Genomic DNA, 57671 nt, shown 5'->3' with positions numbered 1-57671 from the left:
GCTGTCGGCGCTGTGGTTGTTTAAGCAGGCTAAGCTTGATGTGGTGATTCTGGAAGTCGGCCTGGGCGGGCGTCTTGATGCTACCAATATCGTTGATGCTGATGTCGCCGTGGTCACCAGTATTGCACTTGACCATACTGACTGGCTGGGGCCGGATCGCGAAAGTATTGGTCGTGAGAAGGCCGGGATCTTCCGCGCTGAAAAACCGGCCATTGTCGGTGAACCGGAAATGCCTTACACCATTGCCGATGTGGCACAAGAGACCGGGGCTATTTTGCAACGCTGTGGCGTTGACTGGCGCTATGTGGTGGCGGAAAGCGACTGGTCCTTTACGGACAGTCACGGTACGTTGACGCATCTGCCGTTACCCCAGGTGCCGCAACCTAACGCCGCCACTGCGTTGGCTGCGCTACGGGCAAGCGGGCTTGATATTAGTGAACAGGCAATTCGCGAAGGGATTGAGCAGGCCATTTTACCAGGACGTTTCCAGATTGTGAGCGAATCGCCGCGCGTTATTTTTGATGTCGCGCATAACCCTCATGCAGCAGAATATCTGACCGGGCGTCTGAAAAAGTTAGTGAAAAACGGGCACGTGCTTGCGGTTATCGGTATGCTACATGATAAAGACATTGCCGGTACGCTGGCCTGGCTGAAAAGCGTGGTAAACGCGTGGTATTGTGCACCCCTGGAAGGGCCGCGAGGCGCGACGGCAGAACAACTGCTGGAACATCTGGGAACAGGTGAAGCCTATGATAGCGTGGCGCAGGCATGGCGTGCGGCCTTGGCAGATGCAAAACCAGAAGATACCGTGTTGGTGTGTGGATCGTTTCACACTGTCGCACATGTCATGGAAGTGATAGACGTGGGGAGAAGCGGTGGCGAGTAAGTTTCAGAATCGATTAGTCGGCACAATTGTGCTGGTTGCGCTCGGGGTGATTGTGCTTCCTGGGCTGCTTGACGGGCAGAAAAAACATTATCAGGATGAGTTCGCGGCGATTCCGTTGGTGCCAAAACCTGGTGACCGCGATGAACCGGATATGATGCCTGCTGCCACGCAGGCGCTGCCGACGCAGCCGCCGGAAGGTGCAGCAGAAGAGGTGCGTGCGGGCGATGCTGCCGCGCCGTCGTTGGATCCGTCGCGCCTGCCGGTGGCTAACGGCGCGGAGTTTGATCCTATTCCTGCGCCGGTCGAGCAACCTAAACCTAAACCGAAGCCACAACCTGTTGTTGCGACGCCAGTGCCAACACCGGCTCCTGCGCCTGCACCGAAACCGGTTGTCGCAGAAACGCCGGCACCGACCGGCAAAGCATATGTTGTGCAACTGGGTGCGCTGAAAAATGCGGACAAGGTCAATGAGATCGTGGGTAAACTTCGCGGTGCGGGTTTCCGGGTATTTACTTCCCCGTCCACGCCGGTACAGGGTAAAATAACCCGTATTCTCGTTGGGCCTGATGCCTCCAGAGATAAGCTGAAAAATTCGCTTGGCGAACTGCAGAAGATCTCCGGTTTGAGTGGGGTCGTTATGGGATATACCCCTAATTAAGGGGGACGTTGCCTGATGGCGCTGCGCTCTACGGCGCTACGCTTAGGTAGGCCGGATAAGGTGTTTACACCGCTATCCGGCAGTGCCCAAAGAGGCAAAAAGTTAGATGGCGTTGAAGATTTTTTCAGCGCCATTTTTATTTACGCGTGGAAAGGAAATCCCTACGCAAACGTTTTCTTTTTCTGTTAGAATGCGCCCCGAACAGGACGACAGGGCGTAAAATCGTGGGACATATATGGTCTGGATTGATTACGCCATTATCGCGGTGATTGGTTTTTCCTGTCTGGTTAGCCTGATCCGTGGCTTTGTTCGTGAAGCATTATCGTTGGTGACTTGGGGGTGTGCTTTCTTTGTCGCCAGCCATTACTACACTTACCTGTCTGTCTGGTTTACGGGCTTTGAAGATGAACTGGTTCGAAATGGGATTGCTATCGCGATACTGTTTATCGCGACACTTATCGTCGGCGCTATCGTTAACTTTGTGATAGGCCAACTGGTGGAGAAAACAGGTCTGTCGGGTACCGACAGGGTGTTGGGGATCTGCTTCGGTGCTTTGCGCGGAGCGTTGATCGTCGCCGCCATACTGTTCTTTCTCGATACGTTTACCGGTGTGTCGAAAAGTGAAGACTGGAGTAAGTCTCAGCTGATCCCGCAGTTCAGTTTCATCATCAGATGGTTCTTTGACTATCTGCAAAGCTCGTCAAGTTTCTTGCCCAAAGTATAAATTTTGGGTCGTTGCTGAACGAGGAAAAGACGTATGTGCGGTATTGTCGGTATCGCCGGTGTTATGCCGGTAAACCAGTCGATTTATGACGCGTTAACGGTGCTCCAGCATCGTGGCCAGGATGCCGCTGGCATCATCACCATTGATGCCAACAACTGCTTCCGCTTGCGAAAAGCGAACGGCATGGTGAGCGACATTTTTGAAGCTCGCCATATGCAGCGTTTGCAGGGCAATATGGGCATCGGTCATGTGCGTTATCCAACAGCTGGCAGCTCCAGCGCCTCCGAAGCTCAACCTTTTTATGTCAACTCACCATACGGTATCACGCTTGCCCACAACGGCAACCTGACCAACGCCCATGAGCTGCGTAAAAAGCTGTTTGAAGAAAAGCGCCGCCACATCAACACCACTTCCGATTCAGAAATCCTGCTGAATATTTTCGCCAGTGAGCTGGATAACTTCCGCCACTACCCGCTGGAAGCGGACAATATTTTTGCCGCGATCGCCGCGACGAACCGCCAGATCCGTGGTGCCTATGCCTGTGTAGCGATGATTATCGGCCACGGTATGGTTGCCTTCCGCGACCCTAACGGTATCCGTCCGTTGGTGCTGGGTAAACGCGATATTGGTGATGGCCGCACCGAGTATATGGTGGCTTCTGAAAGCGTGGCGCTGGATACCCTTGGCTTTGAATTTCTGCGCGACGTTGCGCCGGGTGAAGCGGTCTATATCACTGAAAAAGGCAACTTGTTTACCCGTCAGTGTGCGGATAATCCGGTCAGCAACCCGTGCCTGTTTGAGTACGTTTACTTTGCGCGTCCTGATTCGTTCATCGACAAGATTTCCGTCTACAGCGCCCGCGTGAATATGGGCACCAAGCTTGGCGAAAAAATTGCTCGTGAGTGGGAAGATCTGGACATCGATGTGGTGATCCCTATTCCGGAAACCTCGTGCGATATCGCGCTGGAAATTGCCCGGATTCTCGGTAAACCGTACCGTCAGGGCTTTGTGAAAAACCGTTACGTCGGCCGTACCTTTATCATGCCGGGTCAGCAACTACGTCGTAAATCCGTGCGTCGTAAGCTGAATGCCAACCGTGCTGAATTCCGCGATAAGAACGTGCTGTTGGTAGACGATTCCATCGTGCGCGGGACCACCTCTGAACAAATTATTGAGATGGCGCGTGAAGCCGGGGCGAAGAAAGTGTACCTGGCCTCTGCGGCACCGGAAATACGCTTCCCGAACGTCTATGGTATTGATATGCCCACGGCGACGGAGCTGATCGCTCATGGCCGCGAAGTTGACGAGATCCGCCAAATCATCGGCGCTGACGGTCTTATCTTCCAGGATCTGAACGATCTGATCGAAGCCGTCCGCGCAGAGAATCCGGATATTCAGCAGTTTGAATGTTCCGTGTTCAACGGCGTGTACGTCACCAAAGACGTTGACCAACAGTACCTCGATTTCCTCGATTCCCTGCGCAATGATGACGCTAAAGCGGTATTGCGTCAGAATGAAGCGGAAAACCTCGAGATGCACAACGAAGGGTAAGTCAGGGCATGCCGGATGGCGACGCTTTGCGTCTTATCCGGCCTATAGTCCACCATCGTTGTAGGCCGGATAAGGCGTAGCCGCCATCCGGCATTTTTATGTTACGCCTCGTCGACCCAAATCCGCATTTCACCTTCGCCACGATTGGCCCAGCTAAACCACGGAATAAACGTTAAGGTCTGCTTTTCGACCGTTGTCTGACGGTTATCAAAGCTGTACAGCGGCTTGTCACTCTCAGCGGTCAACACGCGCAGCCCTTCAGCTTGCAGCAACACTTTGCCCTTCAGCACTCCGACGCCCTGAATTTCACGCAGCTCGCTTGCTTTTGGCAGCGACAGGTTATGCAACTCAGCGCCGTTATCCGCCTGTTCCAGACAGTACACCAGCGGCCCGCGCTGAATAGCGACCTTGCCCGCAGCGTGGCGCACCAGTGGGTTGGCGTAAACGCGACGGACCGTCATCGGCAGGTTCAGGGTAATGATGTCACCTTGCTGCCACTGACGGCGCAGATGCAGATAGCCCTTAATCACTCTGCCTTGTGCCGTTTCTCCGTTGACCTGCACGTGCGGTGTTTCGCACCACGCCGGTAGACGTAGCGCGACGGTATGTTCAACGGTCTTTGGCTGGCTAAAGTGAATAGTGACCCGCTCATCCCATGGATAGTTACCGCTAATGTTCAGCGCCAGGGTCTGGTTTTTTACGCTGAACTGCGCTTCGCTCCCGGCGTAGAAGTTGATAAACAGCGCGTCTGGTCGAGGGGTGAAAATATAGTGACCAATGGCGACCAGCGTGCGGGCGATATTCGGTGGGCAGCAGGCGCAGCCGAACCAGCGCTGACGCACCGGCTTAATGTGATCGTAAATATGGTTATGTGGAATACTTTTCGGGTACGTCTCCAGCGGATTGACGTAGAAGAAGTGCTTCCCGTCCAGCGCCATTCCACCCAACACCGTATTGTAAAACGCACGCTCCATGACGTCGGCGTAGTGCGCATCACCTTCCATTTCCAGCATGCGGCGTGCGAACATCATCAGGCCGATGGAGGCGCAGCTTTCGCCGTAAGCGGTGTCGTTCGGTAAATCGTAGTCGCTGGTAAAGGCCTCGCCGATGCCCTGCGAGCCGATACCGCCGGTGATGTACATCCGCCGCTGCACCATATTGTTCCAGATGCGCAGGCAGGTTTGGCGCTTCTCTTCATCCTGGGTGATACGGGCAATGTGCGCCAGTCCGGTCATCAGATACACCGACCGCACTGCATGACCGACCGCTTCATGCTGTTCAGCGAGCGGTTTGTGCGCATGGGTGTATGTTTTGTCTTTGATCATTCCCGGCCAGGCGTCGCCCCAACCAACCCAGTGTCGGGTACCGCCGCGTTTTTCGAACTCAATATCGTAATAGTAGGGTTGTTTGCCACGTTCCTCGACGAAATAGCAGGCCAGCGCCTGGTAGCGCGGTTCCTGAGTGACTTCATACAGACGCATCAACGCCAGCTCGATTTCCGGGTGCCCAGGATAGCCGCGCAGTTGGCCTTCTTTGGGACCAAACACCGTGTCGATGTGATCGGCAAAGCGACAAGCGATGTTCAGCAGTCGACGTTTTCCGGTGGCGTTGAAGAAGGCGACTGCCGCTTCAAACAGGTGTCCGGCGCAGTAGAGCTCGTGGCATTCGGCGACGTTGGTCCAGCGCAACCCTGGTTCCTTTACGGTATACCAGGTGTTGAGATAGCCGTCGTCACACTGCGCCTGAGCCAGCAGCTCAATCACCTCGTCGGCAGTTTTTTCAAGCACTGCATCTGGCTTCTGGCACAGCGACCAGGCTACGGCTTCCAGCCATTTGGTGACATCGCTGTCCTGGAAGACCATGCCGTAAAACTCGCCGTGTTCCAGACCGGCGGCGATGCGGTAGTTAGCCAGCGCGTGGCTGGGTTCTGTCTCGGGAATCGTGTCGTTCAGTGCTTCCCATTGGTACGGGATCACCACGTCGCGAATCAAGCGTTGGTATTCACCCAGAAATGGATCGGTGATGGTGATTCGGTTGAGATCGGCTTCAATCACAGCAGACTGCATCATGTATACCTCAGGAAATGTGTGAATGTCGTTGGTGAAGATCGGTTGAAATACGCTGCATCATCGGGCCATTGAGGCGGCATTTGAGCAGGCACAGCGCCAGTGCGAGGTGGAAAATGGCCGGCACAATGCTTTGCAATAGGGTGATGCCCTGAAGAGACGCTGCGGTCTGATTTTCAAGACCTGGCTGGTAGGCCACCATGATCAGCAGAATACTGATAATGCCGCCGGAAGATGCCCACGAGAGCTTGATGAAAAACAGATTAAAAGCGAAGTTCATCCCGGATGAGCGCACGCCGTTTTTCCATTCGCCGTAGTCGTCGGCGAAGGCCATGATTGAGAAGTGCAGGGGGAGGGTGAAGCCGAGGATCACGCCGTTTAGCGCAATGCAGCCCAGCCACAGCATGCGGTAATCAGCTCCGGTTGGCAGGAACCACATCGCAATGCCAAATACCACCAGAATCAGGTTGGTGCAGATATACAAGCGCACCATATCGAAACGCCGCGAGAGGGGATTAACGATGATCGCGCCTAAAATGCCCGCCACTGTCAGTACACCGAAAAACAGCGACATAAACCTGGCGCTGCCCTGCAGAACATACGAAATAAAGTACATGTAGCCGCCGCCGCGAATACACAGGATATTCACCAGCAGGAAGGACATCACCAGCATCATCAGTAACTGATCGTTTTTACGCAGCCCGGCCAGATGCTCACGCAGGGTAAATTTGCCGACCAGCGACAGCGGTACGCGTTCTTTCACCCACAAGAAGCACAGTAAAAACATCACCATGCCCACGCAGCACAGTACGGTGACGCCATATTGATAACCTTTGGCCAGATTGCCCTGACCAAAGAATTCCACCATCCACGGCAGACCGACCGCAACCAGAAAGCCGGCAATACCGCTTAATACAAAACGCCAGGACTGACACGACATCACCTGATCGTGGCGGTTCGTGACGGCGTTTATCAGCGCACAGTAGGGCACATTGTTGGCGGTATAGCCCAGGGAAAGCAGGAAGTAGGTACCGAATGCCCAGGCGATTTTCATGTTGGGGCTGATATCCGGGACGGTAAAGGTCAGGATACCGATAATGCCCAAGGGAACGGCTGTCCATAATTGCCACGGACGAAAGCGCCCCCAGCGACTGCGGGTTCGGTCGGCAACCACGCCCATCACAGGGTCAGAGACGGCGTCGAATATGCGTAGAACAAAAAACATTGCCCCGACGATGGCGGGGCTAAGCCCGAACACGTCGGTGTAGAAAAAAAGTAAAAAGCCGCTTATTAAATCTGAGATGCAGTGTCCACCAGCATCGCCTAATCCATAGCCTATCTTTTCGCGGGTTGAGAGCGTTTCTCCCGCATCAACGGTTTGTGCATCAGAATCCAGGTTATCAGCAATGGTCATAACCAATCCTCGAACAAGGGGGATGATTTAAAAAGTCATTACGGCTTATCTCTGACAGTTTTTACTAAAGATGTAACGGTTCTGAGCATAGGACTGTACGGGTGTTTCGGTATATGACGGTTTTCTTTCTCTGTGAAAATGATCCTGGTTTTTACTAGAAATAATTATTTTATAGTGATCGGTGTCACGATAGTGGCGTTGGGAGGCGCCATTAGTGGTTCTGTTAGTTATTCTGTAGGGAAATGAGGGAGAGTTAATCATTGGCGCGTTAGTGGTATTCTTAGCGCTTAAGGAACCCGACATCGGCTTAACCACGCGTGACAGGTAAAAACGAACGGAATGGCAAACAAGACCCGAATCAAAGATATTGCAATGGCGTGCGGTGTGTCGATTGCCGCCGTGTCCCGGGCCCTGAAAGGGCAGCCAGGACTGAGCGAAGAGACCCGACAGCGGATACTGGCGATTGCCGAGTCTGAAGGTTACGATTTCGGTCGTTTGCGCAGTGGCCGCATTAAGCGGCTGCTGTTTCTGCTGCACCGCGAGCACAATATAGCCAGTGCATTGCCGTTCTATTCCAGCGTGATGCTTGGGGTGGCTGACGCCTGCCGGGAAAACGATATTGCGATGAGTTTCTTGCCGATTGGCCCGGAAGATTCGCTGGCTGAACTCATTAATTTGCATCAGCCTGACGCGCTGATTGCCGCAGGGTATCTGGAAACGGAAACTCTGGTCGAGCTGCGTAAACTGGCACTGCCGGTCACGCTGGTGGATCTGTGGGCAGCGGATTTTCCCTGCGTCAATCCGGATAACTTTCATGGGGGCTTCATTGCGACACGGCATCTGCTTGAACAAGGGCGCAAACGCATTGCGTTTCTCGGCCATTCGCAACGCCATTACAGTATCCGCCAGCGCGTAGAAGGATATCAGCAGGCGTTATTTGACGCCGGGCTGTCTTTACCCGCGGAATATCGTGTTGAAGCACCGCCGGTCAAAGATATTGAACAGGCGCTGGTCGAGGGCATGGACAAACTGTTAGCTCTGCCGCAGCCGCCGGATGCTATCTTTGCCTATAACGATATTGCCGCGCTGGTGGCGATGCGCGTCTGCGCGCGTAAGGGGATCAACGTGCCGCAAGATATCGCGATTGTTGGCTTTGATGACATCGATGCCGCTGCCTGGGCGCATCCGGCGTTAACCACCGTGGCGGTAGATAAGCGCGAGCTTGGGCGAGATGCGTTTCGTTTACTGCTCAGCGAGCAACATGAGCGAAATTTGCTGCTGCCGGTGCGGCTTGTGATCCGCGAAAGCTCGCTGAGTGCGACCGCACATTCACAGTTGCACCCTACGCGGTAATCCGGCACAGTCACGCCATGAAGAACAAAGGGCTCTCACAGTGAAACGACTCATCATTGGTATTTCTGGCGCCAGCGGTGCAATTTATGGCGTGCGGCTGTTACAGGTTTTGCGTGACGTTGCTGATGTGGAAACCCATCTGGTGATGAGTGCGGCGGCGCGTCAGACCCTGGCGCTGGAAACAGACCTGTCCGTACGTGAGGTGCAGGCATTAGCCAATGTGAATCACGACGCGCGTGATATCGCCGCCAGTATTTCATCTGGCTCATTCCAGACGGCGGGGATGGTCATTCTGCCTTGTTCCATTAAAACGCTCTCTGGTATCGTCCACAGTTATACCGATGGGCTGCTGACCCGCGCCGCTGACGTGGTGCTGAAAGAGCGTCGTCCGCTGGTGCTGTGCGTACGTGAGACACCGCTACATCTGGGGCATCTGCGATTGATGACCCAGGCGGCGGAAATAGGCGCGGTAATTATGCCGCCGGTTCCGGCGTTTTATCATCGTCCCCAGACGCTTGATGATGTGATTAATCAAACGGTTAACCGTGTACTTGACCAGTTCAATATTGCTCTCCCGCACGATCTGTTTACCCGCTGGCAGGGGGCATAAGCCGCTCAGCCAGCGTGCATATCTGCATTCCTTGCCCTGTTTCAGGGCAATTTTGTAACCGCGATCATATCCTCAACATTTAATTCGTTAAAACGTAACGAAACGCTGCGGTTCAACCGTCATACCTGCTATCTTCAAAATCAGGACAATATTGCAACGTTTTATTAACATATTTAACGTCGAATATCCTCATCGACGCGAAAATGGCATAAGACCTGCATGAAAAAGTCTGCAAACACACAACACAACGTAAAACATAATAAAATTTCGCCACTTGAGGGTTATGTATGAAGAAGACGGTACTTGCTTTGTCATTGCTGGTAGGACTTTCCGCCACCGCGGCCAGCTACGCAGCGCTTCCGCAGACAGTTCGTATTGGTACAGATACCACCTACGCCCCTTTTTCCTCTAAAGATGCCAAAGGGGATTTTGTCGGGTTTGATATCGATCTCGGCAATGAGATGTGTAAGCGTATGCAGATCAAATGTACCTGGGTTGCCAGTGACTTTGATGCGCTGATCCCCTCTCTGAAAGCGAAGAAAATCGATGCCATTATCTCCTCGCTGTCTATTACCGAAAAGCGCCAGCAAGAAATCGCATTCTCAGACAAACTTTACGCCGCAGACTCACGTCTGATTGCTGCGAAGGGTTCCCCGATCCAACCGACCCTTGATTCGCTGAAGGGAAAACATGTTGGCGTACTGCAAGGCTCAACCCAGGAAGCCTATGCTAACGATACCTGGCGCAGCAAAGGCGTGGATGTGGTGGCCTATGCGAACCAGGATCTTATCTATTCTGACCTGACGGCAGGACGTCTGGATGCCGCGTTGCAGGATGAAGTTGCGGCTAGCGAAGGATTCCTGAAACAGCCTGCGGGCAAGGACTACGATTTTGCGGGTCCTTCGGTAAAAGACAAAAAGTACTTTGGTGACGGAACCGGGATTGGCTTACGCAAAGATGACGCAGAGCTGAAAGCGGCCTTTAATAAAGCGCTCGGCGAACTGCGTCAGGATGGGACTTACGACAAAATGGCGAAAAAGTACTTTGCCTTTAATGTCTACGGCGACTAATACGCCAATACGGGAAGCGATTGCACCGTAACGGGGAACGATTACGGTGCATGATAGTTACAGTGCACTATTTTGGTGCTTTTATCGCTGACATAATGAGCATGAATGCATACTTAAGCGCTTTTCATGCAAAAAAATACCGCCAACAGGGCAGAATGCTTTGCCATGTTGGCCTGATTAATGGCACGATAACTGCACCTGGTCCTGTAAAGATCCCCTATAAAAGACAGTCTGTTGAGGATAGTTATGAAAAAACTGGTGTTGTCTCTTTCTCTGGTTCTGGCGTTCTCCAGTGCTACCGCAGCATTTGCCGCTATTCCGCAAAAAGTGCGGATCGGTACCGACCCCACTTATGCCCCGTTTGAATCGAAAAATTCGCAGGGTGAATTAGTCGGTTTTGACATCGATCTGGCAAAAGAACTGTGCAAGCGTATTAATACACAATGTACCTTCGTTGAAAACCCGCTGGATGCGCTGATCCCTTCGTTAAAAGCGAAGAAAATTGATGCCATCATGTCGTCACTTTCGATCACTGAAAAACGTCAGCAGGAAATCGCCTTTACCGACAAGCTTTATGCAGCAGACTCTCGTCTGGTGGTTGCGAAAGATTCGGCTATCCAGCCGACCATTGAGTCGCTGAAAGGCAAACGTGTCGGTGTACTGCAGGGCACGACTCAGGAAACGTTTGGCAATGAACACTGGGCGCCGAAAGGTATTGAAATTGTCTCCTATCAGGGGCAGGACAATATCTACTCTGACCTGACGGCCGGGCGTATTGACGCCGCGTTCCAGGATGAAGTTGCGGCCAGCGAAGGTTTCCTGAAGCAGCCGGTAGGCAAAGATTACAAATTCGGCGGCCCGTCTGTGAAAGACGAGAAATTGTTCGGAGTGGGTACCGGTATGGGGCTGCGCAAAGAGGATAACGAACTGCGCGAAGCACTGAATAAAGCGTTTGCAGAAATGCGCGCTGACGGAACTTACGAGAAGCTGGCGAAAAAGTACTTTGATTTTGATGTTTATGGCGGTTAATCACCGCTGGTGCTGATAAAGCCCGTAGATTTTTGACGTGTTGAATTTATGCCTGATGGCGCTGCGCTTATCAGGCCTACAGCGATTTTGTAGGCCGGATAAGGCAATGCCGCCATCCGGCATTTAACAGTTTGTCTGAAATCAAAAGAGGCTTCTTACTTCACCACACACGACAGGACAGGCAGCATGTTGTATGGCTTTTCAGGTGTTATTTTACAGGGCGCAATCGTGACGCTTGAGCTTGCTCTTAGCTCGGTGGTACTGGCGGTTCTGATAGGCCTTGTCGGCGCGGGGGCAAAGCTGTCGCAAAGCCGGGCAATGGCGCTGATTTTCGAAGGGTACACGACGTTGATCCGTGGGGTACCCGATCTCGTCTTGATGTTGCTCATTTTCTACGGATTACAAATCGCACTGAACACGGTCACTGACGCGGTTGGTATCAGCCAGATTGATATTGATCCGATGGTGGCGGGGATTATTACGCTCGGTTTTATCTACGGGGCCTATTTTACTGAAACGTTCCGTGGCGCGTTTATGGCGGTTCCAAGAGGCCATATTGAAGCGGCGACGGCGTTTGGGTTTACCCCTTCGCAGATTTTTCGCCGGATTATGTTCCCGGCGATGATGCGCTACGCGCTGCCGGGGATTGGCAATAACTGGCAGGTTATTCTCAAAGCCACGGCGCTGGTTTCGCTGCTCGGACTGGAAGACGTGGTGAAAGCGACGCAGCTTGCCGGGAAGAGCACCTGGGAGCCATTCTATTTTGCCGTCGTGTGCGGGCTTATCTATCTGGTGTTTACCACCGTGTCTAATGGTGTGCTGCTGTACCTTGAGCGCCGCTACTCTGTGGGTGTGAAGAGGGCTGACCTGTGATTGAGATTATTCAGGAGTACTGGAAATCCCTACTGTGGACCGACGGCTATCGCTTTACCGGCGTGGCGATCACCCTGTGGTTGCTGATCTCGTCCGTAGTGATGGGCGGCATTCTGGCGCTGTTTTTGGCGATTGGTCGCGTATCCAGCAATAAGTTTATCCAGTTCCCCATCTGGCTATTTACCTATATTTTCCGTGGCACGCCGCTTTACGTTCAGCTACTGGTGTTTTATTCCGGGATGTACACACTGGAGATTGTCAAAGGGACGGACCTTCTCAACGCGTTTTTCCGCAGCGGGCTGAATTGCACCGTGCTGGCATTAACGCTGAATACCTGCGCCTATACTACCGAGATCTTTGCCGGGGCGATTCGTTCGGTGCCTCATGGTGAGATTGAAGCTGCGCGCGCTTACGGTTTTTCTTCATTCAAGATGTATCGCTGCATTATTTTGCCCTCCGCATTGCGTATTGCGCTGCCTGCGTACAGCAATGAGGTTATTTTAATGCTGCACTCAACGGCGCTGGCCTTTACGGCCACAGTACCGGATTTGTTGAAAATTGCCCGCGATATCAACTCGGCGACCTACCAGCCGTTTACCGCCTTCGGTATTGCCGCCGTGCTGTATTTGATGATTTCGTATGTCCTGATCAGTCTGTTCCGTAAAGCGGAAAAACGCTGGTTGCAGCATGTAAAACCTTCGACGCACTGAGAATATGATGTCTGAGAATAAATTAAACGTTATCGATTTACACAAACACTACGGCGAACATGAAGTGCTGAAAGGGGTATCGCTGCAGGCCAATGCGGGTGATGTGATCAGTATTATCGGCTCGTCAGGCTCTGGCAAAAGTACGTTCCTGCGCTGTATTAACTTTCTTGAAAAACCGAGCGCCGGGTCGATTGTGGTCAGCGGTCAGAACATTGGCCTGGTCCGTGACAAAGACGGTCAGCTTAAGGTGGCGGACAAAAATCAGCTACGCCTGCTGCGTACGCGCCTGACCATGGTCTTTCAACACTTTAACCTGTGGAGCCACATGACGGTGCTGGAAAACGTCATGGAAGCGCCGATTCAGGTATTAGGGCTGAACAAGCAGGAAGCCCGCGAGCGTGCGGTGAAATATCTGGCTAAAGTGGGTATTGATGAACGCGCTCAGGGTAAGTATCCGGTGCATCTGTCCGGTGGTCAGCAGCAGCGTGTCTCCATTGCGCGCGCGCTGGCTATGGAGCCGGAGGTTCTGCTGTTTGATGAACCGACGTCAGCGCTTGACCCAGAGCTGGTGGGGGAAGTATTGCGTATCATGCAACAGCTGGCCGAAGAGGGGAAAACCATGGTAGTCGTCACCCACGAAATGGGGTTTGCCCGTCATGTCTCCACGCACGTGATTTTCCTGCATCAGGGGAAAATTGAAGAAGAAGGCGATCCGGAGCAGGTCTTCGGTAATCCACAAAGTCCACGTTTACAACAGTTCCTTAAAGGATCGCTGAAATAAGCGCTTGATTGCCCGGTGACGCGTCGCTTACCGGGCCTTCGGCTTCCCGCACTCCAGACGATAACCCCAGTCGTCATAACGCACACCATTCACTTCATAGGCTTGTTCGAGCACCTGTGTGCGCACAAAACCGGTCTTTTCCAGGATGCGTACCGAGCCTTTGTTATCCGCCAGCACCCAGGCGTTTATCGCCGTTATGCCAGTATGTTCAAAGGCATAGTCGCACACAGCGCGTACCGCTTCACTGGCAATCCCTTTTCCCTGAGCGCGTGAAATAATGCAATAGCCAATATCAGCTTCTTGCGGAAAGTGATGACTAATCTGCAAGCCAATATCACCGAGCGGAGTCGCGTCATGATGTTGGCGGATGACAAACATATACGGTGCATTGAGACGCCGGGCGAACAGCAGGCGTGTTTCTTTTACCGGGGAGATAGTGCCCATAAAGCGCATGATGTCCGGGTTTTCGCGTAGTCGCAGGAAAAACGGCCAGTCAGTCGGTTGAAACGGGGAGAGGATAAGTCGCGGGGTGGTAATTATCGCCATAAATTCGCCATTACAGAAGTCAGGCTTATAACCTTACCACCGTAATGGCGACGGTGAACAGTCTTCGCGCTCATCGAATGACGTCGGCCAGCGCTTCCTCTAAATCATACCAACGAAACGCAAAACCGGACGCTTCCAGCCGCTTGGGCAATGCGCGCTGGCCGCCGAGGACCAGCACCGAGGATTCACCCATCAGCAAGCGCATTGCAGTTGCAGGAACGCGTAAGACGGCAGGGCGATTCAGAGCATGGCCCAGCGCATGGGCAAATTGCTCATTACGCACCGGGTACGGCGAAACCATATTGAACGGACCACGTAAATCGTTATCCAGCAGCCAGATGATGGCGTTGACCATATCATCAATATGGATCCAGGCCAGATACTGACGTCCGTTACCGATGGGGCCGCCCAGACCAAGGCGAAACGGCGGAACCATTTTTCCGAGGATGCCGCCGGCAGGAGCCAGCACCACGCCGGTACGCAGCAGACATACGCGCGTGTTGTCGCTTTGCGCGCCGCAGGCAATTTGCTCCCAACGGGCGCAGAGCTTATGGGTAAATTCATTGTGCGGCGGTTCCTCTTCCGTGACGACGACTTCACCTAAGTCGCCGTAGTATCCGGCGGCAGAACCTGAGATCAACGCCGTTGGTGGCGTATCGCTGGCGTTGATTAAATCGACCAGTTTCTGGGTGATACCCCAGCGACTTTGGCACAAACGCTCCTTTTGCTCAGCCGTCCAGCGCTTATCGGCGATGGGCTCTCCGGCAAGGTTAACAATCGCGTCGATGCCATTGAGGTTGGGCCTGTCCTCCAGTCCTTTCCACAGCGTAACCCGGGAGTCCAGAATCTGACGGGCCTTATCAGGGGTACGTGTTACAACGCTTATCTGATGCCCCAATTCCAGCAAGCGGGGGATCAGATGGCGTCCAATCAGGCCAGTACCACCGGTAATCAGAATCTGCATATTGCCTCCCGGATAACGATTAGCGCTGCCAGCTCAGCGTCATGGACACGGAGTCGGCGTAACGCAATGCGTGAAGTTTATCGATCTCTACTTCAGCATAAGTGACCCAGTGATGTTCGCGTGCGATATCGAGCACATCCTGAGTTAATTTTTCTAACAATGAGAAGCGGTTACTCTCTACGTGCGAAATAATGCTCTTGGTAATGGTGCGATAATTCAATGCATCGTTGATATCTTCGCTGGCGCGGGCTTTGTCTGCCGGGTAGTGGATGGCGATGTTAATGACGATATCCTGACGGTTCAGGATCTCCTCTTCTTTGATGCCAATAAACGTGCGCAGACGAAGGTTTTTTATACGAATAATTGCGTCAGGTTGTGACATTGCAGGTTTCCTCCATGTATGAACCTCTTAATGATACACGAGAATCGAATCGCGTTACCGGTTCTCGCTCGGTGCGTGCTGCATCGCACGTTCCGTGGCGGGACGGGTGCGAATGCGTTCGTACCAGTTATTAACTGCCGGATAGGTATCGAGGTCGATACGCTGACGCTGATGAGCATGAATCCACGGCCAGCAAGCAATATCCGCAATGCTGTAGTGATCGCCACCTAACCAGGGGGACATTTCCAGACGTTTGTTCATCACGTTGTACAGACGCTGAGTTTCAACCTGATAGCGCTCAATGGCGTAAGGGATGGTTTTGGGTGCAAAATGATTAAAATGATGATTCTGGCCCAACATTGGACCCAGACCGCTCACCTGCCAGAACAGCCACTGCAACGTGGTGTGGCGTTCGCGTAATTCACCGCTGAGCAGCTTGCCGCTCTTCTCTGCCAGATAGAGCAAAATTTCACCCGATTCAAACAGGCTGAGCGGCTTACCGCCGTCCTGCGGGGCGTTATCGATAATGGCCGGGATTTTATTGTTCGGCGAGATCTGCAGAAAATCCGGATGAAATTGATTCCCTTTGCTGATATCGACAGGAATCAGACGGTATTTCACCTGCGCCTCTTCGAGAAACAGCGTGATTTTGTGACCGTTGGGCGTTGGTGTGTAGTAGAGGTCGATCATTTTCAGCGTCCGTTGAGTGATGAACCGGGTCATGACAAGTATAGAGCCTGTTGGCGTGCGTGAGTTTTCATCAAGTGACAGGGTGAGAAAGACTCTATATTTTGAAAGCTAGCCAATCCAATCCCGAGGTCATTATGAGCAAACCTGCAATTACGCTGTGGTCAGATGCCAACTTTTTCTCCCCCTATGTGTTGTCTGTTTACGTTGCGCTACAGGAGAAAGGGCTGCCTTTTACGCTGAAAACCGTTGATCTCAGTGCGGGCGAGCATTTACAACCCGCCTGGCAAGGATATGCGCTGACGCGTCGCGTCCCGGTTCTTGAGATTGACGGTTTTGAATTGAGCGAATCATCGGCGATTGCGGAGTTCCTGGAAGAGACCTTCTCGCCGCCGCAGTGGGAACGCATCTATCCGCATGATGTGCAAAAACGGGCGCGAGCCCGCCAGGTTCAGGCGTGGATCCGCAGCGATCTGATGCCTATTCGTGAAGAACGTTCCACGGACGTTGTGTTTGCCGGGGTGAAGAAAGCGCCGTTGAGTGAAGCGGGTAAAGACAGCGCAGAAAAATTGTTCGCCACGGCGGGAAGTTTGCTTGCTCATGGGAAACAAAATTTATTTGGCGAATGGTGTATCGCAGATTGTGATTTAGCGCTAATGCTTAATCGTCTGGTGCTAAACGGAGATGACGTTCCACAGGCGTTAGCCGACTACGCCACCTTCCAGTGGCAGCGGGCTTCGGTACAACGTTTTATCGCGCTTTCAGCGAAGCGATCCTGCTGATAATTGAGCCATAATCCAGTATCATTGAACGGTATTATACGACGAGGAGTGAGTGATGAAGCTGATGTTCGCATCGGACATTCATGGGTCGTTGCCAGCCACGGAGCGCGTGCTTGAATTGTTTGCCCAAAGCGGGGCGCGATGGTTGGTGATATTGGGTGATATTTTAAACCACGGACCGCGTAATGCGCTGCCGCAAGGTTATGCACCAGCGCAGGTTGCTGACCGCTTGAACGCGCTAGCGTCACGTATTATTGCGGTACGCGGCAATTGCGATAGCGAAGTGGACCAAATGCTTCTGCATTTTCCAATTACCGCGCCATGGCAGCAGGTTCTGATGGATAATCTGCGGCTCTTTTTGACGCACGGGCATCTTTATGGCCCGGAAAACCTCCCGGCGCTGAATGCGGGTGATGTGCTGGTTTATGGGCATACACATCTGCCGATTGCCGAGAGGCGTGGTGATATTTACCACTTTAACCCCGGCTCGGTCAGCATTCCGAAAGGGGGTTTTACGGCAAGCTACGGGATTCTGGATGATAATGTTCTCAGCGTAATGGCACTCAATGATCAAAGTATCATTGCGCAGGTAGAGATTAATCCGTAAGTTACCCCACAAACGTAAACGCGCCGTAAGAGCGCTAGAAAAAAGAAGGTTTCCTGATGGTGGAACAGCATCGTTTGGCAAGTACGGAATGGGTGGATATTGTGAATGAAGACAACGAAGTCATCGCACAGTCCAGCCGGGAACAAATGCGGGCGCAGCGCTTACGTCATCGCGCAACGTATATCGTTGTGCATGATGGTATGGGCAAAATTCTGGTTCAGCGTCGTACCGAGACAAAAGATTTTTTGCCCGGCATGCTGGATGCTACCGCGGGCGGTGTTGTTCAGGCGGATGAGCAAATGCTTGAATCTGCCCGCCGTGAAGCGGAAGAAGAGTTGGGCATTGCGGGCGTACCGTTTGCTGAACACGGTCAGTTTTATTTTGAAGACCAACACTGTCGCGTATGGGGAGGGCTGTTTAGCTGCGTATCCCATGGTCCGTTCGCGCTGCAGGAAGAAGAAATTAGCGAAGTCTGCTGGCTAACGCCGGAAGAAATTACCGCGCGCTGCGATGAGTTCACCCCGGACTCGCTGAAAGCGCTGGCGCTGTGGATGACCCGCAACGCCAAGAATGAAGGGGCGAAAGCCGAAAAACAGGAAGAGGCGGAGTAAATTCCGCTTATCCAGCCTACCCAGTAATACAATCGGGTAGGCCGGGTTACTCGCTTTGACATCGCCATCCGGCGTTGTTAATTAGTGATACCCCATTATCTGCGCACCAATCACCACCACGCTGGACATAATAAACAGCAGTCCCAATAGTGTGGCACCTACCTTCAACCAGTTACGAAAATCCACCCGACAAACACCGAGCGTTGCCATCAGTGATGCCGACGTTGGATAGATAATGTGGCTGAACCCGTCGCCAAACTGGAAGGCCAGCACGGTCACCTGACGGTTTACGCCGACCAGATCGCCCAGAGGCGCTAACAGCGGCATAGTTAGCGCTGCCTGACCCGAACCGGAAGTGACGAAGAAATTAAATACCGCCTGGAACAGCAGCATAAACCACGCAGCAATGGCGTTGTCCAGACCGCTAATGCCGTTGGCGATGCTGTGTAGCAGGGTATTCAGTACGCTGGCATCGCCTGCCTCACCATTACCGACCAGCAGTAATATCCCCTTGGCAAAACCGACTAGCAGGGCCGGGGCGATCATCATTCGTGCGCCTTCGGTAAATGACGAGGCCATAATGTTGACCGTCATGCCGTTGAGTCGGAAGACGACGCCGATAATGCCAATCACCAGACCCATCGTGAAGAACTGGCTGGCGATTTCAGGAATGAACCATGCGTTGACGATAACGCCCCAGACCACCCAGATCATTACCGCAGTGAGTACGAGCAGTACCAGCCAGTCGCCCAGCGTGAAGCGCCGTTCCACAACCTCATCCTGCTGTTCGCGGAAAAAACGGTCTGATTCATGAACGCGGGACAGCAGGGGATTTTTCTTGATGCGCGAAGCGTAGGCCAGCGTAAACGTCAGGCCAATCATCGTGGCAACGACCCACACTACGATACGCAAACCAGAGCCGGAGAGCACCGGGACGCCCGCAATACCCTGCGCGACAACCACACAGAACGGGTTCATCCATGAACTGGCAAAGCCGATTTGGGTGGCAATGTAGGTCACCAGCACGGTGGTAATACTGTCGTAACCTAAGCGCACCATCAGCGGGGCGATGATAATGGCAAAGGCGACCGCCTCTTCTCCCATACCAAAGACCGCGCCACCCAATGAGAAGAGGATAAACAGCACCGGGATGAACAAGACCTCGTTACCCCGGGTATGGCGGATGAGCGCCAGGATGCCGTTATCAATGGTTCCGGTACGCATAACAATGCCAAACGCGCCGCCGATCACCAGCATAAACATAATGATGCCAACGGCAGTACCGAATTTAGAGCCGGAGGTTAACCCTTCGAACGGAAAATTCATCAGTCCGGGACTTTCATCGCCGGTGGTGAAAAATTTCACCCGGTGATACTGCTCTTCGCCGGCATCGTTGGTCAGAATGCGAAAAGAGTGGGGATCGACCACTTTACGGGTTTTGGTTTGTCCATCAACCTGGTACTGCACTTCTTGACTGTCGAACATGCCGACGGGAACAACCCAGGTGGCCAGACTGGTTAAAATAGCGACGAAAAAAATAATCACCAGCGTATCGGGCATGGCCCATTTTTTCGCGGGTTGTGATTCTGTAACTGCAGACATGACAGACTATCCCTGTTGCAAAGCAAAGAGGCTAAGTATGCGAAGAGAAGAATAGTTATTCATTGATGCAGCGCAGCTAAGCAAAATTTTCAGAATTTGCGAGTGCGATCGCGGAGATAAAAAAACCGGAAATATCAGCTATTTCCGGCTTATATGAGCATGATGTGTAGACCGGATAAGGCGCTTAGCGCCACTATCCGGCACACGCAGCAAATTACTGCTGCTGCTGGGAAGACTGGATCGCGGTCAGTGCGATAGTGTAGACGATATCGTCTACCAGCGCGCCACGAGACAGGTCGTTCACCGGTTTGCGCATACCCTGCAGCATCGGCCCGATGGAGATCAGGTCGGCAGAACGCTGTACCGCTTTGTAGGTGGTGTTACCGGTGTTCAGATCCGGGAAGATGAACACGGTAGCGCGACCTGCAACCGGAGAGTTCGGCGCTTTAGATTTCGCAACGTCAGCCATAACAGCGGCGTCGTACTGCAGCGGACCGTCGATCATCAGGTCTGGACGTTTTTCCTGAGCCAGACGCGTTGCTTCGCGGACTTTCTCAACGTCGCTACCTGCACCAGAGGTACCGGTGGAGTAGGAGAGCATCGCTACGCGCGGTTCGATACCGAAGGCCGTTGCGGAGTCTGCGGACTGGATGGCGATTTCTGCCAGTTGTTCTGCAGTCGGATCCGGGTTGATCGCGCAGTCGCCGTAAACGTAAACCTGATCCGGCAGCAGCATGAAGAACACAGAAGACACCAGAGAGCTGCCCGGTGCAGTTTTGATCAGCTGCAGCGGTGGGCGAATGGTGTTTGCGGTGGTGTGAACAGCACCGGAAACCAGGCCGTCAACGTCGTCCTGCTCCAGCATCAGGGTACCGAGAACCACGTTGTCTTCCAGCTGTTCGCGGGCAACGGTTTCAGTCATACCTTTGTTTTTACGCAGTTCGACCAGGCGGGCCACGTAGCTTTCGCGAACCACATCCGGGTCAACGATTTCTACGCCTGCGCCCAGTTCAACGCCCTGAGACGCTGCAACACGGGTGATTTCATCCGGGTTACCCAGCAGTACGCAGGTTGCGATACCACGTTCAGCACAGATAGCTGCCGCTTTAACAGTGCGCGGTTCGTCGCCTTCTGGCAGAACTACGCGTTTGCCTGCTTTACGCGCCAGCTCGGTCAGCTGGTAGCGGAACGCTGGCGGAGACAGACGACGGCTGCGCTCAGAGGTCGCAGTCAGGGATTCAACCCAGTCAGCGTTGATGTAGTTAGCAACGTATTCCTGAACTTTCTCGATGCGCTCGTGATCGTCAACCGGGACTTCCAGGTTGAAGCTCTGCAGGCTCAGGGAGGTCTGCCAGGTGTTGGTGTTTACCATGAATACCGGCAGACCGGTTTCGAATGCACGTTCGCACAGTTTGGTAATGCGCGCGTCCATTTCGTAACCGCCAGTTAGCAGCAGAGCACCGATTTCTACGCCGTTCATTGCCGCCAGGCATGCTGCAACCAGCACGTCAGGACGATCGGCAGAGGTCACCAGCAGAGAACCGGCACGGAAATGCTCGAGCATGTGCGGAATGCTGCGTGCGCAGAAAGTCACAGACTTCACGCGACGGGTATTGATATCGCCTTCGTTAACGATGGTGGCGTTCAGGTGACGCGCCATATCGATTGCACGAGTGGCGATCAGATCAAAGCTCCACGGCACCGCGCCCAGAACCGGCAGCGGGCTGGATTCTTGCAGTTTAGCCGGGTCAACTTTAACCACTTTCGCTTTGGAGGAGTCGTCAAAAATTTCGGACAGATCCGGGCGAGTACGGCCCTGCTCATCAACCGGTGCGTTCAGTTTGTTAACGATAACGCCGGTGATGTTGGTATTTTTAGCGCCGCCGAAGCTGCTGCGAGTCAGTTCAATACGCTCGTTCAGCTGTTCCGGGGTGTCAGTACCCTGAGACATTACGAAGACGATTTCCGCATTCAGCGTTTTCGCAATTTCGTAGTTCAGAGATTGAGCGAACTGGTGCTTACGGGTTGGGACCAGGCCTTCAACCAGCACCACTTCAGCATCTTTGGTGTTCGCGTGATAGTTTGCGATGATCTCTTCCATCAGCACATCTTTCTGATTGCTGGAGAGCAGAGACTCAACGTGGCTCATCTTCAGCGGCTCAGCGGCTGGCAGAGACGAGTTCGCACGGACAATCGCAGTAGTCTGGTCTGGCGCATCGCCACCGGCACGCGGTTGAGCGATCGGCTTAAAGACGCTCAGACTTACGCCTTTACGTTCCATTGCACGGATCACGCCAAGGCTGACGCTGGTCAGACCGACGCTGGTTCCGGTAGGGATCAGCATAATAATACGGGACACGGTTTATCCTCTTTCGTTACCGTCGATTTCGACGGGTTACAAAACAGCACCGCCAGCTAGGCTGGCGGTGTGAAATCAGGCAGTCAGACGGCTCGCGTCTTGCGCGATAACCAGTTCTTCGTTGGTTGGGATAACCACCGCAGGACGGGTACCTTCTTTGTTGATGAAACCAGATTTGCCGAAACGGGCGGCCAGGTTACGTTCGTGGTCTACTTCGAAGCCCAGAACGCCCAGTTTGCCCAAGGACAGTTCACGAACCATCGCGGCGTTTTCACCGATACCACCGGTGAAGACGACGGCATCCAGACGACCGTCCATCAGTGCGGTGTAAGAACCGATGTACTTCGCCAGACGGTGGCAGTAAACGTCCATTGCACGTTTAGCGTCTTCTTTGGTGGTGTAGTTGTCTTCAACATAACGGCAGTCGCTGGTGACTTCAGTCAGACCCAGCAGGCCAGACTCTTTGGTCAGCATTTTGTTGATCTGGTCAACGCTCATGCCCAGGGTGTCGTGCAGGTGGAAGATAATCGCCGGGTCGATGTCACCGGAACGCGTACCCATCACCAGACCTTCCAGCGGGGTCAGACCCATGGAGGTATCAACACATTGACCGTTACGGATAGCAGAAACTGAACCACCGTTGCCCAGGTGGCAAGTGATGATGTTCAGTTCATCAACCGGTTTGTTCAGCATTTTTGCCGCTTCTTGAGTGACGAAGAAGTGGCTGGTGCCGTGTGCGCCATAGCGACGAACACCGTGCTCTTTGTACAGGCTGTACGGCAGAGCGTAGAGGTAAGATTCTTCCGGCATAGTCTGATGGAACGCGGTGTCAAACACGGCCACGTTTTTGTCTTTCAGATTAGGGAAAGATTTTAGCGCTTCTGCAATACCGATCAGGTGAGCCGGGTTGTGCAGCGGTGCGAAAGAGGCAGAATCTTTGATGCCCTGAATAACGGAATCATCGATAACCACGGAGCTGGTATACTTCTCGCCGCCGTGTACGATACGGTGACCAATCGCAGTCAATTGCGCGGACAATTCCGGTTTTTGTGCCAGAATAGTGTTAACGATGAAGTTCAGCGCTTCACTGTGAGCGGCGCCTGCACCTAAAGCCGCTTCTTGTTTACCGCCGTCCATTTTCCACTTGATACGTGCTTCTGGAAGATGGAAACATTCGGCTAAACCAGAAAGGTATTCTTCACCGTTTACTGCATCGATGATGGCAAATTTCAGTGAGGAGCTACCGCAGTTCAGAACCAGTACTAACTTACTCGACATGGAAGTACCTATTTATGGATACGTGGCTAAAAAAACGTCATGGAGTCAAAGAGCGTAGCGCATGATGACACCGACGTTTATGATTAACATCATGCGCCGTTGTCTTTTTGGGCATGACGGAATAAATACCTTTGAGTCTATGTCATTTTGCGTATTTTTCAGCCAATGGCATACTGTATGCCAATTTGACGACTCAATGATTTTGGACTAAAGGCCTTACAGGCCGACACAGGATACCTGATTGTGGGTATCGAAGACAAAATGTTTTGAACGATGTCCCTTGTAGTTGTTGTTTTGCACAAATTTTTTAAATTTTATATGTGAAGTTGAGGTAACCGCCATGTCGACACCGGATAATCGCTCCGTAAATTTTTTCAGTTTGTTTCGCCGGGGGCAGCACTACGCGAAGACGTGGCCGATGGAAAAGCGCCTGGCACCCGTATTTGTTGAGAATCGCGTGATCCGCATGACGCGTTACGCGACCCGTTTTATGCCGCCGATTGCTGTCTTTACCCTGTGCTGGCAAATCGCGCTGGGTGGACAACTGGGACCGGCCGTAGCAACCGCGCTGTTTGCGCTCAGCCTGCCGATGCAGGGCATGTGGTGGTTAGGTAAACGTTCCGTTACGCCGCTGCCGCCCACTATTCTCAACTGGTTCTATGAAGTCCGGGGTAAATTACAAGAGGCCGGCCAGGCACTAGCTCCGGTGGAAGGGAAGCCTGATTATCAAGCGCTGGCTGACACGCTTAAGCGCGCCTTCAAACAACTGGATAAAACTTTTCTCGATGATTTGTAATTGACCCCTGATTACGCATATAAAAGAAGGCATAAGATGCCTTCTTTTTTTTCATCGCAGCAGTAGTGATACAGGAGTCCCAAATGGAAATGACCAACGCTCAACGTCTCATTTTATCTAACCAGTACAAAATGATGACTATGCTCGATCCAACCAACGCCGAGCGTTATCGTCGTTTACAGACGATTATTGAACGCGGTTATGGCTTGCAGATGCGCGAGCTCGATCGTGAGTTTGGTGAGCTGACAGAAGAAACCTGCCGCACAATTATCGATATCATGGAGATGTATCACGCATTACACGTTTCATGGACTAACCTTAAAGACGCCCAGTCCATTGATGAGCGCCGCGTCACATTTTTGGGCTTTGATGCCGCAACGGAAGCGCGCTTCCTCGGATACGTGCGTTTTATGGTCAATGTGGAAGGGCGTTATACCCACTTTGATGCAGGTACGCATGGCTTTAACGCCCAGACGCCGATGTGGGAAAAATATCAGCGTATGTTGAGTGTCTGGCATTCTTGCCCGCGTCAGTACCACCTGAGCGCGAATGAAATTAACCAAATCATTAATGCCTGAGGGGGCGAGCGTGCAGTGCAAAGGCTTTCTGTTTGATCTGGATGGTACGCTGGTCGATTCCTTACCTGCAGTAGAACGTGCATGGTGCAACTGGGCCGATCGTTTTGGGCTTGATCACGATGAGGTGCTGGGTTTTATTCACGGTAAGCAGGCGATTACCTCCTTGCGACACTTTATGGTGGGTAAGTCAGAGGCTGAGATTGCCGCGGAATTTACGCGCCTGGAGCAAATAGAGGCCACGGAGACCGCAGGCATCACCGCGCTGCCAGGGGCGGTGGATTTGCTCAATCATCTCAATAAAGCCGGGATCCCCTGGGCTATCGTCACTTCAGGATCAATGCCGGTGGCGCGGGCGCGCCATCGTGTTGCGGGTCTGCCTGCGCCGGAAGTGTTTGTTACTGCCGAGCGGGTAAAAAGAGGTAAGCCAGAGCCTGACGCCTATCTGCTCGGCGCGCAGCTGCTGGGTCTTGCGCCGCGTGAATGTGCCGTTGTTGAGGATGCGCCAGCCGGGGTGCTCTCTGGCCTGGCAGCTGGGTGTCATGTCATCGCGGTAAACGCGCCGGCGGATACGCCGCGTCTGGATGAGGTCGATTTTGCGCTGACCAGTCTGGAGCAGATTTCCGTGACGAAACAACCCAACGGAAATGTGGTCGTTGTAAGAAATACCTGAACATGATTTAGCCCCAGATTGTTGGGGCTTTTTTATGGCAGAATCGGTCCATCCCTCTCATTTAACAAGGATATGTTGTGAACGGTGAATTGATCTGGGTTCTCTCATTGCTGGCAATTGCCGTGGTTTTGTTTGCGACGGGCAGAGTGCGTATGGATGCGGTCGCTTTGCTGGTCATTATTGCGTTTGTTTTGAGTGGAACGCTGAGCATTTCCGAGGCCTTCTCCGGTTTCAGCGATCCTAACGTTATTTTGATAGCCGCTCTGTTTATTATTGGCGACGGCCTGGTGCGCACCGGGGTGGCGACCGTGATGGGGGCCTGGCTGGTGAAGGTCGCTGGCAGCAGTGAGGTTAAAATGCTGGTGCTGCTGATGATAACCGTCGCCGGACTCGGCGCGTTCATGAGTTCTACCGGCGTTGTCGCTATCTTTATCCCGGTTGTCTTAAGCGTCTCCATGCGCATGCAAACCGCACCTTCACGCTTGATGATGCCGCTCAGCTTTGCCGGATTGATCAGCGGCATGATGACGCTGGTGGCAACGCCGCCTAACCTGGTCGTCAACAGTGAACTCCTGCGCGAAGGGCTTAACGGTTTCAGCTTCTTTAGCGTGACGCCGCTGGGTCTGGTGGTGCTGGTGCTCGGCATTATTTATATGCTGCTGATGCGCTTTATGCTGAAGGGCGATGATGCCGGTCAGCAGGGCGATGTCTGGAAACGCCGGACGTTTCGCGATCTGATCAAAGAATATCGCCTCACGGGACGCGCGCGCCGACTGGCTATCCGCCCCGGTTCACCGATGATTGGTCAACGCCTGGATGATTTAAAACTGCGTGAACGCTACGGGGCAAACGTCATTGGTGTGGAACGCTGGCGTCGTTTTCGCCGCGTCATTGTTGACGTCAACGGGGTTTCTGAGTTTCGTGCCCGTGATGTTTTGTTGATCGATATGTCTTCAGCCGATGTCGACCTGCGCGAATTTTGTAGCGAGCAGTTGTTGGAGCCGATGGTGCTGCGCGGCGAATATTTCTCCGAGCAGGCGTTGGATGTGGGTATGGCGGAAATTTCGCTGATCCCGGAATCGGAATTGATCGGTAAAACGGTGCGGGAGATTGGATTTCGTACCCGCTATGGACTTAACGTTGTCGGATTAAAGCGTGATGGCGCGGCGCTAGCCGGGGCGGTCGTCAATGAGCCGCTGCTGATGGGCGATATTATTCTGGTGGTGGGCAACTGGAAACTGATCACCGCGTTGGGGAAAAAGGGTCGTGATTTTGTGGTGTTGAATATGCCCGTTGAGGTCAGTGAAGCTTCTCCGGCGCACAGCCAGGCACCGCATGCGATTTTCTGTCTGGTCCTGATGGTTGCCCTGATGCTGACCGATGAAATCCCCAACACGGTAGCCGCGATTATTGCCTGTCTGCTGATGGGTAAATTCCGCTGTATTGACGCAGAAAGCGCGTATAAAGCTATCCATTGGCCGAGCATTATTTTAATTGTCGGAATGATGCCTTTCGCGCTGGCCCTGCAAAAAACCGGCGGCGTCGATCTGGTGGTGAAAGGCCTGATGGACGTGGGTGGGGGATATGGTCCGTACATGATGCTGGGCTGTCTGTTTGTACTGTGCGCCACCATCGGATTATTTATCTCGAATACTGCGACGGCGGTGTTGATGGCGCCGATTGCACTGGCGGCAGCGAAGTCGATGGGAGTTTCACCGTATCCTTTTGCGATGGTCATTGCGATGGCGGCATCTGCAGCCTTTATGACGCCGGTATCGTCACCGGTTAACACGCTGGTACTGGGACCGGGTAACTACAGCTTCAGCGACTTCGTGAAGATTGGCGTGCCGTTTACACTGATTGTCATGGTGGTCTGTATTGTGATGATCCCGATGCTGTTTCCGTTCTAATGCTTCCCTGGAGTCGTTTCGCGGGTCTTGTAGGCCTGATAAGCGTAGCGCCATCAGGCATGATGCCGGATGGCGACGTAAATGTCTTATCCGGCCTACAAAGGCAACGTCGCCGCAAATTTACAATGGCGAGTCCTGGCTAATTTCATCCAGCGAGAGATGGAAACTCGGTACAAATACGTCTAAAAAATAGCCCATCTCTTCACTGCGACGCGATTCCAGCGTTTTTTCCAGCCGCGTTTTCGCAAGCAGAAATTCATTATTTCCGGCTGAAAGTTCCTCAAGGCACTTCAGATAGGCGCAAAGCGCATCGGCCTGTTTAACAATCGCGCGTTCTTCTTCGCTGCTGGCGTGTTCATCAATTAACGGCGCAAAAATATCGCGCAGTTCATCAGGCACCATGTCGACCAGTTTTTGCTGGGCAATTTTCTCAATGGCTTTATATTCCTGGGCGATTTGCGAGTTAAAGTATTTCACCGGGGTCGGGAGGTCACCGGTCAGCACTTCGGAGGCATCGTGGTACATCGCCAGCAGGGCAATGCGTTCGGCGTTAACCTGACCGCCGAACTTGCGGTTCTTGATTGCCGCCAGCGCATGCGCAACCATCGCGACTTGCAGACTGTGTTCAGATACGTTTTCGGTGCGCACGTTGCGCATTAGCGGCCAGCGGTTAATGAGTTTCAGACGGGAGAGGTGGGCAAAAAAATGGCTCTGCTTCATAACGACCCTTATATGATGGCACCTAAGAGTCATTTTGCGCAGAGAAGGCTGTCAGATGCAAATACTCGTCATAATTCAAGTTGCATGCGCGTTGGCTTTCCTCATTCACCCCAGTCAATTACTTTTGTAAGCTCCTGGGGATTCATTGCGTCGCCGCCTTCCCGCAACTCGAATTATTTAGAGTGTTCTGGTTGCTGATTTTCGACTTACAGCTGGTGATAGCCAGACAGGAAGCGCTCAAATTTGCTTAGCGACATTTCGATATCGTCAATACGCGGCAGCGTCACGATACGGAAGTGATCCGGCCACGGCCAGTTGAAGGCTGTGCCCTGCACCAGCAGCACTTTTTCCTGTAACAGGAAATCGAGCACCATTTTCTGGTCGTCATGAATATTGAAGCGTTTGGCGTCAATTTTCGGGAACATGTACAGTGCGCCGCGCGGCTTCACGCAAGAAACGCCGGGAATGTCGTTGAGTAATTCCCAGGCACGGTTGCGCTGTTCATACAGACGTCCGCCGGGCATGATGAATTCGCTAATGCTTTGGTATCCGCCCAGTGCGGTTTGAATAGCATGCTGTGCTGGAACGTTGGCGCATAAACGCATAGACGCTAGCATTTCCAGACCTTCAATATACCCTTTCGCGTGTTTCTTCGGTCCGTTCAGTACCATCCAGCCCTGACGGAAACCCGCAACACGGTACGTTTTTGACAGGCCGTTGAAGGTGATGGTCAGCAGGTCTGGTGCCAGCGGGGCAATAGAATGGTGCTCTGCGTCATCATAAAGAATTTTGTCGTAAATCTCGTCAGCAAAGATAATGAGATTATGCTGACGTGCAATTTCAACAATCTCCAGCAGAAGCTCTTTAGAATAGACTGCGCCGGTAGGGTTGTTGGGGTTGATAATAACAATCCCACGCGTGCGAGGGGTAATTTTGGCGCGAATATCGTCGAGGTCCGGGAACCAGTCAGAGGATTCATCACACAGGTAGTGCACAGCCTTACCGCTGGAAAGCGATACCGCCGCCGTCCACAGCGGATAGTCAGGCGCAGGTACCAGCATTTCGTCCCCGCTGTTCAGCAATGCCTGCATCGCCTGCACGATCAATTCGGAAACACCGTTGCCGATATAAATGTCTTCCACGGTAACATCGCGCATCCCACGTGCCTGATAATGCTGCATGATGGCTTTGCGGGCGGAATAAAGGCCTTTTGAGTCACAATACCCTTGCGCGGTAGGCAAATTACGGATCACATCAACCAGAATTTCATCCGGTGCTTCAAACCCGAATGGCGCTGGGTTGCCGATGTTTAGTTTCAGAACCTTATTGCCTTCTTCTTCCAGACGCTTTGCTTCTTTCAGAACCGGGCCACGAATGTCATAACAGACATTTTCTAATTTGCTGGATTTTTCAATAGGGGACATGAATCTTGACCTTTTAGCTGTGAATGCCACTCCCTGCCGTGGAAGTCAGCACAGAACAATGTACTCTTCCAACGGTGCATTTTGAAGGGTCTTTAGCAGAAGATTTTGATGAACTATGCAGTTATAATCAACCGTTAATGGCTGTTAAATCATTATAATTTAGAGTTTTATTCTTATTAATATATATTTCGTAGTTATCTGTTTTGATGTGATGCCAATGTTGTGGTCGTTTATCTGGTAAGAAATAGTTATGTATCGGGCACGAAAGCAATCGTTCTCTGGGGTGAAAAGAAGAATTCGGAAATACGGAACACTTATCTCCACTGCCTGTTATCGGCATGATCGGTCAGCGCTACAGTGTGAATCTATTGTTAAGCATAATTAATGAATGGTGGAAATTTTAATTAATTATTATTTAATATTTAAACAGCGCTCATTGAATGCGTTAATAATACGAAAACGGCTAGCCTGACATAACACCTTTGCGCATCAGATTATTCACGATAACACTTATAAATATAGTGGTTTTGGGTTAAGATAAGTCCCATGAAATGGTGTGTTGCGTATGTTGTTTGATAATTCTAATGCTGACACGTTGACCATAACATACTGAAAAATTAGCTTTTAATGTGTAAATTGACGTCCATAAACTATTTTTTCATATTTACAAAATTTACATGTTTTCCATTAGTAAGAATCTGCCTGTAGCTAAAAAATGGCGCTTTCTCTTTGCTATATTCTGATGAGCCATGCGGCGCATTATATAGCGAAGTAAGAGGGTTGTTTCAGTTGTTACATCTAATACATCCTTATTTTCACTTAGTTACACTAAGTGAAACTACGAGGCAGGCACATTACAAATGGAATTTTTGTTTCTGAATGCACAGCATTAACCCGGAATGACCCGCGAGTAAGTGAAAATTTATGATAAATGCAAATCGTCCGATAATTAACCTCGATCTCGATCTGCTGAGAACGTTTGTTGCTGTTGCCGATCTGAATACTTTCGCGGCTGCGGCTGCTGCGGTATGTCGCACTCAGTCTGCGGTGAGCCAGCAAATGCAACGCCTCGAGCAACTTGTCGGGAAAGAGTTGTTCGCGCGCCATGGACGTAACAAACTGCTGACGGAACACGGTATCCAGCTGTTGGGTTACGCCAGAAAAATTCTGCGCTTCAATGATGAGGCTTGCTCATCATTAATGTTCAATAATCTTCAGGGCGTGTTAACTATTGGCGCCTCTGATGAATCCGCCGATACGATACTGCCGTTTTTGCTCAACCGCATCAGTTCGGTTTATCCGAAGCTTGCGCTGGATGTGAGGGTCAAGCGTAACGCCTTTATGGTGGATATGCTGAAGTCACAGGAAGTGGATTTGGTGGTGACCACCAACCGCCCTGGGGATTTCGAGTGCCTGAATCTGCGTACCTCTCCGACGCACTGGTATTGCGTGGCTGAATACATCCTGCAAAAAGGGGAACCGGTGCCGCTGGTCCTGCTGGACGATCCCAGCCCGTTTCGCGATATCGTGCTGTCTACGCTAAACGCTGCGCAGATCCCGTGGCGTTTGGCCTATGTGGCGTCAACATTGCCTGCGGTTCGCGCTGCAGTAAAAGCAGGATTGGGCGTCACGGCCCGTCCGGTAGAAATGATGAGTCCGGACTTGCGCGTGTTAGGTGCGGTGGATGGTTTGCCACCGTTGCCAGAAACTGAATACCTGCTGTGCTGCGATACCAGCACGCAAAACGAGTTAGCTCAGGTTATCTTTAAGTCGATGCAAACGTACCAAAACCCATGGCAATACAATCAGTTTACCCCTGAAGGGGGAGATGATTCGCTGATCGTTGAAGGTGACTTTGAGTAATGCGTCACAAATAATCGTTTTAAAATGTAAGTGCAAAAAAGAGCCACTAAAGATGAAATAACTTCCAGTGGCTCTTTTTTTATACAAAACAGGCAGTCTATGGTCTGTTTGTAAATGAAAAGTGAATAAAATCAGTAGGTAAAAGATTTTCGACTAAACTGGGCAAAAAACAAACAAAAGAAGGGCCTATTATTTTCATGTTAAAAAACTAGAGAAATTGTTGCTGTTTTTTATGGTGGATTAACAAAAGCGTGTCACAGATCAAGAAAATACTCACATTTAGGGGGAGGCATCTGCACGAATTCCTGTCAAAATAGAGGTGTATTATCTTTTTTACTTCACTACGGACACGATTCAACAACATTAAAATGAGCTCATGACAGGATTGGAAAAAGTCTAAATAGCACTTTATGTTAATGAAACTGAATTGGTGTAAAATAATGTGAGGAAACTTTTGTTAAAGTTGACAAAAGGTTATAGAAAGGAGTAAAAAACCCCATCAATTGGCTGTATAAATGGTTTTCTACAGTGATTGTAAGGTTTTTTTTATTCCTCCCCATGAATCGATGTGGCGTTCATCTGCCGTAAAGAGCAGAGAATTTGGCGCTACTTTTGATGAGTAAGCAATGAGTATGTCAACATCCACTGAAATCATCGCTCATCACTGGGCATTCGCTATCTTTCTTATTGTTGCCATTGGCCTGTGCTGCCTGATGCTCGTCGGCGGCTGGTTTTTAGGGGGTCGCGCGCGCGCGAGATCTAAAAACGTGCCGTTTGAATCAGGTATCGACTCGGTCGGCACCGCCCGCTTGCGCCTGTCTGCCAAGTTTTACCTGGTAGCCATGTTCTTCGTTATCTTCGACGTTGAAGCGCTGTATCTTTTTGCATGGTCAACATCTATCCGTGAAAGCGGCTGGATTGGCTTTGTGGAAGCTGCAATTTTTATTTTTGTGTTACTGGCAGGTCTGGTTTATCTGGTGCGTATTGGCGCGCTGGACTGGACGCCCGCGCGTTCACGCCGCGAGCGTATGAACCCGGAAACGAACAGTATCGCTAATCGTCAACGCTAACCGCGAGGCATTAAGATGGATTATACGCTCACCCGCATAGATCCTAACGGTGAGAACGACCGTTACCCCCTGCAAAAACAGGAGATCGTAACCGACCCCCTGGAACAAGAAGTTAACAAAAACGTGTTCATGGGCAAACTGCATGACATGGTTAACTGGGGCCGTAAAAACTCAATTTGGCCATACAACTTTGGCCTTTCCTGCTGCTACGTTGAGATGGTGACCTCGTTCACCGCCGTGCATGACGTGGCCCGTTTTGGCGCAGAAGTTCTGCGTGCCTCTCCGCGTCAGGCCGACCTGATGGTCGTGGCCGGCACCTGCTTTACCAAAATGGCCCCGGTTATTCAGCGCCTCTACGATCAGATGCTGGAACCAAAATGGGTTATTTCCATGGGCGCATGTGCCAACTCCGGCGGTATGTACGATATTTACTCCGTTGTACAGGGCGTTGATAAGTTTATTCCGGTTGATGTGTACATCCCGGGATGCCCGCCGCGTCCGGAAGCCTACATGCAGGCACTGATGCTGCTGCAAGACTCCATTGGCAAAGAACGTCGTCCGCTCTCATGGGTGGTTGGCGATCAGGGCGTTTATCGCGCAAATATGCAGTCAGAGCGTGAGCGTAAGCGCGGCGAACGTATTGCTGTAACGAATCTTCGCACACCGGACGAGATTTAATCTGCGCCTGTCGGCCTGGGGATTATCTTCGCATATCACTATTCAAATAGCGCGAAGCCAGGCTTAACAGTCACCACGAACCATTTGCAATGGTGAACAATATGACCGACTTAACCGCGCAAGACGCTGCCTGGCAAACACGGGATCATCTCGATGACCCGGTCATTGGCGAACTGCGCAACCGTTTTGGGCCGGATGCCTTTACCGTTCAGGCGACTCGCACCGGGGTACCCGTTGTTTGGGTCAAGCGTGAACAACTCCTGGAAGTGGGTGATTTCTTAAAGAGATTGCCGAAACCTTACGTCATGCTGTTTGACTTACACGGCATGGACGAACGTCTGCGTACGCACCGCGAAGGGTTACCTGCCGCGGATTTTTCCGTTTTCTATCACCTGATCTCCATTGAACGCAATCGCGATATCATGCTCAAGGTGGCGTTGTCTGAAAACGATCTGCGCGTGCCGACGTTCACCAAACTGTTCCCGAACGCCAACTGGTATGAGCGTGAAACTTGGGAAATGTTTGGTATTGATATCGAAGGCCACCCGCACCTGACGCGTCTTCTGATGCCGCATACCTGGGAAGGCCATCCGCTGCGTAAAGATTACCCGGCGCGTGCGACTGAATTCGATCCGTTTGAGCTGACCAAAGCCAAGCAGGATCTGGAAATGGAGTCACTGACCTTCAAACCTGAAGACTGGGGCATGCAGCGTGGTACCGAAAACGAGGACTTTATGTTCCTCAACCTCGGTCCGAACCACCCGTCTTCTCACGGTGCATTCCGTATTGTTCTTCAGCTTGACGGCGAAGAGATCGTCGACTGCGTGCCTGACATCGGCTACCACCATCGTGGCGCCGAAAAGATGGGTGAACGTCAGTCCTGGCACAGCTACATTCCGTATACCGACCGTATCGAGTATCTTGGCGGCTGCGTGAACGAAATGCCGTACGTGCTGGCGGTAGAAAAGCTGGCGGGCATTACCGTACCGGATCGCGTCAACGTGATCCGCGTTATGCTTTCTGAACTTTTCCGTATCAACAGCCACCTGCTGTATATCTCCACGTTCATTCAGGACGTCGGCGCGATGACCCCCGTGTTCTTCGCCTTTACCGACCGTCAGAAAATCTATGACGTGGTGGAAGCGATCACCGGTTTCCGTATGCACCCGGCCTGGTTCCGTATCGGTGGCGTTGCACACGACCTGCCGCGCGGTTGGGACAAGCTGCTGCGTGATTTCCTCGACTGGATGCCGAAGCGTCTGGATTCCTACGAGAAAGCTGCGCTGCGCAACACCATCCTGAAAGGCCGTTCGCAGGGTGTTGCCGCTTACGGTAAGAAAGAAGCGCTGGACTGGGGTTGTACCGGTGCTGCGCTGCGTGCAACCGGTATTGATTTCGACGTGCGTAAGTCACGTCCGTACTCTGGCTATGAAAACTTCGACTTCGAAATCCCGGTGGGTGGTGGTGTTTCTGACTGCTACACCCGCGTGATGCTGAAAGTTGAAGAGCTGCGCCAGAGCCTGCGCATCCTTGAGCAGTGCCTCAACAACATGCCGGAAGGCCCGTTCAAAGCGGATCACCCGCTGACCACGCCGCCGCCGAAAGAGCGCACGCTACAGCATATCGAAACCCTGATCACCCACTTCCTGCAAGTGTCGTGGGGCCCGGTTATGCCGGCGCAGGAATCCTTCCAGATGGTGGAAGCGACCAAGGGTATCAACAGTTACTACCTGACCAGCGATGGCAGCACCATGAGTTACCGTACTCGTATCCGTACACCGAGTTATGCGCATTTGCAGCAGATCCCGGTAGCGGTACGTGGCAGCCTGGTGTCCGACCTTATCGTCCATCTGGGTAGTATCGATTTTGTTATGTCAGATGTGGACCGCTAATTATGCACGAGAATCAACAACCACAAACCGAGGCTTTTGAGCTGAGTGCGGCTGAGCGTGAAGCGATTGAGCACGAGAAGCACCACTACGAAGACCCGCGTGCGGCGTCCATTGAAGCGCTGAAAATCGTTCAGAAACAGCGTGGCTGGGTGCCGGATGGGGCGATCTATGCGATCGCTGATGTGCTGGGTATCCCGGCAAGCGACGTTGAAGGTGTTGCCACGTTTTACAGCCAGATCTTCCGCCAGCCGGTCGGTCGCCACGTGATCCGCTACTGCGACAGCGTGGTGTGCCATATCAATGGCTATCAGGGGATCCAGGCGGCACTTGAGAAAAAACTCAACATCAAGCCGGGGCAGACGACCTTTGACGGTCGCTTTACGTTGCTGCCGACCTGTTGCCTGGGGAACTGCGACAAGGGGCCGAACATGATGATCGATGAAGATACGCATGCTCACCTGACCCCGGAAGGCATTCCCGAACTGCTGGAGCGGTATAAATGAAAGACATTATCCGTACTCCCGAAACGCATCCGCTGACCTGGCGTCTGCGCGATGACAACCAGCCAATATGGCTGGATGAATACCGTAGCAAAAACGGTTACGAAGGTGCGCGTAAGGCCCTGACCGGGCTGTCACCGGACGAAATCGTTAATCAGGTGAAAGACGCTGGCCTGAAAGGGCGCGGTGGCGCAGGCTTTTCCACGGGTCTGAAGTGGAGCCTGATGCCGAAAGACGAATCCATGAACATCCGTTACCTGCTGTGTAACGCCGATGAAATGGAGCCGGGCACCTATAAAGACCGTCTGTTGATGGAACAGCTGCCGCACCTGCTGGTGGAAGGCATGCTGATCTCCGCGTTTGCGCTGAAAGCGTACCGCGGTTACATCTTCCTGCGCGGTGAATACATTGAAGCGGCGGTGAATCTGCGTCGCGCCATTGCTGAAGCGACCGAAGCGGGTCTGCTTGGCAAAAATATCATGGGCACCGGTTTCGACTTCGAACTGTTTGTGCACACCGGGGCAGGGCGCTACATCTGCGGTGAAGAAACCGCACTGATCAACTCCCTCGAAGGCCGTCGTGCTAACCCGCGCTCCAAGCCGCCTTTCCCGGCAAGCTCTGGCGCATGGGGTAAGCCGACCTGCGTGAACAACGTCGAAACTCTGTGTAACGTACCGGCTATCCTCGCCAACGGCGTGGAGTGGTACCAGAATATTTCGAAGAGCAAAGACGCAGGCACCAAGCTGATGGGCTTCTCCGGTCGTGTGAAGAATCCGGGACTGTGGGAACTGCCGTTTGGGACCACCGCGCGTGAAATCCTCGAAGATTACGCGGGTGGCATGCGTGATGGCCTGAAGTTCAAAGCCTGGCAGCCGGGCGGTGCGGGGACAGACTTCCTGACCGAAGCGCACCTTGACCTGCCGATGGAGTTCGAAAGCATCGGTAAAGCGGGTAGCCGTCTGGGTACGGCGCTGGCGATGGCGGTCGATCACGAGATTGGCATGGTGCCGCTGGTGCGTAACCTCGAAGAGTTCTTTGCCCGCGAGTCCTGCGGCTGGTGTACGCCGTGCCGTGATGGTTTGCCGTGGAGCGTAAAAATTCTACGTGCGCTGGAGCGTGGCGAAGGCCAGCCTGGGGATATCGAGACACTTGAGCAACTGTGTCGTTTCCTCGGTCCGGGTAAAACCTTCTGTGCACACGCACCGGGTGCGGTCGAACCGCTGCAGAGCGCCATTAAATATTTCCGCGAAGAATTCGAAGCTGGCATCAAGCAGACCTTCAGCAATACCCATGCGATTGGTGGTATTCAGCCGAACCTGTTGAAAGAGCGCTGGTAAACGCAGGCCTGAGCCTGTATCGCGATATGAAATTCGATTAACGCTTGGTCACTGACTAAGCCAACTGGAAGCATGCTGACTATGGCTACGATTCATGTAGACGGCAAAGAATATGAGGTCAACGGCGCGGACAACCTGCTAGAAGCTTGTCTGTCCCTCGGCCTTGATATTCCGTACTTTTGCTGGCACCCGGCGCTGGGAAGCGTCGGTGCTTGCCGCCAGTGTGCGGTGAAGCAATATCAAAACGCGGAAGATACGCGTGGTCGCCTGGTGATGTCTTGTATGACACCGGCCACCGAAGGCACCTTTATTTCTATCGATGACGAAGAAGCGAAACAGTTCCGTGAAAGCGTGGTGGAATGGTTTATGACTAACCACCCACACGACTGTCCGGTCTGCGAAGAGGGCGGTAACTGCCACCTTCAGGATATGACCGTGATGACGGGTCATAGCTTCCGTCGCTACCGCTTTACCAAGCGCACCCACCGCAACCAGGATCTGGGGCCGTTCATCTCTCACGAAATGAACCGCTGCATCGCCTGCTATCGCTGCGTTCGCTACTACAAAGATTACGCTGATGGCGCAGATCTGGGCGTCTATGGCGCACATGACAACGTCTACTTTGGTCGCCCTGAAGATGGCGTGCTCGAAAGCGAATTCTCCGGTAACCTGGTAGAAATCTGCCCGACTGGCGTCTTCACCGACAAAACGCACTCCGAGCGTTATAACCGTAAATGGGACATGCAGTTTGCCCCGAGCATCTGCCAGCAGTGTTCCATTGGCTGTAACACCAGCCCGGGTGAGCGTTACGGTGAACTGCGTCGTATCGAAAACCGTTATAACGGTACCGTTAACCACTACTTCCTCTGCGACCGTGGTCGTTTTGGCTATGGTTACGTGAACCTGAAAGACCGTCCGCGTCAGCCGGTTCAGCGTCGTGGTGATGACCTCATCACCCTTAACGCCGAGCAGGCGATGCAGGGCGCGGCTGACATTCTGCGTCAGTCGAAGAAAGTGATCGGCATCGGCTCCCCGCGCGCCAGCGTTGAAAGCAACTTTGCGCTGCGTGAACTGGTGGGTGCGGAAAACTTCTATACCGGTATCGCTCAAGGCGAGCTGGAACGTCTGCAACTGGCGCTGAGCGTGCTGCGTGACGGTGGTATTCATACCCCGGCGCTGCGCGAGATTGAATCTTACGATGCGGTCCTGGTACTGGGCGAAGATGTGACCCAGACCGGCGCGCGCGTTGCGCTGGCAGTACGTCAGGCGGTGAAAGGTAAAGCACGCGAAATGGCAGCAGCGCAGAAAGTGGCTGACTGGCAGATTGCCGCGATCCTTAACATCGGCCAGCGTGCCAAGCATCCGCTGTTCGTGACCAACGTGGATAACACCCGTCTGGATGATATCGCAGCATGGACCTACCGTGCGCCGGTTGAAGATCAGGCGCGTTTAGGTTTCGCCATTGCCCACGCGCTGGATAACACCGCTCCGGCCGTTGACGGTATTGACCGTGACCTGCAGAACAAAATCGACGTCATCGTTCAGGCCCTGGCTGGCGCGAAGAAACCGCTGATTATCTCCGGTACCAACGCCGGTAGCGCTGAAGTGATTCAGGCCGCTGCCAACGTGGCGAAGGCGCTGAAAGGTCGTGGCGCAGACGTCGGCATCACCATGATTGCCCGCTCTGTTAACAGCATGGGCCTCGGTATGATTGGCGGCGGTTCACTTGATGATGCGCTGACTGAACTGGAAACAGGTCGTGCTGACGCCGTGGTGGTACTGGAAAATGACCTGCATCGCCATGCGTCTGCCACTCGCGTTAACGCTGCGCTGGCGAAAGCACCGCTGGTACTGGTCGTTGACCATCAGCGTACCGCGATTATGGACAATGCCCATCTGGTCCTTTCTGCAGCAAGTTTTGCCGAAAGCGACGGTACGGTTATCAATAACGAAGGCCGCGCACAGCGTTTCTTCCAGGTATATGACCCAAGCTACTACGACAGCAACATTGTGATGCTGGAAAGCTGGCGCTGGCTGCACTCGCTGCACAGCACCGTGCAGAGCCGTGAAGTGGACTGGACGCAGCTCGATCACGTCATCGACGCCGCCGTAGCCGCGTTGCCGCAGTTGGCTGGCATTAAAGATGCCGCGCCGGACGCGAGCTTCCGTATTCGTGGGCAGAAACTGGCACGTGAGCCGCATCGTTACAGTGGTCGTACCGCCATGCGTGCCAACATCAGCGTGCATGAACCGCGTCAACCGCAGGACAAAGACACCATGTTTGCCTTCTCGATGGAAGGGAACAACCAGCCGTCTGCGCCGCGTTCACAAATTCCGTTTGCCTGGGCACCAGGCTGGAACTCCCCACAAGCGTGGAACAAGTTCCAGGATGAAGTGGGCGGCAAACTGCGCCATGGCGATCCGGGCGTGCGTCTGATTGAAGCCTCCGAAGGCGGTCTGGACTACTTCACTACCGTTCCGGCGAGCTTCCAGGCGCTGGATGGTCAATGGCGTATCGCACCGTACTATCATCTGTTTGGTAGCGACGAAATGTCCCAGCGTGCGCCGGTTATCCAGACCCGCATGCCGCAGCCGTACATTAAACTCAACCCGGCGGATGCCGAGAAGTTGGGCGTCAATGCGGGTACGCACGTTTCCTTTAGCTACGATGGCAACACGGTCACATTACCGGTTGAAATCGCAGAAGGGCTGACGGCGGGGCAGGTTGGTTTGCCGATGGGTATGCCGGGTATCGCGCCGGTTCTGGCAGGTGCGCGTCTTGAGGATCTGCAGGAGGCACAACAATGAGTTGGATTACACCCGATCTGATTGAGATCCTGCTGAGCATTCTCAAAGCGGTGGTGATCCTGCTGGTGGTGGTCACCTGCGGGGCATTCATGAGCTTTGGCGAACGTCGTCTGCTGGGTCTGTTCCAGAACCGTTACGGGCCTAACCGTGTAGGCTGGGGCGGTTCGCTCCAGCTGGTCGCGGACATGATTAAGATGTTCTTTAAAGAAGACTGGATCCCGAAATTCTCGGATCGCGTCATCTTTACGCTGGCACCGATGATCGCCTTCACCTCGCTGCTGCTGGCCTTCGCCATTGTGCCGGTCAGCCCGAACTGGGTGGTCGCTGACCTTAACATCGGGATCCTGTTCTTCCTGATGATGGCCGGTCTGGCGGTGTACGCGGTGCTGTTTGCCGGTTGGTCGAGCAACAACAAATACTCACTGCTGGGTGCGATGCGTGCGTCTGCGCAGACCCTGAGCTATGAAGTGTTCCTCGGACTTTCCCTGATGGGCGTGGTGGCGCAGGCCGGTTCATTTAACATGACCGACATCGTCAATAACCAGGCTGATATCTGGAACGTTATTCCGCAGTTCTTTGGTTTTGTCACCTTCGCCATCGCGGGCGTCGCGGTCTGTCACCGTCACCCGTTTGACCAACCGGAAGCCGAGCAGGAACTGGCCGATGGTTACCACATTGAATATTCCGGGATGAAATTCGGTCTGTTCTTCGTGGGGGAGTACATCGGTATCGTCACCATTTCTGCGCTGATGGTTACCCTGTTCTTCGGTGGCTGGCATGGCCCGTTCTTACCGCCATTCGTCTGGTTCGCGCTGAAAACCGCGTTCTTTATGATGATGTTCATTTTGATTCGTGCGTCGTTACCGCGTCCTCGTTATGACCAGGTAATGTCCTTCGGCTGGAAAGTTTGTCTGCCGCTGACGCTCGTCAATTTGCTGGTAACGGCGGCTGTCATTCTGTGGCAGGCGCAATAAGGGACACAAAGACCATGACCTTAAAAGAATTACTTGTAGGCGCAGGCACCCAGCTTCGTAGTATCTGGATGATCGGCCTGCATGCGTTCGCCAAACGCGAAACGCAGATGTACCCGGAAGAGCCGGTCTATCTACCGCCCCGTTTTCGTGGTCGTATCGTACTGACACGCGACCCGGACGGCGAAGAGCGCTGCGTTGCCTGTAACCTGTGTGCGGTAGCCTGTCCGGTCGGCTGTATCTCTCTGCAAAAAGCAGAGACTAAAGATGGTCGCTGGTATCCGGAGTTTTTCCGCATCAACTTCTCACGCTGCATTTTCTGCGGTATGTGCGAAGAAGCCTGTCCGACAACGGCTATTCAGCTTACTCCAGATTTCGAACTGGGTGAGTACAAGCGCCAGGATCTGGTTTACGAGAAAGAGGATCTGCTGATCTCCGGTCCGGGTAAATATCCGGAATATAACTTCTACCGGATGGCAGGTATGGCAATCGACGGCAAAGATAAGGGCGAAGCAGAGAACGAAGCCAAGCCTATCGACGTCAAGAGCCTGTTACCGTAAGGAGAGGGGCAATGGAGTTCGCTTTTTATATCTGTGGCCTGATAGCCATTCTCGCAACCTTGCGGGTCATCACTCACACCAATCCGGTACACGCACTGCTGTACCTGATTATTTCGCTGCTGGCGATTTCTGGGGTGTTTTTCTCGCTGGGCGCTTACTTTGCCGGTGCGCTGGAAATTATCGTGTACGCGGGCGCCATTATGGTGCTGTTCGTGTTCGTGGTCATGATGCTCAACCTGGGCGGTGCTGAAATCGAACAGGAACGTCAGTGGCTGAGGCCGCAGGTGTGGATTGGTCCGGCGATTCTGTCGGCCGTCATGCTGGCGGTGATTGTCTACGCGATTCTTGGCGTTAACGATCAGGGCATCGACGGGACGCCAATTAGCGCGAAAGCGGTCGGCATCTCGCTGTTCGGACCTTATGTCCTGGCGGTTGAGCTGGCGTCAATGCTGCTGCTGGCGGGTCTGGTTGTGGCCTTCCACGTCGGTCGCGAAGAGCGTTCTGGCGAAGTGCTGAGCAACCGCACGGATGACCGCGCGAAAAGAAAAACGGAGGAGCACGCATGATCCCCTTACAACATGGACTGATCCTCGCGGCTGTCTTATTCGTACTGGGCTTAACCGGTCTGGTTATCCGCCGCAATCTGCTGTTTATGCTGATTGGGCTGGAAATCATGATTAACGCCTCTGCGCTGGCCTTTGTGGTCGCCGGAAGCTACTGGGGCCAGACCGATGGTCAGGTGATGTACATTCTCGCCATCAGCCTTGCGGCTGCGGAAGCGAGCATTGGACTTGCGCTGTTGCTGCAACTTCATCGCCGCCGCCAGAACCTGAACATCGATTCAGTAAGTGAGATGCGTGGATGAACATGCTTGCCTTAACCATTATTCTGCCATTTCTTGGCTTTGTATTACTGGCGTTCTCTCGCGGTCGTTGGTCAGAAAATCTGTCCGCTACCGTGGGTGTCGGATCGATCGGCCTGGCGGCGCTGGTCACTGCGTTTGTTGGCGTCGATTTCTTTGCTAACGGTAAACAGGCGTTTAGCGTTCCGCTGTGGACGTGGATGTCTGTTGGCGACTTTAACATCGGTTTTAACCTGGTGCTGGACGGCCTGTCGCTGACCATGCTCTCGGTGGTAACGGGTGTCGGTTTCCTGATCCACATGTTCGCCTCCTGGTATATGCGCGGGGAAGAGGGCTACTCCCGTTTCTTCGCCTATACCAACCTGTTTATCGCCAGCATGGTGATTCTGGTACTGGCGGATAACCTGTTGCTGATGTACCTCGGCTGGGAAGGCGTAGGCCTGTGCTCCTATCTGCTGATCGGGTTCTACTACACCGATCCGAAGAATGGCGCTGCGGCAATGAAAGCCTTCGTGGTAACCCGTGTCGGCGACGTATTTCTGGCGTTCGCGCTGTTCATTCTCTACAACGAGCTGGGCACGCTGAACTTCCGCGAAATGGTTGAACTGGCACCGGCGCACTTTGCCGCGGGCAATGACATGCTGATGTGGGCAACTCTGATGCTGCTGGGCGGTGCGGTCGGTAAATCGGCGCAGTTGCCGTTGCAGACCTGGCTTGCTGATGCGATGGCTGGCCCGACGCCTGTCTCCGCGCTGATCCACGCCGCAACGATGGTTACTGCCGGTGTGTACCTGATTGCGCGTACCCACGGCCTGTTCCTGCTGACGCCGGAAATCCTGCACCTGGTGGGGATTATCGGGGCGATCACGCTGGTTCTGGCAGGCTTCGCCGCACTGGTACAAACCGACATCAAACGCGTTCTCGCGTATTCCACCATGAGCCAGATTGGCTACATGTTCCTGGCGCTTGGCGTTCAGGCCTGGGATGCGGCGATTTTCCACCTGATGACGCACGCCTTCTTTAAAGCGCTGTTGTTCCTGGCATCGGGTTCGGTGATCCTGGCTTGCCACCACGAACAGAACATCTTCAAAATGGGCGGCTTGCGTAAGTCAATCCCACTGGTTTATCTCAGTTTCCTGGTTGGCGGCGCGGCGTTGTCGGCTCTGCCGCTGATTACCGCTGGCTTCTTCAGTAAGGATGAGATTCTGGCCGGTGCGATGGCGAACGGTCATATCAATCTGATGGTGGCAGGTCTGGTCGGTGCGTTTATGACCTCTCTGTACACCTTCCGTATGATTTTCATCGTGTTCCACGGTAAAGAACAAATTCACGCGCACGCAGGGAAGGGGATTACCCACCATCTGCCGCTGATTGTGCTGATGATCCTGTCCACCTTCGTTGGCGCGCTGATTGTGCCTCCGTTGCATGGCGTGCTTCCGGCAACCACCGAGCTGCCGCATGGTAGCGTGATGACGCTGGAAATTACCTCTGGCATCGTCGCGATTGCGGGGATCCTGATTGCAGCATGGCTGTGGCTGGGTAAACGTACGCTTGTGACCTCGATTGCCAACAGTGCGCCGGGCCGTCTGCTGGGCACCTGGTGGTATAACGCCTGGGGCTTTGACTGGCTGTACGACAAAGTGTTCGTGAAGCCGTTCCTTGGCGTTGCCTGGCTGCTGAAACGCGATCCGATGAACGCAATGATGAACATTCCGGCGATCCTCTCCCGCTTTGCAGGCAAAGGTCTGCTGCTCAGTGAGAACGGGTATCTGCGCTGGTATGTCGCATCAATGAGCATCGGTGCGGTAGTCGTGCTGGCACTGCTGATGGTACTGCGTTGAGTTTGTTGGCCGGATGAACGACTGCCGGATGGCGCTGTGCTTATCCGGCCTACAAACCCAAAAATAATTTTTAGAATTCGTTGAAAATCTGTTCCTGAAGTACAGGCGTCATCGGCGAAGTCAGACCGAATACCGCCAGCGCAGAGCAACCGGAGCGTACTGAAGTACGTGAGGATTGCGAGCACTGCCGGGATTTGGGCTGACGAGTGAGATAGCCTGAGCAGGAATAAATATAAGGGACATACTTAGCTATGTTATTACCTTGGTTGATATTAATCCCCTTTATCGGTGGTTTCCTGTGCTGGCAGACCGAACGCTTTGGCGTGAAGGTACCGCGCTGGATCGCGCTGATTACCATGGGACTGACGCTGGCGCTTGGCCTACAATTGTGGTTGCAGGGCGGCTATTCACTGACGCAATCCGCTGGTATTCCGCAGTGGCAGTCTGAGTTCGTCATGCCGTGGATCCCGCGCTTTGGCATCTCTATTCATTTAGCTATCGACGGTCTGTCGCTGCTGATGGTGGTGCTGACCGGTCTGCTCGGTGTTCTGGCGGTACTGTGTTCCTGGAATGAAATTGAAAAGTACCAGGGCTTCTTCCACCTGAACCTGATGTGGATCCTCGGCGGCGTGATCGGCGTGTTCCTGGCCATCGACATGTTCCTGTTCTTCTTCTTCTGGGAAATGATGTTGGTGCCGATGTACTTCCTGATCGCGCTGTGGGGGCATAAAGCGTCCGACGGTAAAACGCGTATCACGGCGGCCACCAAGTTCTTCATTTATACCCAGGCGAGTGGTCTGGTGATGTTGATTGCCATCCTGGCGCTGGTATTTGTGCACTATAAAGCCACCGGTGTCTGGACCTTCAACTATGAAGAACTGCTGAACACACCGATGTCCCACGGCGTGGAATATCTGCTGATGCTGGGCTTCTTCATCGCCTTTGCGGTGAAAATGCCGGTGGTTCCGCTGCACGGCTGGTTGCCGGATGCGCACTCCCAGGCACCGACCGCAGGTTCCGTTGACCTGGCGGGGATTTTGCTGAAAACCGCGGCCTACGGTCTGCTGCGCTTCTCCCTGCCGCTGTTCCCGAACGCGTCTGCGGAGTTCGCACCTATCGCTATGTGGCTGGGTGTTATCGGTATTTTCTACGGCGCGTGGATGGCCTTTAATCAGTACGATATCAAGCGTCTGATTGCCTACACCTCCGTCTCGCACATGGGCTTCGTGTTGATTGCTATCTACACCGGTAGCCAGCTGGCGTACCAGGGTGCGGTTATCCAGATGATTGCGCACGGTCTGTCTGCGGCCGGCCTGTTCATTCTGTGTGGTCAGCTGTACGAACGTCTGCACACGCGTGATATGCGTATGATGGGCGGCCTGTGGGGCAAAATGAAATGGTTGCCTGCGCTGTCGATGTTCTTCGCAGTGTGTACGCTGGGTATGCCGGGAACCGGTAACTTCGTGGGCGAATTTATGATCCTGTTCGGCAGCTACCAGGTGGTTCCGGTCATTACGGTGATCTCGACCTTCGGTCTGGTGTTTGCCTCTGTTTACTCGCTGGCGATGCTGCATCGCGCTTACTTCGGTAAAGCGAAAAGCCAGATTGCCAGTGTTGAACTGCCAGGGATGTCGCTGCGTGAGCTGTTTATCATCCTGTTGCTGGTTGTGCTTCTGGTACTGCTTGGCTTCTATCCGCAGCCGATTCTGGATACCTCGCATTCTGCGATGAGCAACATCCAGCAGTGGTTTGTTAATTCCGTTACTACTACAAGGCCGTAAATCGCCATGACAATAACTCCACAACACCTGATTGCGCTGCTACCGCTGCTGATCGTCGGCTTGACGGTGGTGGTTGTGATGCTCTCCATTGCGTGGCGACGCAATCACTTCCTCAATGCCACGCTGTCGGTCATTGGGCTTAACGCCGCGCTGGTTTCGCTCTGGTTTGTTGGCCAGGCGGGCGCCATGGACGTCACTCCGCTGATGCGGGTTGACGGTTTCGCGATGCTCTACACCGGGATGGTCCTGCTGGCGAGCCTCGCCACCTGTACCTTTGCCTATCCGTGGCTGGAAGGCTACGACGACAACCGGGAAGAGTTCTACCTGCTGGTGCTGATTGCCGCGCTGGGCGGGATTCTGCTGGCTAACGCTAACCATCTGGCGGCGTTGTTCCTCGGTATCGAACTGATCTCTCTGCCGCTGTTTGGTCTGGTGGGCTATGCGTTTCGTCAGAAACGTTCGCTGGAAGCCAGTATCAAATACACCATTCTGTCCGCCGCAGCATCTTCATTCCTGCTGTTCGGTATGGCGCTGGTGTACGCGCAGTCCGGCAACCTGTCGTTTGTGGCCCTCGGTAAGAGCCTCGGCGACGGTATGCTGAACGAACCGCTGCTGCTGGCAGGTTTCGGGATGATGATCGTCGGTCTGGGCTTTAAGCTCTCTCTGGTGCCGTTCCACCTGTGGACGCCAGACGTTTACCAGGGTGCTCCGGCTCCGGTGTCCACCTTCCTGGCGACGGCGAGCAAAATCGCTATCTTCGGCGTGGTGATGCGTCTGTTCCTGTACGCGCCGGTTGGCGACAGCGAAGCGGTACGTATTGTGCTGGGCGTGATTGCCTTTGCCTCTATCATCTTCGGTAACCTGATGGCGCTGAGCCAGACCAACATCAAGCGTCTGCTTGGTTATTCGTCTATCTCTCACCTTGGCTACCTGCTGGTGGCGTTGATTGCCCTGCAAAGTGGCGAGATGTCGATGGAAGCAGTAGGCGTGTACCTGGCTGGTTATCTGTTCAGCAGCCTCGGCGCGTTCGGTGTGGTCAGCCTGATGTCCAGCCCGTATCGTGGTCCGGATGCGGATTCACTGTTCTCCTACCGCGGTCTGTTCTGGCATCGTCCGATCCTCGCGGCTGTGATGACGGTGATGATGCTGTCTCTGGCGGGTATCCCGATGACGCTGGGCTTTATCGGTAAGTTCTACGTGCTGGCCGTCGGTGTGCAGGCTAACCTGTGGTGGCTGGTTGCCGCCGTGGTGGTCGGTTCCGCGATTGGTTTGTACTATTACCTGCGCGTTGCCGTGAGCCTGTACCTGAGCGCACCGCAGCAACTGAACCGTGATGCACCGTCTAACTGGCAGTACAGCGCGGGCGGTATCGTGGTGCTGATCTCTGCGCTGCTGGTGCTGGTGCTGGGTATCTACCCGCAACCGCTGATCAGCATCGTGCAGTTAGCGACACCGCTGATGTAAGCGATACGCTAAAACGAAAAAACCCGCCGCGGCGGGTTTTTTTATGTGCTGATTTCAGTCAGGCTGAAATCTGGCGGCTCACCAGTGGCCCATTAATGTCTTTCGCCGCGCGCTCCATCACTTCCAGGATTACGGAAGACAGCTCGTTGATCTCGAACTTCGCCACGTAGCCATCGGCCTTCACTCTGCGCACGTGATCTTCATTAGCGCTGCCGGAAAGGGATGAGTGGATGACAACCGGGATCTTCTTCAGGCGTTCATCGGTCTTAATCTTGCGCGTCAGCGTAAAACCGTCCATCTCCGGCATTTCCAGATCGGTAAGCACCAGCGCAATTTTATCACTGATAGGTTTGCCTTCCGCCTGCGCTTCCAGGGACAATTGCTGAATTTTTTCCCACGCGTCTTTGCCGGTGACATGCATCTGGTGTGGAATGTTCATGGCGTTAAGTCCTTTCTCCAGCATTGCGCGGGCGACCTTAGAATCTTCTGCCACAATCGCCACGGCACCTGGGGTGATATTGAATTTACTGGTCTCCAGGTGGGTGGCGCGCAGATCGTGGTTTGACGGCACAATGTCATACAGGATCTGTTCGACGTCGAGTACCAGCGCCAGGTTGTTAGTTTCTTTGTTGTCATCCAGACAGGCAATGCTGGTGATATAGCGACCGTTGACGGCTTTCTCGGCGGTATGCACCTGCTGCCAGTCCAGGCGCATAATGTTTTCCACTGACTCTACCGCAAACGCCTGCACGCTACGGGCGTATTCGGTGATCAGCAGGATGTTCAGTCCGGTCTCAGGCTTGCATCCGGCAACGGCGGGCAAGTCGATCACCGGGATCACCTGATCGCGAATGTTCACCATGCCCAGCAGTGGGGCTTTCATGCCCGCCGGACGCGTAAACGTCGGCATGGGGACGATCTCACGTAATTTGAATACGTTGATGCCAAACAGCTCCGATTTCTGCTCATCCAGCGATGTGCCGAGGCGAAACAGCAGCAGTTCAAAGCGGTTAGACAGGGTTAGGTTGGTCCTGTCATCAATGTCTTTCTGAATATTATTCATCCTGTCCTCAGTGTGAACGCCAGCCTTTTCACTGTTATCGGCACTGAGGCGGAAAAATAGAGCGTTAAACCGTGAAAACGGCGAAATCGTGCGCCAGTTCGGTGTCCGCAAACAGCGCCCGGCACTCTTCGAGCAAACGTTGGCAGCCTTTTTCATCATAACGCGAGCTGACGTGAGTCATAATCAATCGGCCCGCACCTGCCTCCCGTGCCAGCATCGCAGCCTGGCGGGTGGAGCTGTGTCCCCGACTGTTGGCCTTGTCTTCCATCGAGGCGTCCAGCGTGGTCTCATGTACCATCACATCCACACCTTTTGCCAGTTCGAGGGCGGAGGCGCACGGCGCGGTATCGCCAAATATCGCCACGGATTTGCCCGGAATCGCCGGGGCGAGAAAATCAGCACCGTTAAGGGAACGACCATCTTCCAGCACGACGGTTTTACCGGCTTTGAGATCCTGGAACCACGGCCCTGGCTTAACGCCCGCTGCCTTCAGCGCGCTGGCGTCAAGCGCACCGGGTTTGTCATGTTCCTCAACGCGAAAACCGTAACATTCGAGCGGATGCGCCAGCGCGAAAGCCGTTACTTTACGCAGACCGTCGTCGAGAATTTCTCCGGCGGTAATTTCCACAATCTCCAGCGGATAATCGGTCCAGGAGCCGCTCAGGCGTAATGCAGTCTCGGTAAATTCACGTAACCCTTTTGGCCCGTACAGCGTCAACGGCTGGACGTTTCCGGCCATCGAGCGGCTGCACAGCAGTCCCGGCAGGCCAAAAAGGTGATCGCCGTGCAAATGGCTGATAAAAATACGATCGAGTTTTCCCGGATTGAACGGCGTGGTCAGCATCTGGTGCTGCGTTCCTTCGCCGCAATCGAAAAGCCACAATCCCGCCTGCGTAGGGTGTTGCAGATTGAGTAATATTGCCGTTACATTGCGGGAGCGCGTGGGGACTCCCGCAGACGTGCCTAAAAAAATTAATTCCATCTTAGTATTACACTTTTCGCCATCAATAAGGCAGGGTGTTCAGGTTATCACAACCAAGGGGCAGACAATGATTCACTGGCAAGATCTCCACCATACAGAACTGACCGTCCAGCAACTGTATGCCATTCTTCAGCTGCGCTGTGCGGTGTTTGTTGTTGAGCAACAGTGTCCGTATCAGGATGTGGACGGCGATGACCTGACGGGTGAAAACCGACACCTTCTGGGATGGCATAATGATCGGCTGGTGGCGTATGCGAGGATTCTGAAAAGCGACGACGATCTCGAACCGGTGGTTATCGGTCGGGTGATTGTCAGCGCTGCGTTACGCGGGGAAAAACTGGGGCAGCAGCTGATGACGCAGACGCTGGCATCCTGTGCTCAGCACTGGCCGCACAAGGCGTTGTATCTGGGCGCGCAGGCGCATCTGCAACCTTTCTACGCGCGCTTTGGTTTCGTTCCGGTGACGGATATCTATGATGAAGATGGTATTCCACACATCGGCATGGCGCGTGAGGGACATCAAGCGTAAACAGCTCAGGTCGTCTATAGTTAGCGGGTACGTAAATAGAAAGGGAGAAAATAATGTCTTTTCATTCTTATGAATCACGTATTGATGATGACCTGGAATTACTCAGCGAAACGCTGGAAGAAGTGCTGCGCTCGTCGGGCGATCCTGCCGACCAGAAGTATCTGGAGTTAAAAGCGAAAGCCGAACAGGCGTTAGAAGAGGTGAGAAACCGCGTCAGCCACGCTTCGGACAGCTATTATTATCGCGCGAAAAAGGCCGTTTGCCGGGCTGATGACTATGTGCATGATAAACCGTGGCGCGGGATCGGCGTGGGTGCAACGGTCGGTTTAGTGATGGGTTTATTGTTAGCACGGCGATAAATTCGACACCTTCATCGCATTTGTCAGTACTCCCTAAACGGGGGTACTGCTTTTTCTCGTCAGTACCCCGTATAATGAGAGGTTTTTAACAGGGAGAGGTCTGCGTGCATTCAATTACTACTGCGCTGGAAAATCTGATGCGCCTTTTGACGCAAGAGATACCGGCAGCACCTGGCATTCGTATTTACGACATCCCTTTCCCTCTGAATGATGCTTTCGACGCTTTGGGCTGGCTGGCCAGTCAACCCGTCTGGCCGCAGTTTTACTGGCAACAGCGTAACGGCGATGAAGAAGCCGCCGTGCTGGGTGCCGTGGCAACGTTTTCCTCGCTGGCCGTCGCTCAGCAGTTTTTACACCAGCATGAAGACCATCCTGAACTGCGCATCTGGGGCCTGAATGCGTTTGAACCCCAGCGCGGCAATTTACTGCTACCTCGCCTGGAATGGCGGCGTTGCGCAGGCGTGGCAACCTTACGGTTACACCTGTATAGCGACGTGTCGCTGCAAGACGATGCCGTGCACGCGCGCGCCTTCCTTTCAACGCTTGCCAACGTGAAGCCGCTTCCCGCACTGCGCCTGAATTTAACCGCTGAGCAGCACTGGCCGGATAAAGCGGGCTGGACGCGCCTGATTGAACTTGCCACCCAAACCATTGCCGGGGAAGCGCTCGATAAGGTGGTGCTGGCGCGGGCAACCGATTTACAGTTCTCACAGCCGGTGAACGCCGCGTCGGTGATGGCCTCCAGTCGTCGCTTAAACCTTAACTGCTACCATTTCTTTATGGTGTTTTCCGCCGAGTGCGCTTTTTTGGGATCGTCTCCTGAACGTCTGTATCGGCGGCGTGACACGGCGCTGCGTACCGAAGCGCTGGCCGGAACCGTCGCTAATCATCCTGACGACCACCGGGCCTGGCAGCTCGGCGAGTGGCTGATGAAGGACGATAAAAACCAGCGTGAGAATATGCTGGTGGTGGAAGATATCTGTCAGCGACTGCAAAACTGTACGCAAACCCTCGACGTGCTGCCACCGCAGGTGCTAAGACTGCGCAAAGTGCAGCATCTGCGCCGCTGTATCTGGACTGCGCTGAATCAACCGGACGATACGCTTTGCCTGATGCAGCTCCAGCCGACCGCGGCAGTGGCGGGCATTCCGCGTGAACGGGCGCGCGCATTCATCCAGCATAATGAACCTTTTGAACGAGAATGGTATGCCGGCTCTGCGGGATATCTCTCCCTGCAGCAAAGTGAGTTTTGCGTGTCGCTACGTTCGGCGAAAATTAGCGGTAACGTGGTGCGCCTGTACGCCGGAGCCGGGATTGTACGCGGCTCCGATCCCGAACAAGAATGGCAGGAAATAGACAATAAAGCGGCGGGTTTACGTACTTTATTACAGATGGAAGCCTAATGAGTCACACATTATCGACTCATATCAAAAATCCATTTATTCGATTCTTTATACTGTGTCGCAATATTGATACCGGACAATCTTATGTCAGTAAGCGCATTTAACCGACGCTGGGCGGCGGTCATACTGGAAGCACTCACTCGCCACGGCGTCAGGCATGTTTGCATTGCGCCTGGCTCTCGTTCGACGCCATTGACGCTGGCCGCAGCGGAGAATTCTGCCTTTATCCACCATACCCACTTTGACGAGCGCGGGTTGGGGCATCTGGCCTTAGGTCTGGCCAAGGTCAGTCGGCAGCCGGTTGCGGTGATTGTGACCTCCGGTACGGCGGTAGCGAATTTGTATCCGGCGCTTATCGAAGCCGGTCTCACCGGTGAAAAACTGATTTTACTCACGGCGGACAGACCGCCTGAGCTTATCGACTGCGGGGCGAATCAGGCGATTCGTCAGCCGGGAATGTTTGCTTCTCATCCATCGCAAACGCTCTCTTTACCGCGTCCGACGCAGGATATTCCCGCCAGTTGGCTGGTTTCCACCCTCGATAATGCCATGGCTTCACTGCACAGCGGTGCAGTACACATTAACTGCCCGTTTGCGGAGCCGCTGTATGGCGAGATGGACGACACAGGCATTGAGTGGCAGCAGCGGCTGGGTGACTGGTGGCAGGATGATAAACCCTGGCTGCGCGAAGCGCGTCGGCTGGAAAGTGACAAACAGCGCGACTGGTTCTTCTGGCGGCAAAAGCGCGGCGTGGTGATTGCCGGGCGTATGACGGCGGAAGAGGGTAAGAAAGTGGCGCTGTGGGCGCAGACGTTAGGCTGGCCGCTGATTGGCGATGTGCTGTCGCAAACCGGGCAGCCGCTACCGTGCGCCGACCTGTGGCTGGGCAATGCGAAAGCGGTGACCGAATTACAGCAGGCACAGATTGTGGTGCAGTTGGGCAGCAGCCTGACCGGAAAACGTCTGTTGCAATGGCAGGCCTCCTGCAACCCGCAAGAATACTGGATTGTCGACAATATCGAAGGACGCCTCGATCCCGCTCATCATCGTGGGCGCCGGTTAGTGGCGACAGTGGGCGACTGGCTGGAGCTGCATCCGGCTGAGAAACGCCAGCCCTGGTGCGTCGATATTCCACGTCTGGCGGAACAGGCGTGGCAGACGGTGGCGGCACGTCGCGAGGCGTTTGGTGAAGCGCAACTGGCGCACCGCATTCGCGAGTATCTGCCGGAACAGGGCCAGCTGTTTGTCGGCAATAGTCTGGTGGTACGTCTGATTGACGCACTGTCTCAGCTTCCGGCAGGGTATCCGGTGTACAGCAATCGCGGGGCCAGCGGTATCGACGGTCTACTGTCAACCGCGGCAGGCGTACAGCGTGCCAGTGCGAAATCAACGCTGGCTATCGTCGGCGACTTATCGGCGCTGTATGATCTGAATGCGCTGGCCTTATTGCGCCAGGTCTCCGCACCGTTTGTCCTGATTGTGGTGAACAATAACGGAGGGCAGATTTTCTCCCTGTTGCCGACGCCGCAAAGTGAGCGTGAACGGTTCTATCTGATGCCGCAGAACGTCCATTTTGATCATGCGGCAGCGATGTTTAACCTAAAATATCACCGCCCGGAAAACTGGGAACAGCTGGAACGTGCACTGGCAGGAGCCTGGCGTACTCCGGCCGCCACGGTGATTGAGCTGGTGGTCAATGAGACTGACGGGGCGCAAACCCTGCAGCAGCTGCTGGCGCAGGTGAGTCATCTATGATCCTGCACGCGCAGGCGAACAAGGACCAGGCGGATGCCCCCTGGCTGGTTTTCCTGCACGGCTTCTCCGGCGATTGCCGGGAATGGCAGCCGGTCGGGGAGCAGTTTGCGGACTGTTCACGGCTGTATATTGATTTGCCCGGACACGGCGGTTCTGCGGATATTCACGTCAGCGGATTTGATGACGTCAGCGAACTGCTGCGTAATACTTTATTTAGTTACAACATACTTAACTACTGGCTGGTGGGATATTCTCTTGGCGGCCGAGTGGCGATGATGGCGGCTTGCCAGGGGATGTCAGGGCTTTGCGGCCTGGTGGTCGAAGGCGGGCATCCGGGGCTGCAAAGTGAAGACGAGCGCGCGCAGCGTCGCCTGTCCGACGGTCGCTGGGCCGCACGTTTTCGCCACGAGACGCTACATGATGTTTTTAACGACTGGTACCAACAGCCGGTTTTTGCCTCGCTAAGCCCTGCGCAACGGCAGGTGCTGGTTGAGCTGCGTAGCCAGAACAATGGAGTTACGCTTGCCGCTATGCTGGAGGCCACCTCGCTGGCGGGTCAACCCGATTTACGTGCGCCGCTCACCACGCGCACATTTCCGTTTTATTATTTATGTGGTGAACGTGACGATAAATTCCGCGCTCTGGCGACGGAAATATCTGTACCGACCCATGTGATTCCTCACGCCGGACACAACGCGCATCGGGACAATCCCGCAGGCGTCGTCGAGTGTCTGGCTCAGATTCTGCGTCGCTGACTAAAGGACATTTTATGATCTATCCTGATGAAACAATGCTTTACGCACCGGTAGAATGGCTCGATTGCTCTGAAGGCTATACCGACATTCGCTATGAAAAATCCACCGACGGTATCGCAAAAATCACCATCAATCGTCCGCAGGTACGCAATGCTTTCCGTCCTGTAACCGTCAAAGAGATGATTCAGGCGATGTCTGATGCGCGCTATGACGACAATATCGGCGTGATTATCCTGACCGGCGCAGGCGACAAAGCGTTCTGTGCGGGCGGCGATCAAAAGGTACGCGGCGACTACGGCGGATACCAGGATGACTCCGGCGTACATCACCTGAACGTGCTGGACTTCCAGCGCCAGATCCGTACCTGTCCGAAGCCGGTTGTGGCGATGGTGGCGGGTTATTCCATCGGCGGCGGCCACGTGCTGCACATGATGTGCGACCTGACCATCGCGGCTGAAAACGCCATCTTCGGTCAGACAGGCCCGAAAGTCGGTTCCTTTGACGGCGGCTGGGGTGCGTCATATATGGCCCGTATCGTCGGTCAGAAAAAAGCGCGCGAAATTTGGTTCCTGTGCCGTCAGTACGATGCGAAACAGGCACTGGATATGGGCCTGGTGAACACCGTGGTTCCGCTGGCAGATCTGGAAAAAGAGACCGTGCGCTGGTGTCGCGAAATGCTGCAGAATAGCCCAATGGCGCTGCGCTGCCTGAAAGCGGCGCTGAATGCCGACTGCGATGGTCAGGCGGGTCTGCAAGAACTGGCCGGTAATGCCACCATGCTGTTCTACATGACAGAAGAAGGTCAGGAAGGCCGCAACGCCTTCAACCAGAAACGTCAGCCTGACTTCAGCAAATTCAAACGGAATCCGTAATGCGTAGCGCGCAGGTATACCGCTGGCAGATCCCCATGGACGCGGGGGTGATTTTGCGTGACAGGCGGTTAAAAACGCGTGACGGGCTGTACGTATGCCTTCGTGACGGCGAGCGCGAAGGGTGGGGAGAGATCTCCCCACTGCCGGGCTTCAGCCAGGAGTCCTGGGAAGAGGCGCAAACCGCGTTGCTGAGCTGGGTATCTGGCTGGTTACAAGGCGATGCTTCTTTACCGCAGTTGCCTTCGGTGGCTTTCGGTACCAGCTGCGCACTTGCTGAACTTGACGGGACATTGCCGGAGGCGGCGAATTATCGCGCCGCGCCGCTGTGTACCGGCGATCCTGACGATCTTGTGCTGCAACTGGCGGACATGCCGGGTGAAAAGGTCGCGAAGATCAAAGTTGGCCTGTATGAAGCCGTTCGTGACGGCATGGTGGCCAACCTGCTGCTGGAAGCGATCCCCGATCTGCATTTACGTCTTGATGCTAACCGTGCCTGGACGCCACTGAAGGCGCAGCAGTTTGCGAAGTACGTCAATCCTGATTATCGCGGGCGCATTGCCTTCCTCGAGGAGCCGTGCAAAACCCGTGATGATTCTCGCGCCTTTGCGCGGGAAACCGGAATTGCCATCGCCTGGGATGAAAGCCTGCGTGAAGCCGACTTTACCTTTATGGCGGAAGAGGGCGTGAGCGCAGTAATCATCAAACCTACGCTCACCGGCTGTCTGGATAAGGTTCGCGAGCAGGTTGCGGCCGCGCACGCGCTCGGACTCACTGCGGTGATCAGCTCCTCTATCGAGTCGAGCCTGGGGTTAACCCAATTGGCGCGGATTGCCGCCTGGCTGACCCCGCAGACCATACCGGGTCTGGACACGCTGAGTCTGATGCAGTGCCAGCAGGTACGCCGCTGGCCGGGCAGTGCGCTGCCATGTATTGACGTGGATGCGCTGGAACGGCTGCTATGACCGTGCAGGATAGGCCCGAAGGCGCATGCTTATCGGGCCTGACGACGTTTACCGACTGGCCGTGGCGTCACTGGCGACAGGTGCGGGCAGAGGCGCCCGCGTTACGCCTTAATGATGAGGTGCTGAACTGGCGCGACCTGTGCACGCGAGTCGACGCCCTGGCTGCGGGGTTTGTCGCGCAGGGCGTGGAAGAGGGTGATGGCGTGCTGCTGCGCGCCTGGAATACCCCGTCGTCAACGCTTGCCTGGCTGGCATTGTTACAGTGCGGTGTGCGGATTTTACCGGTGAACCCACAACTGCCACCGCCGCTGCTGGATGCGCTGGTCCCTGGTTTGACGCTGCGTTTTGCGCTGGATCTGCAAGGCGATAGCTCTCTTTCGGGGCTGATGCCGCTGCAAATCCAGCAACTGTCTGGCGAGCATGCAGCCGACTGGCTGCCTCTGCGATTGAGTTCAATGACACTCACATCCGGTTCAACTGGGTTGCCTAAGGCAGCGGTGCATACCTGTCAGGCACATTTGGCGAGTGCGCAGGGGGTGCTGTCATTAATGCCGTTTGGCACAGAGGATGACTGGCTGCTCTCGCTACCGCTGTTTCATGTTTCCGGTCAGGGTATTTTATGGCGCTGGTTATTGGCCGGTGCGCGCATGACCGTGCGTGACAAGCAACCGCTGGAACAGATGCTGGCGGGCTGCACTCATGCCTCGCTGGTGCCGACGCAGCTTTGGCGTTTACTGGCTAACAACGCGCCGGTCACGTTGAAGGCGGTACTGCTCGGAGGCGCGGCGATTCCGGTTGAGCTGACCGAGCAGGCGCGTGAGCAGGGGATTCGCTGCTGGTGTGGTTACGGATTGACGGAGTTTGCCTCCACGGTGTGTGCGAAAGAGGCCGATGGCCTGGGCGATGTCGGCTCTGCCTTGCCGGGTAGAGAAGTCAAAATCGTGGAGGACGAAATCTGGCTGCGCGCAGCCAGCATGGCGTCAGGTTACTGGCGCAACGGACAGCTTATTCCGCTGGTTAATGGCGAAGGCTGGTTTGCTACCCGCGATCGCGGGGTGTTAAACGACGGTAAGCTAACGATTGTCGGTCGCATGGACAACCTGTTCTTTAGCGGCGGGGAAGGTATTCAGCCGGAAGAGGTGGAACGCGTGATCGCCGCCCATCCGCAGGTGCTGCAAGCCTTTGTTGTTCCGCTGGAAGACCATGAGTTTGGCCATCGTCCGGTGGCGGTCGTTGAATACGATACCCGTGCAGATGATGCCAATCTTGCTGAATGGGTGCAAGATAAGCTGGCCCGTTTTCAACAACCGGTACGCTGGCTGGAATTACCGCCAGAGCTGAAAAGTGGCGGAATTAAGGTTTCTCGCCGCGCATTGCTGGACTGGGTCCGAGAAAAATCGTCATAAGTCCTGTCATAATGCACAGCACGCCGATGAGCGCCCGCCATGAAAATGCGCCCTGCCAGCCAGGTAAGAACATTGAGGCGAGCCACACCAGCACGTAGCTGAGGCTGAGCAGGGCGTAGGCCTTGCTCAGTGCCAGTCGGTGCAGGGCCTGGTGCCAGCAGATAACCGACAGTAAATACCCCACCAGTCCCGCGTACAGCGTTAACGTCCCGACGCTTGCGGAAAATATCGCTTCCATAAATCGCAACGGATGCAGCATCGACGGCAGGTTATCCATCGCATAGCCGAGACTCAATTGAGCCAGCGAAGTAATCATG

Annotated in this window: 54 protein-coding genes (2 of these 54 only partly in view); 40 read left to right on the top strand and 14 right to left on the bottom strand. The window is 53.9% G+C overall.

Features of this window, described 5'->3' with window-relative positions; translation table 11 throughout:
- The 4 genes from folC to purF form a co-directional block, all read left to right on the top strand.
- Positions 1-886, top strand: partial view of a bifunctional tetrahydrofolate synthase/dihydrofolate synthase gene (folC, locus tag QNN86_RS02690; protein ID WP_414210585.1) — the 3' portion only. 383 nt of this gene lie to the left of the window's left edge; 886 of the gene's 1269 nt are visible here — the last part of the coding sequence; the start codon falls outside the window, past its left edge; the stop codon is at positions 884-886.
- Positions 876-1544, top strand: a complete 669-nt coding sequence (gene dedD / locus QNN86_RS02685; protein ID WP_181617446.1) for a cell division protein DedD — start codon at positions 876-878, stop codon at positions 1542-1544. The genes folC and dedD overlap by 11 nt, the downstream gene beginning before the upstream one ends.
- A 235-nt stretch (positions 1545-1779) precedes the next feature.
- On the top strand, positions 1780-2268 hold the full coding sequence (gene cvpA, locus QNN86_RS02680) for a colicin V production protein (RefSeq protein ID WP_096756345.1): 489 nt from the start codon (positions 1780-1782) through the stop codon (positions 2266-2268).
- 33 nt (positions 2269-2301) lie between these two features.
- A complete protein-coding gene (gene purF, locus QNN86_RS02675; RefSeq protein WP_096756346.1) occupies positions 2302-3819 on the top strand; it encodes an amidophosphoribosyltransferase in 1518 nt (505 codons plus the stop codon).
- A 101-nt stretch (positions 3820-3920) separates the two neighbouring features.
- Here the strand turns inward: purF and QNN86_RS02670 are convergent, their stop codons facing one another.
- Both QNN86_RS02670 and QNN86_RS02665 read right to left on the bottom strand, forming a co-directional pair.
- Positions 3921-5888 carry a glycoside hydrolase family 127 protein gene (locus QNN86_RS02670; protein ID WP_414210584.1) on the bottom strand — a complete coding sequence of 656 codons (1968 nt, stop codon included), beginning with the start codon at positions 5886-5888 and terminating at the stop codon, positions 3921-3923.
- Positions 5889-5895: 7 nt separating this feature from the next.
- Entirely contained in the window at positions 5896-7299 is a 1404-nt protein-coding gene (locus tag QNN86_RS02665; protein ID WP_414210583.1) for an MFS transporter, read from the bottom strand.
- A 339-nt stretch (positions 7300-7638) separates the two neighbouring features.
- On the opposite strand from QNN86_RS02665, the gene QNN86_RS02660 reads away from it, so the two are divergent.
- The 7 genes from QNN86_RS02660 to hisP all read left to right on the top strand — a co-directional run bounded on the left by QNN86_RS02660 (position 7639) and on the right by hisP (position 13725).
- Positions 7639-8652, top strand: coding sequence for a LacI family DNA-binding transcriptional regulator (locus QNN86_RS02660; protein ID WP_117343401.1), 1014 nt, complete (start codon positions 7639-7641; stop codon positions 8650-8652).
- A gap of 40 nt (positions 8653-8692) precedes the next feature.
- Entirely contained in the window at positions 8693-9262 is a 570-nt protein-coding gene (locus QNN86_RS02655) for a UbiX family flavin prenyltransferase (protein WP_174360331.1), read from the top strand.
- Between the two features lie 287 nt (positions 9263-9549).
- A complete protein-coding gene (gene argT / locus QNN86_RS02650) occupies positions 9550-10332 on the top strand; it encodes a lysine/arginine/ornithine ABC transporter substrate-binding protein ArgT (protein WP_096756351.1) in 783 nt (260 codons plus the stop codon).
- 246 nt (positions 10333-10578) lie between these two features.
- A complete protein-coding gene (gene hisJ, locus QNN86_RS02645) occupies positions 10579-11361 on the top strand; it encodes a histidine ABC transporter substrate-binding protein HisJ (protein ID WP_096756352.1) in 783 nt (260 codons plus the stop codon).
- A 186-nt stretch (positions 11362-11547) separates the two neighbouring features.
- A complete protein-coding gene (locus QNN86_RS02640; RefSeq protein WP_181617442.1) occupies positions 11548-12234 on the top strand; it encodes a histidine ABC transporter permease HisQ in 687 nt (228 codons plus the stop codon).
- Positions 12231-12944 carry a histidine ABC transporter permease HisM gene (gene hisM / locus QNN86_RS02635; protein ID WP_096756354.1) on the top strand — a complete coding sequence of 238 codons (714 nt, stop codon included), beginning with the start codon at positions 12231-12233 and terminating at the stop codon, positions 12942-12944. Before QNN86_RS02640 ends, hisM begins: the two co-directional genes overlap by 4 nt.
- Positions 12945-12951: 7 nt before the next feature.
- Positions 12952-13725, top strand: coding sequence for a histidine ABC transporter ATP-binding protein HisP (gene hisP / locus QNN86_RS02630; protein WP_096756355.1), 774 nt, complete (start codon positions 12952-12954; stop codon positions 13723-13725).
- 27 nt (positions 13726-13752) lie between these two features.
- On the opposite strand, the gene QNN86_RS02625 is transcribed toward hisP, so the two are convergent.
- From QNN86_RS02625 to yfcG, 4 genes are all read right to left on the bottom strand, one after another.
- Positions 13753-14271, bottom strand: coding sequence for a GNAT family N-acetyltransferase (locus QNN86_RS02625; RefSeq protein WP_182269482.1), 519 nt, complete (start codon positions 14269-14271; stop codon positions 13753-13755).
- Between the two features lie 70 nt (positions 14272-14341).
- On the bottom strand, positions 14342-15235 hold the full coding sequence (locus QNN86_RS02620) for a TIGR01777 family oxidoreductase (protein ID WP_096756357.1): 894 nt from the start codon (positions 15233-15235) through the stop codon (positions 14342-14344).
- A gap of 19 nt (positions 15236-15254) precedes the next feature.
- Complete coding sequence (gene folX, locus QNN86_RS02615) at positions 15255-15617, bottom strand: dihydroneopterin triphosphate 2'-epimerase (protein ID WP_096756358.1); 363 nt, start codon at positions 15615-15617, stop codon at positions 15255-15257.
- Positions 15618-15671: 54 nt separating this feature from the next.
- Entirely contained in the window at positions 15672-16307 is a 636-nt protein-coding gene (yfcG, locus tag QNN86_RS02610; protein WP_414210654.1) for a GSH-dependent disulfide bond oxidoreductase, read from the bottom strand.
- Positions 16308-16441: 134 nt separating this feature from the next.
- Here yfcG and yfcF point away from each other — a divergent pair, with 134 nt between their 5' ends.
- From yfcF to yfcD, 3 genes are read left to right on the top strand one after another with little or no spacing between them, the layout of a single operon-like run.
- Positions 16442-17086 (top strand): glutathione transferase, encoded by a 645-nt coding sequence (gene yfcF / locus QNN86_RS02605; protein ID WP_414210582.1) that lies wholly within the window; start codon positions 16442-16444, stop codon positions 17084-17086.
- A gap of 55 nt (positions 17087-17141) precedes the next feature.
- Positions 17142-17693 carry a phosphodiesterase gene (gene yfcE / locus QNN86_RS02600; protein WP_279277880.1) on the top strand — a complete coding sequence of 184 codons (552 nt, stop codon included), beginning with the start codon at positions 17142-17144 and terminating at the stop codon, positions 17691-17693.
- Between the two features lie 56 nt (positions 17694-17749).
- Positions 17750-18304: an NUDIX hydrolase YfcD gene (gene yfcD / locus QNN86_RS02595; protein ID WP_096756361.1), complete on the top strand. Its 555-nt coding sequence runs from the start codon at positions 17750-17752 to the stop codon at positions 18302-18304.
- 81 nt (positions 18305-18385) lie between these two features.
- On the opposite strand, the gene yfcC is transcribed toward yfcD, so the two are convergent.
- From yfcC to ackA, 3 genes are all read right to left on the bottom strand, one after another.
- Positions 18386-19906, bottom strand: a complete 1521-nt coding sequence (gene yfcC, locus QNN86_RS02590) for a putative basic amino acid antiporter YfcC (protein WP_279277881.1) — start codon at positions 19904-19906, stop codon at positions 18386-18388.
- A gap of 214 nt (positions 19907-20120) precedes the next feature.
- The gene (gene pta / locus QNN86_RS02585) at positions 20121-22265 is read right to left on the bottom strand and encodes a phosphate acetyltransferase (protein ID WP_181617438.1); all 2145 of its coding nucleotides are present in this window, start codon (positions 22263-22265) and stop codon (positions 20121-20123) included.
- A gap of 75 nt (positions 22266-22340) precedes the next feature.
- Positions 22341-23543, bottom strand: coding sequence for an acetate kinase (gene ackA, locus QNN86_RS02580; RefSeq protein WP_181617437.1), 1203 nt, complete (start codon positions 23541-23543; stop codon positions 22341-22343).
- A 340-nt stretch (positions 23544-23883) separates the two neighbouring features.
- On the opposite strand from ackA, the gene yfbV reads away from it, so the two are divergent.
- From yfbV to QNN86_RS02560, 4 genes are all read left to right on the top strand, one after another.
- Positions 23884-24339 (top strand): terminus macrodomain insulation protein YfbV, encoded by a 456-nt coding sequence (gene yfbV / locus QNN86_RS02575; RefSeq protein ID WP_181617436.1) that lies wholly within the window; start codon positions 23884-23886, stop codon positions 24337-24339.
- Between the two features lie 83 nt (positions 24340-24422).
- On the top strand, positions 24423-24917 hold the full coding sequence (locus QNN86_RS02570; RefSeq protein ID WP_096756365.1) for a YfbU family protein: 495 nt from the start codon (positions 24423-24425) through the stop codon (positions 24915-24917).
- Complete coding sequence (locus QNN86_RS02565) at positions 24910-25587, top strand: sugar phosphatase (RefSeq protein WP_181619499.1); 678 nt, start codon at positions 24910-24912, stop codon at positions 25585-25587. The genes QNN86_RS02570 and QNN86_RS02565 overlap by 8 nt, the downstream gene beginning before the upstream one ends.
- A 77-nt stretch (positions 25588-25664) precedes the next feature.
- The gene (locus QNN86_RS02560; RefSeq protein ID WP_181617435.1) at positions 25665-27497 is read left to right on the top strand and encodes an SLC13 family permease; all 1833 of its coding nucleotides are present in this window, start codon (positions 25665-25667) and stop codon (positions 27495-27497) included.
- Positions 27498-27617: 120 nt separating this feature from the next.
- Here QNN86_RS02560 and yfbR read toward each other — a convergent pair whose 3' ends face one another.
- Positions 27618-28217, bottom strand: coding sequence for a 5'-deoxynucleotidase (yfbR, locus tag QNN86_RS02555; RefSeq protein ID WP_181617434.1), 600 nt, complete (start codon positions 28215-28217; stop codon positions 27618-27620).
- Between the two features lie 206 nt (positions 28218-28423).
- A complete protein-coding gene (gene alaA / locus QNN86_RS02550; protein WP_096756369.1) occupies positions 28424-29641 on the bottom strand; it encodes an alanine transaminase AlaA in 1218 nt (405 codons plus the stop codon).
- A gap of 924 nt (positions 29642-30565) precedes the next feature.
- Between alaA and lrhA the strand changes: the two genes are divergently transcribed.
- The 14 genes from lrhA to nuoN all read left to right on the top strand — a co-directional run bounded on the left by lrhA (position 30566) and on the right by nuoN (position 47268).
- Positions 30566-31504, top strand: coding sequence for a transcriptional regulator LrhA (gene lrhA / locus QNN86_RS02545; protein WP_414210581.1), 939 nt, complete (start codon positions 30566-30568; stop codon positions 31502-31504).
- Between the two features lie 626 nt (positions 31505-32130).
- Positions 32131-32574 carry an NADH-quinone oxidoreductase subunit NuoA gene (gene nuoA, locus QNN86_RS02540; RefSeq protein ID WP_003028077.1) on the top strand — a complete coding sequence of 148 codons (444 nt, stop codon included), beginning with the start codon at positions 32131-32133 and terminating at the stop codon, positions 32572-32574.
- Between the two features lie 15 nt (positions 32575-32589).
- On the top strand, positions 32590-33252 hold the full coding sequence (nuoB, locus tag QNN86_RS02535) for an NADH-quinone oxidoreductase subunit NuoB (RefSeq protein WP_003028075.1): 663 nt from the start codon (positions 32590-32592) through the stop codon (positions 33250-33252).
- Between the two features lie 89 nt (positions 33253-33341).
- Positions 33342-35144: an NADH-quinone oxidoreductase subunit C/D gene (gene nuoC / locus QNN86_RS02530; protein WP_096756372.1), complete on the top strand. Its 1803-nt coding sequence runs from the start codon at positions 33342-33344 to the stop codon at positions 35142-35144.
- A 2-nt stretch (positions 35145-35146) separates the two neighbouring features.
- Positions 35147-35647, top strand: coding sequence for an NADH-quinone oxidoreductase subunit NuoE (nuoE, locus tag QNN86_RS02525; protein WP_003028069.1), 501 nt, complete (start codon positions 35147-35149; stop codon positions 35645-35647).
- Complete coding sequence (gene nuoF / locus QNN86_RS02520; protein WP_096756373.1) at positions 35644-36981, top strand: NADH-quinone oxidoreductase subunit NuoF; 1338 nt, start codon at positions 35644-35646, stop codon at positions 36979-36981. Before nuoE ends, nuoF begins: the two co-directional genes overlap by 4 nt.
- Positions 36982-37062: 81 nt before the next feature.
- Positions 37063-39789 carry an NADH-quinone oxidoreductase subunit NuoG gene (gene nuoG, locus QNN86_RS02515; protein ID WP_414210580.1) on the top strand — a complete coding sequence of 909 codons (2727 nt, stop codon included), beginning with the start codon at positions 37063-37065 and terminating at the stop codon, positions 39787-39789.
- The gene (gene nuoH / locus QNN86_RS02510) at positions 39786-40763 is read left to right on the top strand and encodes an NADH-quinone oxidoreductase subunit NuoH (RefSeq protein ID WP_003028063.1); all 978 of its coding nucleotides are present in this window, start codon (positions 39786-39788) and stop codon (positions 40761-40763) included. The genes nuoG and nuoH overlap by 4 nt, the downstream gene beginning before the upstream one ends.
- A gap of 14 nt (positions 40764-40777) precedes the next feature.
- Complete coding sequence (gene nuoI / locus QNN86_RS02505; RefSeq protein ID WP_096756374.1) at positions 40778-41320, top strand: NADH-quinone oxidoreductase subunit NuoI; 543 nt, start codon at positions 40778-40780, stop codon at positions 41318-41320.
- 11 nt (positions 41321-41331) lie between these two features.
- Positions 41332-41886, top strand: a complete 555-nt coding sequence (gene nuoJ / locus QNN86_RS02500; RefSeq protein WP_414210579.1) for an NADH-quinone oxidoreductase subunit J — start codon at positions 41332-41334, stop codon at positions 41884-41886.
- Positions 41883-42185 carry an NADH-quinone oxidoreductase subunit NuoK gene (gene nuoK, locus QNN86_RS02495; protein ID WP_006683663.1) on the top strand — a complete coding sequence of 101 codons (303 nt, stop codon included), beginning with the start codon at positions 41883-41885 and terminating at the stop codon, positions 42183-42185. Before nuoJ ends, nuoK begins: the two co-directional genes overlap by 4 nt.
- Positions 42182-44023 (top strand): NADH-quinone oxidoreductase subunit L, encoded by a 1842-nt coding sequence (nuoL, locus tag QNN86_RS02490; protein ID WP_146716686.1) that lies wholly within the window; start codon positions 42182-42184, stop codon positions 44021-44023. Before nuoK ends, nuoL begins: the two co-directional genes overlap by 4 nt.
- Before the next feature lie 251 nt (positions 44024-44274).
- The gene (gene nuoM, locus QNN86_RS02485) at positions 44275-45804 is read left to right on the top strand and encodes an NADH-quinone oxidoreductase subunit M (protein ID WP_117343410.1); all 1530 of its coding nucleotides are present in this window, start codon (positions 44275-44277) and stop codon (positions 45802-45804) included.
- A gap of 6 nt (positions 45805-45810) precedes the next feature.
- The gene (gene nuoN, locus QNN86_RS02480) at positions 45811-47268 is read left to right on the top strand and encodes an NADH-quinone oxidoreductase subunit NuoN (protein ID WP_115257911.1); all 1458 of its coding nucleotides are present in this window, start codon (positions 45811-45813) and stop codon (positions 47266-47268) included.
- 58 nt (positions 47269-47326) lie between these two features.
- Here nuoN and QNN86_RS02475 read toward each other — a convergent pair whose 3' ends face one another.
- The gene (locus QNN86_RS02475) at positions 47327-48331 is read right to left on the bottom strand and encodes a chemotaxis protein (protein WP_414210578.1); all 1005 of its coding nucleotides are present in this window, start codon (positions 48329-48331) and stop codon (positions 47327-47329) included.
- Between the two features lie 64 nt (positions 48332-48395).
- Entirely contained in the window at positions 48396-49313 is a 918-nt protein-coding gene (rbn, locus tag QNN86_RS02470) for a ribonuclease BN (RefSeq protein WP_414210577.1), read from the bottom strand.
- Positions 49314-49380: 67 nt separating this feature from the next.
- Here rbn and QNN86_RS02465 point away from each other — a divergent pair, with 67 nt between their 5' ends.
- The 8 genes from QNN86_RS02465 (at position 49381) to menE (ending at position 57354) form a co-directional block, all read left to right on the top strand.
- Positions 49381-49842: a GNAT family N-acetyltransferase gene (locus tag QNN86_RS02465; RefSeq protein WP_096756381.1), complete on the top strand. Its 462-nt coding sequence runs from the start codon at positions 49381-49383 to the stop codon at positions 49840-49842.
- A gap of 53 nt (positions 49843-49895) precedes the next feature.
- Positions 49896-50201 (top strand): stress response protein ElaB, encoded by a 306-nt coding sequence (elaB, locus tag QNN86_RS02460; protein WP_096756382.1) that lies wholly within the window; start codon positions 49896-49898, stop codon positions 50199-50201.
- A 104-nt stretch (positions 50202-50305) separates the two neighbouring features.
- Positions 50306-51604 (top strand): isochorismate synthase MenF, encoded by a 1299-nt coding sequence (gene menF / locus QNN86_RS02455; protein WP_279277886.1) that lies wholly within the window; start codon positions 50306-50308, stop codon positions 51602-51604.
- A gap of 84 nt (positions 51605-51688) precedes the next feature.
- The gene (gene menD / locus QNN86_RS02450) at positions 51689-53359 is read left to right on the top strand and encodes a 2-succinyl-5-enolpyruvyl-6-hydroxy-3-cyclohexene-1-carboxylic-acid synthase (RefSeq protein ID WP_181617429.1); all 1671 of its coding nucleotides are present in this window, start codon (positions 51689-51691) and stop codon (positions 53357-53359) included.
- Positions 53356-54114: a 2-succinyl-6-hydroxy-2,4-cyclohexadiene-1-carboxylate synthase gene (gene menH / locus QNN86_RS02445; protein ID WP_181617428.1), complete on the top strand. Its 759-nt coding sequence runs from the start codon at positions 53356-53358 to the stop codon at positions 54112-54114. The genes menD and menH overlap by 4 nt, the downstream gene beginning before the upstream one ends.
- Before the next feature lie 14 nt (positions 54115-54128).
- Positions 54129-54986 carry a 1,4-dihydroxy-2-naphthoyl-CoA synthase gene (gene menB, locus QNN86_RS02440; protein WP_096756386.1) on the top strand — a complete coding sequence of 286 codons (858 nt, stop codon included), beginning with the start codon at positions 54129-54131 and terminating at the stop codon, positions 54984-54986.
- The gene (gene menC, locus QNN86_RS02435) at positions 54986-55948 is read left to right on the top strand and encodes an o-succinylbenzoate synthase (protein WP_279277888.1); all 963 of its coding nucleotides are present in this window, start codon (positions 54986-54988) and stop codon (positions 55946-55948) included. The genes menB and menC overlap by 1 nt, the downstream gene beginning before the upstream one ends.
- Complete coding sequence (menE, locus tag QNN86_RS02430) at positions 55945-57354, top strand: o-succinylbenzoate--CoA ligase (protein ID WP_414210576.1); 1410 nt, start codon at positions 55945-55947, stop codon at positions 57352-57354. The genes menC and menE overlap by 4 nt, the downstream gene beginning before the upstream one ends.
- Here menE and arnF read toward each other — a convergent pair.
- A protein-coding gene (gene arnF, locus QNN86_RS02425) for a 4-amino-4-deoxy-L-arabinose-phosphoundecaprenol flippase subunit ArnF (RefSeq protein ID WP_182269491.1) crosses the window boundary here: on the bottom strand, positions 57302-57671 show its 3' portion. Its footprint extends 29 nt past the window's final position; 370 of the gene's 399 nt are visible here — the last part of the coding sequence; its start codon lies off the right edge, out of view — the gene reads right to left on this strand; its stop codon occupies positions 57302-57304. The genes menE and arnF overlap by 53 nt on opposite strands.

The sequence above is a fragment of the Citrobacter sp. C348 genome, from assembly GCF_047467975.1.
GTDB lineage: Bacteria > Pseudomonadota > Gammaproteobacteria > Enterobacterales > Enterobacteriaceae > Citrobacter > Citrobacter gillenii.
The sequence above is the reverse complement of the archived record's forward strand: the minus strand, read 5'-3'. Positions and strand labels throughout refer to the sequence as shown.

Excerpts from the sequence above, each read along its gene's own strand:
- cvpA (WP_096756345.1), top strand. The coding sequence starts at position 1,780 with ATGGTCTGGATTGATTACGCCATTATCGCGGTGATTGGTTTTTCCTGT.
- purF (WP_096756346.1), top strand. The coding sequence starts at position 2,302 with ATGTGCGGTATTGTCGGTATCGCCGGTGTTATGCCGGTAAACCAGTCG.
- QNN86_RS02670 (WP_414210584.1), bottom strand. The coding sequence starts at position 5,888 with ATGATGCAGTCTGCTGTGATTGAAGCCGATCTCAACCGAATCACCATC.
- QNN86_RS02665 (WP_414210583.1), bottom strand. The coding sequence starts at position 7,299 with ATGACCATTGCTGATAACCTGGATTCTGATGCACAAACCGTTGATGCG.
- QNN86_RS02660 (WP_117343401.1), top strand. The coding sequence starts at position 7,639 with ATGGCAAACAAGACCCGAATCAAAGATATTGCAATGGCGTGCGGTGTG.
- argT (WP_096756351.1), top strand. The coding sequence starts at position 9,550 with ATGAAGAAGACGGTACTTGCTTTGTCATTGCTGGTAGGACTTTCCGCC.
- hisJ (WP_096756352.1), top strand. The coding sequence starts at position 10,579 with ATGAAAAAACTGGTGTTGTCTCTTTCTCTGGTTCTGGCGTTCTCCAGT.
- QNN86_RS02640 (WP_181617442.1), top strand. The coding sequence starts at position 11,548 with ATGTTGTATGGCTTTTCAGGTGTTATTTTACAGGGCGCAATCGTGACG.
- hisP (WP_096756355.1), top strand. The coding sequence starts at position 12,952 with ATGTCTGAGAATAAATTAAACGTTATCGATTTACACAAACACTACGGC.
- QNN86_RS02625 (WP_182269482.1), bottom strand. The coding sequence starts at position 14,271 with ATGGCGATAATTACCACCCCGCGACTTATCCTCTCCCCGTTTCAACCG.
- QNN86_RS02620 (WP_096756357.1), bottom strand. The coding sequence starts at position 15,235 with ATGCAGATTCTGATTACCGGTGGTACTGGCCTGATTGGACGCCATCTG.
- folX (WP_096756358.1), bottom strand. The coding sequence starts at position 15,617 with ATGTCACAACCTGACGCAATTATTCGTATAAAAAACCTTCGTCTGCGC.
- yfcG (WP_414210654.1), bottom strand. The coding sequence starts at position 16,307 with ATGATCGACCTCTACTACACACCAACGCCCAACGGTCACAAAATCACG.
- yfcF (WP_414210582.1), top strand. The coding sequence starts at position 16,442 with ATGAGCAAACCTGCAATTACGCTGTGGTCAGATGCCAACTTTTTCTCC.
- yfcE (WP_279277880.1), top strand. The coding sequence starts at position 17,142 with ATGAAGCTGATGTTCGCATCGGACATTCATGGGTCGTTGCCAGCCACG.
- yfcD (WP_096756361.1), top strand. The coding sequence starts at position 17,750 with ATGGTGGAACAGCATCGTTTGGCAAGTACGGAATGGGTGGATATTGTG.
- yfcC (WP_279277881.1), bottom strand. The coding sequence starts at position 19,906 with ATGTCTGCAGTTACAGAATCACAACCCGCGAAAAAATGGGCCATGCCC.
- ackA (WP_181617437.1), bottom strand. The coding sequence starts at position 23,543 with ATGTCGAGTAAGTTAGTACTGGTTCTGAACTGCGGTAGCTCCTCACTG.
- yfbV (WP_181617436.1), top strand. The coding sequence starts at position 23,884 with ATGTCGACACCGGATAATCGCTCCGTAAATTTTTTCAGTTTGTTTCGC.
- QNN86_RS02570 (WP_096756365.1), top strand. The coding sequence starts at position 24,423 with ATGGAAATGACCAACGCTCAACGTCTCATTTTATCTAACCAGTACAAA.
- QNN86_RS02565 (WP_181619499.1), top strand. The coding sequence starts at position 24,910 with ATGCCTGAGGGGGCGAGCGTGCAGTGCAAAGGCTTTCTGTTTGATCTG.
- yfbR (WP_181617434.1), bottom strand. The coding sequence starts at position 28,217 with ATGAAGCAGAGCCATTTTTTTGCCCACCTCTCCCGTCTGAAACTCATT.
- alaA (WP_096756369.1), bottom strand. The coding sequence starts at position 29,641 with ATGTCCCCTATTGAAAAATCCAGCAAATTAGAAAATGTCTGTTATGAC.
- lrhA (WP_414210581.1), top strand. The coding sequence starts at position 30,566 with ATGATAAATGCAAATCGTCCGATAATTAACCTCGATCTCGATCTGCTG.
- nuoA (WP_003028077.1), top strand. The coding sequence starts at position 32,131 with ATGAGTATGTCAACATCCACTGAAATCATCGCTCATCACTGGGCATTC.
- nuoB (WP_003028075.1), top strand. The coding sequence starts at position 32,590 with ATGGATTATACGCTCACCCGCATAGATCCTAACGGTGAGAACGACCGT.
- nuoC (WP_096756372.1), top strand. The coding sequence starts at position 33,342 with ATGGTGAACAATATGACCGACTTAACCGCGCAAGACGCTGCCTGGCAA.
- nuoE (WP_003028069.1), top strand. The coding sequence starts at position 35,147 with ATGCACGAGAATCAACAACCACAAACCGAGGCTTTTGAGCTGAGTGCG.
- nuoF (WP_096756373.1), top strand. The coding sequence starts at position 35,644 with ATGAAAGACATTATCCGTACTCCCGAAACGCATCCGCTGACCTGGCGT.
- nuoG (WP_414210580.1), top strand. The coding sequence starts at position 37,063 with ATGGCTACGATTCATGTAGACGGCAAAGAATATGAGGTCAACGGCGCG.
- nuoH (WP_003028063.1), top strand. The coding sequence starts at position 39,786 with ATGAGTTGGATTACACCCGATCTGATTGAGATCCTGCTGAGCATTCTC.
- nuoI (WP_096756374.1), top strand. The coding sequence starts at position 40,778 with ATGACCTTAAAAGAATTACTTGTAGGCGCAGGCACCCAGCTTCGTAGT.
- nuoJ (WP_414210579.1), top strand. The coding sequence starts at position 41,332 with ATGGAGTTCGCTTTTTATATCTGTGGCCTGATAGCCATTCTCGCAACC.
- nuoK (WP_006683663.1), top strand. The coding sequence starts at position 41,883 with ATGATCCCCTTACAACATGGACTGATCCTCGCGGCTGTCTTATTCGTA.
- nuoL (WP_146716686.1), top strand. The coding sequence starts at position 42,182 with ATGAACATGCTTGCCTTAACCATTATTCTGCCATTTCTTGGCTTTGTA.
- nuoM (WP_117343410.1), top strand. The coding sequence starts at position 44,275 with ATGTTATTACCTTGGTTGATATTAATCCCCTTTATCGGTGGTTTCCTG.
- nuoN (WP_115257911.1), top strand. The coding sequence starts at position 45,811 with ATGACAATAACTCCACAACACCTGATTGCGCTGCTACCGCTGCTGATC.
- QNN86_RS02475 (WP_414210578.1), bottom strand. The coding sequence starts at position 48,331 with ATGAATAATATTCAGAAAGACATTGATGACAGGACCAACCTAACCCTG.
- rbn (WP_414210577.1), bottom strand. The coding sequence starts at position 49,313 with ATGGAATTAATTTTTTTAGGCACGTCTGCGGGAGTCCCCACGCGCTCC.
- QNN86_RS02465 (WP_096756381.1), top strand. The coding sequence starts at position 49,381 with ATGATTCACTGGCAAGATCTCCACCATACAGAACTGACCGTCCAGCAA.
- elaB (WP_096756382.1), top strand. The coding sequence starts at position 49,896 with ATGTCTTTTCATTCTTATGAATCACGTATTGATGATGACCTGGAATTA.
- menD (WP_181617429.1), top strand. The coding sequence starts at position 51,689 with ATGTCAGTAAGCGCATTTAACCGACGCTGGGCGGCGGTCATACTGGAA.
- menH (WP_181617428.1), top strand. The coding sequence starts at position 53,356 with ATGATCCTGCACGCGCAGGCGAACAAGGACCAGGCGGATGCCCCCTGG.
- menB (WP_096756386.1), top strand. The coding sequence starts at position 54,129 with ATGATCTATCCTGATGAAACAATGCTTTACGCACCGGTAGAATGGCTC.
- menC (WP_279277888.1), top strand. The coding sequence starts at position 54,986 with ATGCGTAGCGCGCAGGTATACCGCTGGCAGATCCCCATGGACGCGGGG.
- menE (WP_414210576.1), top strand. The coding sequence starts at position 55,945 with ATGACCGTGCAGGATAGGCCCGAAGGCGCATGCTTATCGGGCCTGACG.